Origin of the sequence: Streptomyces sp. NPDC050617 (assembly GCF_040654795.1) — a bacterium.
Classification (GTDB): domain Bacteria; phylum Actinomycetota; class Actinomycetes; order Streptomycetales; family Streptomycetaceae; genus Streptomyces.
This window is the reverse complement of the sequence record NZ_JBFAIS010000007.1, coordinates 1-57671: the sequence shown is the minus strand read 5'-3', so window position 1 is coordinate 57671 and position 57671 is coordinate 1. Positions and strand designations below refer to the sequence as shown.

Genomic DNA, 57671 nt, shown 5'->3' with positions numbered 1-57671 from the left:
TACTCGACGGTGACGCGACGGGCGCCGGCGGCCGCTCCCGCCTCGTCGTGTCCGGACGCGGAGGACGGGCCCGCGCCGTCCCGCGCGGTCAGCCGCGCGGCGACCGGGGCCCCGGCATCATCGGTCCCGGCGGCGTCGGTCCCGGTGGGCCGGGCCGCCGCGCCGCCGTCTCCCGGCGCAGTGCGCGCGGTCTCCGCCGTCTCCGGGGCACCGATCAGGACGTCCGCCCCGTCGGCGAGCCCCCGCACCCGGACCGCGACCGGGGCGTGGCCCGGAACGCGCAGATGGTGCACGGTCCACGCGGCCTCGCCGCCGAGCCGCCAGCCGCTCGGCACGGAGAAGGGATCCGTCCACTGGGAGGGCCGGTCACCGTCCCCGGCCCCCGTTCCGCCTTCGGGCCGCAGTGCGGCCTGGCGCAGCAGCGCCGCCGTCGCGTACACCTCGTCCGGCACGCCGCGCGGCACCAGCGTGTGCGCGTCCCGGTCGACCAGGCCCGTGTCCATCGTGCCCGCGGCCACCTCGGGGTGGGCGAGGAGCCTGCGCAGGAAGCCGGTGTTCGTGTCGACGCCGAGGATCGTCGTCTCGGCCAGGGCGGCGCGCAGCCGGCGCAGCGCGGTGGGGCGGTCGGGGCCGTACGCGATGACCTTGGCGAGCATCGGGTCGTACGCCGTGCCGACCTCGGTGCCCCGCGCGAGGCCGGAGTCCACGCGCACATCGTCCCGACGGGGCTCGGACAGCGCCCGTACGGTCCCCGCCGAGGGCAGGAAGGCCACCTGGCCGTCGTCGGCGCGGGCGGTCTCCGCGCAGATACGGGCCTCCACCGCGTGGCCGGTGAGGGTGATGTCCCGCTGCCCGAAGGGCAGCCGCTCGCCGGCGGCGACCCGCAACTGCCACTCCACCAGGTCGAGGCCGGTGATCAGCTCCGTGACGGGGTGCTCGACCTGGAGGCGGGTGTTCATCTCCATGAAGAAGTACGAGGCGGGGTCGTCGCCCGGCACGATGAACTCGACGGTGCCCGCGCCCGTATAGCCGCAGGAGCGGGCCGCCGAGGCCGCGGCCTCGCCCATCGCGGCGCGGGTGGCCTCGTCCAGCAGCGGGGACGGCGCCTCCTCGATGATCTTCTGGTGGCGGCGCTGCAGGGAGCACTCGCGCTCGCCGAGGTGGACCACGTTGCCATGGCCGTCCGCCAGGACCTGGATCTCGATATGGCGGGGCCGCTCGACCCACCGCTCCACCAGGAGCGTGTCGTCGCCGAAGGCGCCGCGCGCCACCCGCCGGGCGGCGGCGATCTCCTCGGCCAGCGCCGCTTCGTCGCGGACCAGCACCATGCCCTTGCCGCCGCCGCCCGCCGAGGGCTTGAGCAGCACGGGCATGCCGATCTCGCGGGCGGCGGCGGCCAGCTCGGCGTCGCCGAGGCCGCTGCCGGAGGAGCCGGGGACGACGGGCACGCCGGCCGCCCGCACGGTCTCCTTGGCGCGGATCTTGTCGCCCATCAGCTCGATGGCGTCGGCGGGCGGGCCGATGAAGACGAGCCCGGCGTCCGCGCAGGCGCGGGTGAAGGCGGCGTTCTCCGCGAGGAAGCCGTAGCCGGGGTGGACGGCCTGGGCGCCGGAACGGGCGGCGGCCGCCAGCAGCCGCTCGATGGACAGATAGCTCTCGGCGGCGGCCGCCGGGCCGATCCGCACGGCGGTGTCGGCCTCCCGCACATGCCGGGCGTCCGCGTCCGCGTCGCTGAAGACGGCGACCGAGCGGACGCCCTGGGCGCGCAGCGTGCGGATGACGCGGACCGCGATCTCGCCGCGGTTGGCCACCAGGACGGTGTCGAACATGCTCATCCCCCCATCACATCCGGAAGACGCCGTAGCCCGGCGCCGCGCTGTCCCGCTGGGGGAGTGGCGCGTTGGCGCAGGCGGTGAGGGCGAGCCCCAGCACCTGCCGGGTCTCCAACGGGTCGATGACCCCGTCGTCCCACAGCCGCGCCGTCGCGTAGTAGGCGTTGCCCTGGGTCTCGTACTGCTCGCGGACCGGGGCCTTGAAGGACTCCTCGTCCTCGGCGCTCCACTCCTCGCCGCGCGCTTCGAGCTGGTCGCGCTTGACGGTCGCGAGGACGGAGGCGGCCTGCTCGCCGCCCATCACCGAGATCTTCGCGTTCGGCCACATCCACAGGAAGCGCGGCGAATACGCGCGCCCGCACATGGAGTAGTTGCCCGCCCCGTAGGAACCGCCGACCACGACCGTCAGCTTCGGCACGCGCGTGCAGGCGACGGCCGTGACCATCTTCGCGCCGTGCTTGGCGATGCCGCCCGCCTCGTAACTGCGGCCGACCATGAAGCCGGAGATGTTCTGGAGGAAGACCAGAGGGATGCCGCGCTGGTCGCACAGCTCGATGAAGTGCGCGCCCTTCTGGGCGGATTCGGCGAAGAGGATGCCGTTGTTGGCGACGATGCCGACCGGGTGGCCGTGGATGTGCGCGAAGCCCGTGACGAGCGTCTGCCCGAACTCGGCCTTGAACTCCGCGAACCGGGAGCCGTCCACCACCCGCGCGATCACCTCCCGCACGTCGTACGGCGTGCGGGAGTCGACCGGGACCGCCCCGCGCAGCCCCGCCGGGTCGGCCTTCGGCTCCTCCACGGGCCGCACGGTCCACGGCAGCGCCCCGCGCGCGGGCAGGGTGGAGACGATGGTCCGTACGATCCGCAGGGCGTGCGCGTCGTCCTCGGCGAGGTGGTCGGTGACGCCCGAGATCTTGGAGTGCACCTCCCCGCCGCCCAGCTCCTCGGCGGTGACGACCTCGCCCGTGGCGGCCTTCACCAGCGGCGGGCCGCCCAGGAAGATCGTGCCCTGACCGCGCACGATGACGGCCTCGTCGCTCATGGCCGGCACATACGCGCCGCCCGCCGTGCAGGAGCCGAGGACCGCCGCGATCTGCGGGATGCCGGCGCCGGACATCCGCGCCTGGTTGTAGAAGATCCGCCCGAAGTGCTCGCGGTCGGGGAAGACCTCGTCCTGCATGGGCAGGAACGCGCCGCCGGAGTCCACGAGATACACGCAGGGCAGCCGGTTCTCCAGCGCGATCTCCTGGGCCCGCAGGTGCTTCTTGACGGTCATCGGGTAATACGTGCCGCCCTTGACGGTGGCGTCGTTGGCGACGACCACCACCTCGCGGCCGGCCACCCGCCCGATGCCGGAGATCACCCCGGCGGCCGGGGCCGCGCCGTCGTACATCCCGTCGGCGGCCAGCGGCGCCAGCTCCAGGAAGGGGGAGCCGGGGTCGAGCAGCGCGTCCACCCGCTCGCGCGGCAGCAGCTTGCCGCGCGCGGTGTGCCGGGCGCGGGCCCGCTCGCCGCCGCCCAGCCGCGCGGCGGCCAGCTTCTCCGCGAGGCGGTCCGAGAGCTCGCGGTGCGCGGTCTCATTGGCCCGCCAGGCGTCGGACGCCGGGTCGGCCGAGCTGGTCAGCACCGGCGCCTCGGCCAAGGGTGCGGGGTCGGCCCCCGGCGGGGATGCGGTCATCCGGACGAGCTCCCTTGCTCGGTGATGATCTTAGTTAGTGGTCGTTAACGCACTGTGTCCAGGTTAACGACCACTAACGCCGCTGTCTACAATTGATTTCATGACGACGCACGCCGCCGCCCCCACCCGCCGCGACCAGATCCTGAAGGAGGCCGCACGCCTCTTCGCCGAGCGCGGCTTCCACGGCGTCGGGGTCGACGAGATAGGGGCGGCGGTCGGCATCAGCGGCCCCGGCCTCTACCGCCACTTCGCCGGCAAGGACGCCATGCTGGCCGAGCTGCTCGTCGGCATCAGCGGACGGCTCTACGCCGGGGGGCGCAAGCACGTGGAAGCCGCCGCGGGGGACCCGGCGGCGCTGCTGGACCTGCTCATCGACGGGCACATCGAATTCGCCCTGGACGACCGCGACCTGATCATCCTCCACGATCGCGAGCTGGACCGGCTGCGGGACAGCGACCGCAAGCTGGTGCGCCAGCTCCAGCGGCAGTACGTCGAGCTGTGGGTCGACGCCGTGCGCGAGCTGCACCCGCAGGCCCCCGAGCCGCAGGTGCGCACCGCCGTGCACGCCGTCTTCGGCCTGCTCAACTCCACCCCGCACCTCAGCCGCCGGGCCTCGACGCCCGGCCGCGCCTCCATGGCCGCGCTGCTGCGCCGCCTGGCGCACGGGGCGCTCGCGGCCGTGACGCCGTACTGATCCGCGGCTGGTCTCCGCGGTCGCCGAGCCCGTTTCCGGGTGCTCTTTCACCCCTGGACGTTTCAATGACCGGCGGGTAGCTTTTTCTGAGCAAGCGCTTAGCCACTCCTGGCCGGCGCTCCGGGCCCAGTAAGCCGATCCAGGGAGGCGTGCAGTGCGTCGCACGGTGTTCAACGAGGACCACGAGGCGTTCCGCCAGACCATCCGCGACTTCATCGCCGCCGAGGTCGTGCCCCACTACGACGAGTGGCGGGAGGCCGGCTGCGTCCCGCGCGACCTGTACAAGAAACTCGGCGAACTGGGCATCTTCGGCATCGAGGTCCCCGAGGAATACGGCGGCGCGGGCGAGACCAGCTTCAAGTTCAGCGCGGTCATCTCCGAGGAGTGCGCCCGTGCGGGCGTCAGCTTCGGCGGCTCCAGCGTGCACTCCGCGCTCTGCCTCCCGTACCTCCTCAAGTACGGCACCGAGGAGCAGAAGCGGCGCTGGCTGCCCCCCTTCGTCTCCGGCGACATGATGACCGCCATCGCCATGACCGAGCCGGGCACCGGCTCCGACTTGGCCGGCATGAAGACCACCGCCAAGCTCTCCGAGGACGGCACGCACTACGTCCTCAACGGCGCGAAGACGTTCATCACCGGCGGCGTGCTGGCCGACCGGGTGCTGGTCTGCGCCCGTACCGCCCCGCCCACCCCCGAGGACCGGCGCGGCGGCATCTCCATCCTCGTCGTCGACACCTCCTCCGAGGGGTACGCGGTCGGCCGCAAGCTGGAGAAGCTGGGCCTGAAGACCTCCGACACCGCCGAGCTGTCCTTCACCGACGTCAAGGTCCCGGTCGAGGACCTGCTCGGCGAGGAGGGCAAGGCGTTCGGCTACCTCGGCCAGAACCTGCCGCAGGAGCGGCTGAGCATCGCGGTGGGCGCGTACGCGCAGGCCGCGGCGGCCGTCGCGTTCGCCAAGGAGTACGTCGAGGACCGCACCGTCTTCGGCAAGTCGGTCGCGTCCTTCCAGAACACCAAGTTCGTCCTCGCCGACTGCAAGTCCGAGGTCGACGCGATGCAGGCCGTCGTGGACCGCGCCCTGGAGGCGCACGACGCGGGCGAGCTGACCCCGGCGGACGCGGCGTCGGCGAAGCTCTTCACCACCGAGCGCGCCGCCGTCGTCATCGACAAGTGCCTCCAACTGCACGGCGGCTACGGCTACATGATGGAGTACCCCATCGCCCGGCTGTACGCGGACACCCGCGTCAGCCGCATCTACGGCGGCACCAGCGAGGTCATGCGCTCCATCATCGCCAAGTCGATGGGGCTGTAGGGGCCTTCGCAGGTCTTTCGCAGGGCCTTCGCAGGGCCTTCGGGCCGCACCGCCGGGCGGCCCCGCCCGGCGGTCCCATGGCACGTCAACGGATACTCCAATGATGAACGAAGCACTGGAGTCCCTGCTCGATCTGCTCGACCTGGAGCGGATCGAGCAGGACATCTTCCGCGGCCTCAGCCGCCGCTCCGTGGTGCCGCGCGTCTTCGGCGGCCAGGTAGCGGCACAGGCACTGGTCGCCGCGGGCCGCACGGTCCCGGACGACCGCGCGGTCCACTCACTGCACGCGTACTTCCTGCGCGCCGGTGACCCCGGCGCCCCCATCGTCTACACCGTCGACCGCATACGCGACGGCCGCTCCTTCACCACCCGAAGGGTGGTGGCGGTGCAGCATGGGCAGCCGATCTTCCACCTCTCCGCGTCGTTCCAGGCGTACGAGGAGGGGATGGAGCACCAGGAGCCGATGCCGAAGGCGCCCGACCCGCTCACCCTGCCGACGGCCGCCGAGATGCTGCCGCGGTACGCGGGCGGGGCCCTCAGCGAGGAGGCCGTCGCGTACCTCCTGGAGGCGCGGGCGGCCGTGGACCTGCGGTACGTGGACGCGCCGCCGTTCGCCGGCGTGGGCGAGCCGCGTGAGCCGAAGTCGCAGGTTTGGTTCCGTACGAACGGCAAACTGGACGGCGCCATCGACCAGCCCCTGCTCCACGTCTGTCTGGTCACCTACGTCTCCGACATGACGCTCCTCGACTCCGTGCTGCTCGCCCACGGGCGGGGCGGCTGGGTCGTCGGCGACGTCGTCGGGGCCAGCCTCGACCACGCGATGTGGTTCCACCGCCCCCTCCGGGCCGACGAGTGGCTGCTATACGACCAGGAGAGCCCCACGGCCCAGGGCGGCCGGGGGCTCGGCAAGGGCAGCATCTACACGGCGGACGGGCGGCTGGCCGTTTCGGTCATCCAGGAGGGCGTGGTGCGTGTTCCTCGCGGCCGGGGGTAGGGAGTGCTCTGGAGAGGGCGCAGAAACGATTCGCCCGACCGGTGCGGTACGCCCCCGGAGCAGCCGCTCACGGCCGGATCAGGACAGCCCCGCCGCGTGCAGCAGATACGCCGTCATCGGGTCGTAGAACCGCGGGCTGGTGACGTGGTCGTCGAGCGGCACCGTCACCTGGAGCGTGCCCTCCGCCTCGCCGAGGAAGAGCGCGGGGTCGTTGCAGTCCGCGTAGCCCACCGCGTCGATGCCGCGCTGGCCCGCGCAGCCCGCCCAGCCGTGGTCGGCGACCACGAGGTCGGGCAGCGGCCGGCCCTCGCGGGCGAGGCCGTCGAGGATGGCGGCCATCGGCTCGGGGGAGTGCGTGTGCCACAGCGTCGCGCCGCGCTCCAGCATCGCCACGTCCGCGAACTGGAACACGAAGCCCTCGTCCGCCTGCAGCCCCTCCGGGATCACCACGATCTCGCAGCCCGCGGCGCGCAGCGCGGCGGCCGTCGCCCGGTGGACGTCCAGCAGTCCGCCCGGGTGACCGGTCGCGAACAGCACCCGCTTGCGGTCCTCGGCGGCCTTGGCCAGCACGACCGCGGCGCGGTCCAGGGCGGCGACCGTCAGCTCCGGGTCGATGGTGTCCTGACCGGAACGGTGGCTCAGGTCGTCGCTGACGCCGCACCGCTCCGCCATCACGGCCAGCACGTCCTGCTCGTCGCTCCAGCGGTCGCCCAGCTCCAGCCCCAGCCAGTAATGGCGGTCGCCGCCTGCGAGCTTGCGGTAGTGGTCGAGGTTGTTCTCCCGGGGGGTCGCGACATCGCCCGCGATGCGCGTACGGACGAGGTGGTCGATCAGTTCGCTGCGGCTGGGTATCGGCATGGGACCCATTGTCCCCCGTACCGGTTTCAGCTGGACGTGATGTCCATATGGGGCGGCCGGACCCACGGATACGTACATGTGCGGAATCCGTGGCGCTGCCTACGCTCGGTACGTTCCAGGCAGCGTTTTCCAGGCAGCCGCACCGTCGCGCGGGCTCGCACCGCCCCGGCCCGCCGAGCCCGACCGTCTCGACCGTCTCGACCGACCCGACCCCGTACGAGAGGCCATCGCATGACCAGCCCCGCCCCCCGTGTCCCTCGCGGCCCCGTCGACTCCTCCCGCGTCCCGCGCTACGCCGGGCCCGCGACCTTCGCCCGGCTGCCCCGCCTGGACGAGGTCGGCAGCGCCGACGTCGCCGTGGTCGGCGTGCCCTTCGACACCGGCGTCTCCTACCGGCCCGGAGCGCGGTTCGGCGGCAACGCCATCCGCGAGGCGTCGCGGCTGCTGCGCCCGTACAACCCGGCCCAGGACGCCTCCCCCTTCGCCCTCGCGCAGGTCGCGGACGCCGGGGACATCGCCGCCAACCCCTTCAACATCGAAGAGGCCGTCGAGTCGATCCAGGCGGCCGCCGACGACCTCCTGGACACCGGGGCCCGGCTGATGACCCTGGGGGGCGACCACACCATCGCGCTTCCCCTTCTGCGCTCGATGGCCCGTAAACACGGTCCGGTCGCCCTTCTGCACTTCGACGCGCACCTCGACACCTGGGACACCTACTTCGGCGCCGAATACACCCACGGCACGCCCTTCCGGCGGGCCGTGGAGGAGGGCATCCTCGACACCTCGGCCCTCTCCCACGTCGGCACGCGCGGCCCGCTGTACGGCAAGAAGGACCTCGACGACGACGAGAAGATGGGCTTCGGCATCGTGACGTCGGCGGACGTCATGCGGCGCGGCGTCGACGAGGTCGCCGACCAGCTCCGCCAGCGCATCGGCGATCGCCCGCTGTACATCTCCATCGACATCGACGTCCTCGACCCGGCCCACGCCCCCGGCACCGGCACCCCCGAGGCGGGCGGCCTCACCTCGCGCGAGCTCCTGGAGATCCTGCGCGGCCTCTCCGACTGCCACCTCGTCTCGGCCGACCTGGTCGAGGTCGCCCCCGCCTACGACCACGCCGAGATCACCTCCGTGGCCGCGTCCCACACGGCGTACGAGCTGACGACGCTGATGTCCCGGCAGATCGCGGAGGCGCGGGCGTAGGGCCTCAATGCCGCGGCCGCTCCGCGGAGGGCGACTGTCAGAGCCTGCGGCTACTGTGTGCCGCGTGAGGTGGACAGCATGCTGCTGAGGTTCCGGGTCGCGAATGCGCGGTCCCTGCGCGAGGAGCAGGAGCTGTCGTTCGTCGTGCCGTCGGGGGAGGACGCGTCGGGCACGCGCGAGGTGACGTTGGCCGACGGCCCCCTCCGGGTGTTTCCGCTCATCGGGATCTTCGGCGCGAACGCGTCCGGCAAGTCCAATGTGCTGACGTCGATGACTCGGATGCGCGAAGCGGTGCTCGACTCGTACGCCAAGTGGGCGTCTTACGAGGGAACGCCGAGGGAGGTGTTCGCCCTCGATCCGCGGAGCGAGGGCGAGCCGTCCTTCTTCGAGGTGGACGTCGCCATTGACGGGGTGCGCTGGACGTACGGATTCGAGCTGGGTCCGGAGCGCGTGGAAGCCGAGTGGGTGCACAGCTATCCGCGCGGCAGACGGCAGGAGTGGCTGGACCGGGACGCCTCCCGGAACGAGCCCTACCGATGGCCCGGCAACAGGGTCAAGGACCGTGCCCAACTGGCCCGGCGCACCCGCCCCAACGCCCTGCTGCTCTCGACGGCCGGCACGGACAACCACCCCCAGCTGTCCCCGCTCTTCCACTGGTTCCGACGCAATCTCCGGGAGATCGGCCCGGAGACCGAGCGGGCGCAGCGCGAGGAGTTCACCGCCCAGCAGCTCACCGGGAAGCAAGGGGAACGGATCAGAGAGCTGTTGCGCGTCGCCGACCTCGGAATCACCGGGGCCGAGGTCCAGCCGGGCGACGGCGGGGCCGCTTCGGTCCGGCTGACGCACCGGGCGGCGGACGGCGAGGTGCCGTTCGACTGGGCGCTGGAGTCCTTCGGCACCCGTTCGTGGTTCGCGCTGCTCGGGCCGATGCTGCTGGCCCTGGACAGGGGCGCGGTACTCCTCATCGACGAACTGGACGCCAGCCTTCACTCGCGTTTCGCCGCCGAGGTCATCCGAATCTTCCAGGACCCGGACTCCAACCCCCGTGACGCCCAGCTCGTGTTCACCTCCCACGACGCGACCGCCCTCAGCAGCCCCAGCGGTGAGCGGCTGCTGGAGCCGGCCCAAGCCTGGCTGACGGAGAAGGACGAGACCGGGGCGACCGAGCTGTATCCGCTCAGCGCCGCCTCACCGGGCGCGCAGGAAGACCTGATGACGTCCTACCTGGCGGGGGTGTTCGGCGGCGTTCCCGCCCTCCTGGAGGGGCAGATCGCCCGTCGGCTGATGACCGACGGGCGCGGAAGCGGCAGCGGGCCGGGGAAGCGGAGGCCGGCCTGATGGCACGTACAAGGGGGAAGGCGGACTTCTCGTCGTCCAGGCCCTCTCGTGGCAAGCGCAGCAGAGCCGTGTACGTCTTCACCGAAGGCAAGGTGACGGAGCCGGAATACATCAGGTTCGTCTGGAAGCAGGGCGTTCCCAAGGACCCGGCGCTCACGGTCGAGGTGCATATCGCCAACGCCAAGGACGACGGCTCGCGCAGAATGCCGCTCGACCTGGTGGACCGGGCCGTCGCCCTCCAGAGGGAAAAGGCGAGGGAGGACAAGAAGGCCGAACTGCCGTCCAGCCTCCGGACGCAGGTCTGGTGCCTTTTCGACCACGACAATCACCCTGGCGTCGATACGGCTCTGGCACGCGCGGAGAGCCACGGCCTTCCGGTCGCGTTCTCGCATCCGTGTTTCGAGCTCTGGCGTGTCCTGCATCTGAAGGCGGCGAGCGGGAGCTTCGGCGGCGTGTGCGGCCTGGCGGAGCAGAGGCTGCCCGCCGCCTGGCACAAGGCGTCCGGCGGGATCAAGGCCGTGCTGCCGGAGCACGTCAGGGGACGCTACGAGGACGCCAAGGGGCGCGCCCTCAAGGTGAACGCCGAGCATCCTGACCGTGTGCCGCGCCACAAGCGGGACCCTTACACAGACGTGTACGAATTCGTCGAGAACGGGCTGGGAATCGCCACGTACTGACCGAAGTGCTCTGTAGGGATCAGTGAGGCTTCCGGCCGGGGCCTCCGCCATCCTGATTCATTTCTTCACATCAATGCGAGCTGCGTTGACCTGAAGCGTTTACAACTTTATGTTCGCTGCGGTGACGACCCCCTCACGCGCCACCCGACTGATCGCCCCTCTCCTCGCGGGCGTTCTCGTGGCCGCGCTCCCTCCGGCGGCCTCCGCCGCTACGGCCGGCCCGGCCGTGTCCGCTCGCACCGCCACTGCCGCCGCCACCGCCGCCACTCCGCAGGCCGACCCCTGGAAGCTGACTGCCACTCATATCGACCCGGAGGACAGTCATCACGCCTATGTCGGCAACGGCTACCTCGGTCAGCGCGTGCCGCCTGCCGGGGTCGGGTACGCGGCGGGGGGCGGGAAGACCGGGTGGCCGTTGTTCACTCCGCGGTATGACGGTTCGTTCGTGGCCGGGTTGTATGCGCACAATCGGGCGACCACCGAGAACCGGCAGGTCATCGCGGCCATTCCGACCTGGACGCCGCTCACTGTCAGGACCGGCGGGGAGCGGGGGGAGACGTTCGCCTCCGGTACGCCCGTCAGGCGGATCTCTCATTACCGGCAGGATCTCGATCTGCGGCGCGGGGTGGTCACCACCTCGCTGACCTGGACCGCGGGCGACGGGCGGGCCACGGATCTGGTGTACGACGTCGTCGCGGACCGGAGTGACCCGCACGTGGGGGCCGTTCGGCTGCGGATGGTCCCGCACTGGAGCGGGGAGGCGACCGTCGCCGATGTCATCGACGGGCGCGGGGCGCGGCGGATCGCGCAGACCGGCGGCGGGGACCGTTCCGGGGGCGGTCGCCGGACCGGGGAGCGGCGGTCCATGGCCGTGACGTTCCGTACGGACGGAACGCGCACCGAGGGGGCCGTCGCCTCCACCCTGCGGGCGGGCCCGGAAGTCCGTACAACAAGTGAACGAAATGCTGGTCGGGCACGCAATTTGACGGTGCGTCAGGACAGTGCCTTTCCCGTGCGCGACGGGCACGGCTACGAGTTCGTGAAATACGTCGGCGTCGACACCGCCCTCACCTCGCGCGACCCCGAGCGCGCCGCCCTCGACGCCTCCCGGCGCGCCGCCGGCCGCGGCTGGCACGCGCTGTTCGCGCGCCATGAGGCAGCCTGGCGCGAACTGTGGCGCGGCGACATCGAGGTGGCGGGGGAGCCCGTGCTCCAGTCGTGGGTGCGCTCCGCCGCGTACGGGCTGCTCGCCAGTACGCGGGCCGGGGCGGCCGACAGCATCGCCCCCGCCGGGCTGTCCAGCGACAACTACGGCGGGCTGGTCTTCTGGGACGCCGAGACCTGGATGTACCCCGCCCTGCTGGCAGCCCACCCCGAACTCGCCAAGTCCGTCGTCGACTACCGCTACCGCACCCGCGCCGGCGCCCGTGCCAACGCGGCGAAGCTCGGCTACCCCGGTCTCTTCTACCCCTGGACCAGCGGCAGCCGCGGCGGCCTGTGGACCGAGTGCCACAGCTGGGATCCGCCGCACTGCCGCACCCAGAACCACCTCCAGAGCGATATCGCCCTCGCCGCCTGGCAGTACTACCTCGCCACCAAGGACACCCGCTGGCTGCGCGAGCGCGGCTGGCCCGTGATCGAGGGCGTCGCGAAGTTCTGGGCCGCCCGCGCCACGCGCAATGCGGACGGCACGTACTCCATCAAGGACGTCGCGGGCCCCGACGAGTACAGCAACGGCGTCGACGACGGCGTCTTCACCAACGCGGGCGCGGCCACCACCCTGCGCACCGCCACCCGCGCCGCCGCGCTCCTCGGCCGGCGCGCCCCCGCGAGCTGGAACGCCATCGCCGGCAAGCTGCGCATCCCCTACGACGCGAAGAAGCAGGTCTTCCAGCAGTACGACGGCTACCGCGGCTCCGTCATCAAGCAGGCGGACACCGTGCTGCTGATGTATCCGCTGGAGTGGCCCATGACCAAGCGGGCCGCGGCCGCCACCCTCGACTACTACGCCGCCCGCACCGACCCCGACGGCCCCGCCATGACCGACTCGGTGCACGCCGTCGACGCCGCCGCGATCGGCGAACCCGGCTGCTCGACGTACACCTACCTGAGGCGTTCCATCGAGCCGTTCGTACGCGGCCCCTTCCAGCTGTTCTCCGAGGCGCGCGGCGAGAAGGCGGGCGCGTCCGACCCGCTGTCCGGCGCACCGGCCCAGGACTTCACCACAGGCAAGGGCGGCTTCCTCCAGGTCTTCACGCACGGCCTGACCGGGCAGCGCCCGCGCGAGGACCGGCTGCACCTCGACCCGATGCTGCCGCCGCAGCTCGCCCGCGGCGTCACCCTGCGCGGGCAGCGCTGGCAGGGCCGTACGTACGACATCGCGCTCGGCGCGCACCGCACGACCGTGACCCTGACCCGCGGCGCGCCCTTCGAGATCGAGAGCCCGCAGGGCACGCGGTCCGTACGGGCCGGGGCCCCCGCGGTGCTGGAGACCCGGCGGCCGGACCTCGCGCCGACCCGCAACGCGGCCAGGTGCCATACGGCTTCGGCGACTTCGGAGCAGCCGGGGCAGTACGCGACCGCCGCCCTCGACGGCAACCCGGCCACGGCCTGGGTCCCGAACGGCGCGAACGGCACTCTCACCGCCGACCTAGGCCGCCCCGTGCGCCTCTCGGCGATCACGCCGCGCTGGACGGCCGTACGGCCCGCCTCGTACGAGATCCGCACCTCGCCGGACGGGCGGCACTGGAACGGGGTCCGGCGGGGCTCGGGCACCGGTCCCGTCCGCTATGTCGCGGTGACCGTCCGCTCCTCGGACCCCAAGAAGGCTGCGGGGATCGCCGAGCTGGAGGCCGAGAAGCGGGAGGGGATGGGGGAGTAGGGTTCTCCACCAGGCTTTGCCCAATTCTTATACCGGTATTAGTATCACAGTCATGGTACGCACCCCTCTCACCGAGCTTGAGCGTGAACGCGGCCGTCACCTCGGCGTCCTGCTCCGGCAGGCCCGCGGCGAGCGCAGCATGGCCGAGGTCGCCGCCCTCGCCGGAATCTCCGCCGAGACCCTTCGCAAGATCGAGACCGGCCGGGCGCCGACCCCCGCCTTCTTCACCATCACGGCGCTGGCCGGCGCGCTCGGGCTGCGCCTGGACGAGCTCGCGGTGGAGTGCGCGCTGCGGTGCGCCGCCGGTGCGCTTCCAGAGGCGCCGGAGCCGTCCGGCGTGCCCGGCCTGGCCGGAGCCGTGGGCGGGCCGGTCGCCGCCTGAGCGCCCCGCCCTCCCGCAGAAGCCCCCGACCGATCATGCCCCTCGCGCCGTACGCGAGGGCTCCCCGGCGTCCGATCACCGTGTCGACTTGTCGTCATACACCGCCACAGATTGTTGCCGCAGGATGAAATCCGCACGCCAGGGTGTTGCAGCCTTCCGGTAGAGGACGCCGGTGGGAGGACTCGGGTGACGGCACAGAACACAGAGCAGGGCTGGGCGCGGCGGCTCACACGCTACTGCTGGCGGTATCGGCGCAACGTACTGCTGGCCCTCGGCTCCTCGCTCGCCGGGATGGCCGTCACGGCGCTCGTACCGCTCGTTCCCAAACTGATCATCGACGACGTGATCGGCTCGCACAGCAGGCCGCTCGCCCCCTGGGCGACGCTGCTGATCGTCGCCGCGGTCGCCGTCTACGCCCTCACCTACATCCGCCGTTTCTACGGCGGGCGACTCGCGCTCGACGTCCAGCACGACCTGCGCACCGAGATGTACGAGTCGATATCGAGGCTCGACGGCAGACGCCAGGACGAGCTGTCCACCGGGCAGGTCGTCGGCCGCGCCACCAGCGACCTCCAGCTGATCCAGGGCCTGCTCTTCATGTTGCCGATGATGATCGGCAACATCCTGCTGTTCGTCATCTCGCTCGTCGTGATGGCCACGCTCTCCCCGCTGCTGACCGTCGTCGCCCTCGCCGTCGCCCCCGCCCTGTGGTTCCTCGCCAGCCGCAGCCGCACCCGGCTCTTCCCCGCCACCTGGTACGCGCAGGGGCAGGCCGCCGCGGTCGCGGGCGTCGTGGACGGCGCCGTCACCGGCGTCCGCGTCGTCAAGGGCTTCGGCCAGGAGGAACAGGAGGCCGGCAAGCTCCGCGAGGTCAGCCGCCGGCTCTTCGCGGGCCGGCTGCGCACCGTACGGCTGAACTCCCGCTACACCCCGGCCCTCCAGGCCGTACCCGCGCTCGGCCAGGTCGCCATGCTCGCGCTCGGCGGCTGGATGGCCACCCGCGGCCAGGTCACGCTCGGCACGTTCGTCGCCTTCTCGACCTATCTCGCACAGCTCGTCGGGCCCGTGCGGATGCTCACGATGATGCTGACCGTCGGGCAGCAGGCGCGGGCCGGCGTGGAGCGCGTCTTCGAGCTCATCGACACGGAACCGGTCCTCAAGGAGCGCCCCGACGCCGTCGGGCTGCCGGCCGACGCGCCCGCCACGGTCGAGTTCGACGACGTGAGCTTCGGCTACGCGAAGCGGGACACGGGTGAGGAAGAGGGCGCCGCCGCCCCGCACCCCGTGCTCGACGGGTTCTCGCTGCGCATCGAGGAAGGCGAGACCGTTGCCCTCGTCGGCGCCTCCGGCAGCGGCAAGTCCACCGTCTCGCTCCTCCTGCCCCGCTTCTACGACGTGACCGGCGGCGCCGTCCGCGTCGGCGGCCACGACGTACGCGACCTGACGACCGCCTCGCTGCGCGACGCGATCGGGCTGGTGCCCGAGGACAGCTTCCTGTTCTCCGACAGCATCCGCGACAACATCGCGTACGGGCACCCGGACGCCACCGACGAGCAGGTGCGCGCCGCCGCGCGCGCCGCGCAGGCCGACGGGTTCATCGGCGCCCTGCCGCAGGGCTACGACACCAAGGTCGGCGAACAGGGCCTGACCCTCTCCGGCGGCCAGCGCCAGCGCGTCGCCCTGGCCCGCGCGATCCTCACCGACCCCCGGCTGCTGCTCCTCGACGACGCGACCTCGGCGGTCGACGCGCGGGTCGAGCACGAGATCCACGAGGCGCTGCGCTCCATCATGGCGGGCCGCACCACGCTCCTCATCGCGCACCGCGCCTCCACCCTCGCCCTCGCCGACCGCGTCGCGGTCCTGGACGCGGGCGTCCTCGTGGACGTCGGCACGCGGGAGGAGCTGGAGGAGCGCTGCGAGGTCTACCGCAGGCTGCTCACGGACCCGGAGGAGCTGGGGGCGGAGGGCCGGTTCCGTACGGACGCGACCGCGACCGCGGGCGGTTTCGGCGGCGAGGCGTCGGCTACGGGCCTCATCGACGCGCCCGATGCATCCGATGTACTCGGCGCATCAGATGCGGCCGGCGCGCCTGAAACGAATGATGTGCCCAACGCGACCGCCGCCCCCGGCGCCGTCACCCCCGAGCTGTGGGTACGCCCCGACGCCTCGTCCTCCCCGACCGCGTCCGCCCCCGCCGACAACGCCCTCGCCGGCATGCCCGCCACCCCCGAACTGCTCGCGAAGGTGGCCGCGCTGCCGCCCGCCGACGACGTGCCGAACGTGGACGAGGAGAGAGCCGCGCGCCCCGAGGAGTCCTACGGGCTGCGCCGCCTGCTGCGCGGCTTCGGCAAGCCGCTCGCCGTCAGCCTGGCGCTCGTGGCCGTCGACGCCGTTGCCGGGCTGCTGCTGCCCGTACTGATCCGGCACGGCATCGACCAGGGCGTGCAGCGCCTGGCGCTCGGCGCGGTGTGGACGGCGGCCGGGCTCGCCCTGCTGGTGGTGGTGGGGCAGTGGGCGGCGCAGTTCGGCGAGACGCGGATGACGGGCCGCACCGGCGAGCGGGTGCTCTACGCGCTCCGCGTGAAGATCTTCGCGCAGCTCCAGCGGCTCGGGCTCGACTACTACGAGCGCGAGCTGACCGGCAAGATCATGACGCGGATGACGACCGACGTCGACGCCCTGTCGTCGTTCCTCCAGACCGGCCTGGTCACCGCCGTCGTCTCCGTGCTGACGTTCTTCGGCATCCTCGTCGCCCTGCTCGTCATCGACCTCCAGCTCGCGCTCGTCGTCTTCGCGACGCTCCCGCCGCTGATCATCGGGACGGTCTTCTTCCGCCGCCAGAGCGTCAAGGCGTACGAGCTGGCGCGCGAGCGCGTCAGCGCCGTCAACGGCGATCTCCAGGAGAGCGTGGCGGGGCTGCGCATCATGCAGGCGTTCCGGCGGGAGGACGCGGGCGCGCGGCGTTTCGCGGAGCGCAGCGACGGGTATCGGCAGGCGCGCGTGCGCGGGCAGTTCCTGATCTCGGTCTACTTCCCGTTCGTACAGCTGCTGTCCTCCGTGGCCGCCGCCCTCGTGCTGATCGTCGGCTCGGGGCGGGTCGGCGCGGGCACGCTGACGGCGGGCGCGCTCGTCGCCTACCTCCTCTACATCGACCTGTTCTTCGCCCCCGTGCAGCAGCTGTCGCAGGTCTTCGACGGCTATCAGCAGGCGAGCGTCTCGCTCGGCCGCATCCAGGAACTGCTGCGCGAGCCGACCACGACGCCGCTCGCGCGGGAGCCGCGCGACGTCCGCGGGCTGCGCGGCGAGATCGTCTTCGAGGGCGTGCGCTTCCACTACGGATCGGGCGACGAGGCGGAGGAGGCGCTGTCCGGGATCGATCTGACGATCCCCGCCGGGCAGACGGTCGCGTTCGTCGGCGAGACGGGCGCGGGCAAGTCGACGCTCGTCAAGCTCGTCGCCCGGTTCTACGACCCCACGGCGGGCGCCGTCCGCGCCGACGGCGACGACCTGCGCGAGCTGGACCCGACCGCTTACCGGCACCGGCTGGGCGTGGTGCCCCAGGAGCCATACCTCTTTCCCGGCACGGTCCGCGACGCCATCGCGTACGGGCGTCCCGACGCGAGCGACGCCGAGGTCGAGGCCGCCGCGCGGGCGGTCGGCGCGCACGACATGGTCGCCACCCTGGACGGCGGCTATCTGCACGCGGTCACCGAGCGCGGCCGCAACCTCTCCGCCGGCCAGCGGCAGCTGATCGCCCTGGCCCGCGCCGAGCTCGTCGATCCGGACATCCTGCTGCTCGACGAGGCCACCGCCGCCCTCGACCTGCACAGCGAGGCGCTGGTCAACCGGGCCACGGACCGGCTCGCGGGCAAGCGCACCACCTTGGTCGTCGCCCACCGGCTGACCACGGCGGCCCGCGCGGACCGGGTGGTGGTCATGGACCACGGGCGCGTCGTGGAGGACGGCACGCACGACGAACTCCTCGCGGCGGACGGCTGGTACGCGCGGCTGTGGCGGACCTTCACGGGGGAGGCGCTGCCCGTGTGACCACCTGCGGGTGCTCCCGCGCGCCCCGCGCTCCCGCGCGCCCCGCGCTCCCGTGCCGCCGCCGGCCTGATCCCGTTCCGATCCCGCCCCCGATCAGGGCTAGTCGGGGCGGGCGGAGTCCCGATAGGTTCACGGCGATCTCTGTGAAACCAGGGACCCCAGGGAGGGCGAATGCGCAAGGCACTCAGATGGCTGCCGGCGTTCGCGGTGCTCATAGGCACCGTGGGCGCCGGCACCGCACCGGCGGGAGCGGCCACCGCCGCGGAGCCGGACATCAAGGAACGCGTCCTGAAGATTCCCGGCATGAGTTTCGTCGAGGAGAAGCCCTACGAGGGCTACCGCTACCTCGTGTTCACCTATGACCAGCCGGTCGACCACCGCCACCCGTCGAAGGGGACGTTCAAGCAGCGCTTCACCCTGCTGAACAAGTCCACGGACCGGCCGACGGTCTTCTTCACCTCCGGCTACAACGTCTCCACGACGCCCAGCCGCAGCGAGCCCACCCGCATCGTCGACGGCAACCAAGTCTCCCTGGAGTACCGTTACTTCACGCCGTCCCGGCCGCAGCCCGCCGACTGGTCGAAGCTCGACATCCGGCAGGCCGCCGACGACCAGCACCGCCTCTACAAGGCCCTCAAGCCGATCTACACCAAGAACTGGCTGGCCACGGGCGGCAGCAAGGGCGGCATGACGGCGACCTACTTCCGCCGCTTCCACCCCGACGACATGGACGGCACCGTCGCGTACGTCGCGCCCAACGACGTGAACAACAAGGAGGACTCGGCGTACGACCGGTTCCTCGCCGGCGTCGGCGACAAGGCGTGCCGCACGCAGCTGAACTCCGTGCAGCGCGAGTCCCTGGTGCGCCGCGACGAGATCGTGGCCCGCTACCAGAAGTGGGCCGACGCGAACGGCAGGACGTTCAAGGTCGTGGGCAGCGCCGACAAGGCGTACGAGAACGTCGTGCTCGACCTGATCTGGGCGTTCTGGCAGTACCACCTGCAGAGCGACTGCGCGACCGTCCCCGCGACCAACGCCTCCACCGACGAGCTGTACAAGTTCGTCGACACGATCTCGGGCTTCGACGCCTACACCGACCAGGGCCTGGAGAAGTACACGCCGTACTACTATCAGGCGGGCACCCAGCTCGGCTCGCCCAGCTTCAAGTCCCCGCACCTCAAGGGGCTGCTGCGGTACCCGGGCATCTACCAGCCGCGCTCGTACGTGCCGCGGGACATCCCCATGAAGTTCCAGCCCGGTGCGATGCGCGACGTCGACCGCTGGGTGCGCAACGACAGCGAGCGGATGCTGTTCGTGTACGGGCAGAACGACCCGTGGGGCGCCGAGCCGTTCCGGCTCGGCAGGGACGCGGCGGAGCGCCACGATTACCGCTTCTACGCGCCCGGCGGCAACCACGGCTCGAACATCGCCCAGCTCGTCGCCGACCAGCGGGCCAAGGCCACGGCCGAGGTCCTCGACTGGGCGGGCGTCGCCCCGGCCGCCGTCAAGAAGGACGCGAAGCTGGCGAAGCCGCTCGCGCCGTACGACGCGAAGCTGGACCGGCCGCAGACGCTCGACCGGCAGCAGACACTGCGTCCGTGACGCGGTGACGACGGCGCGGTTCCGCGCCCTACGGCCCGCCCGCCGCCTCTACAGGCGGCGGGCGCAGCCGACCGGGTCCCGGCCGCCCACCCGTACGTACAGCGCGGTGGACGGCGGGCACGCGGCGCGGGCGCGGACCGTGCGCGTCACCCGGTACTCGGGGGCCCGCGCCCCCGACCCGTCGCAGGCCGTCTCCTTCACCAGGCCGCGCCGCTCGGCGTAGACGCAGTCCCCGGCGACGGTCAGCGGCCCGCCGCCCATGCCGGGGTCGCCCGGATGCGGCGGCTGGAGGTTGCGCATGCAGGCGTAGCCCTCCGGAACGCTCCGCTCCTCCGAATTCCCCCTGTTCAGCGCGGTGATGTGCAGGACGAAGTCCGTGGCGTCGGGGCAGCGCGGCCCGCTCGCGCGGGGGCCGTTGTACCGGCCGACGACGCGCGCCGCGGCCCGCTCGCTGGTGCACGCGACCTCCGTGAAGGACGTGCGCCCGCCGGAGCTGCACTCGCCGCGGGCCAGGAAGAACGCGCCGTAGCCCGAGGGCCGCGGCGCGGAGACGGAGCCGGCCCCCGCGTCGGCCCCCGACCCGGAATCGTCCGGCTGTCGCTGACAAGCCGTCAGCAGCCCGGCGGCCAGCGGCAGCAGCAGCGCCAGCACCGCGTACGGCGGCGCGCGATGACCCATGGTGTCCCCCCCGTCCCCCGACCTGTACGCAGCCAGCGTGGCCCGCCGGGCGGGCGCACGCCAGGCGTGCCGGGAGCTTTGCGCCCCTCAGGCGGGGCGCGAGCGGGGCACGGCGTACGGTCCGTACGGCCGGATCAGTACCGCAGGCCGTACCCGACCGGGTAGAGGACGCGGTCCGGGTCGTCCGCGCGGGGCACGGACACCGGGAGCCTGCCGGTCGGGCGGGTCTTCCCGGCGATGACCCGGGCGGCGGCCCGTACCTCCACATCGCTCCAGCCGTAGGCGGCCAGCGCCGCGCCGACGCCGCTCAGCCGCGCGATGTCATAGGGGTTGCGGATGGCGACCTGGACGACCGGCCGGCCCGTGGCGGCCAGCGCCGACACCAGCGCACGCTGGGACGACGCGGCCGTGACGTTGTACGTGGCGACGATCACCGCGTCCTTGTCGCGGGCCGCCGCGACCGCCGCGTCGATGCGCGCCCGGCTCGGGTCGGGCGCGGAGCCGGTGCCCGTGGACAGCGCGGTGGCCGTGAAACCCAGCTCGCCGAGGGCCTCGGCGAGGACGGCGGTGGGCGGGCCGCCGGTCCCGGAAGGGGACTCCGGGTCGACACCGACGACGAGAAGGGAATTCTGTCGTCTCCGGGAGAGTGGCAGCAGCTTGTCCTTGTTGACGAGCAGAGTGGTCGTGCGGTCCGCGATCCGGTCGGCTTCGGCCAGGTGGGAGCGGATGCCGACGGCGCGGTCCACGTCGTGGCGGCGGGCGTACGGGTCCTTGAACAGCCCCCTGCGCAGTTTGAGTTCGAGAACGCGGCGTACTGAGGCGTCCAGCCGCGCTTCGCTGATCTCGCCGCCGCGCACGGCGGCGAGCACCGCGTTCCAGGCGACGGCGAGGTCCGGCGGGTTGAGCAGCTGGTCCACGCCTGCCTTGAGCGCGAGGACCGCCACCCGCGCGTCGCCGTACTTCTTGCGCACCCCCTCCATGGCGAGCGAGTCCGTGATCACGACGCCGTCGAAGCCGAGGCGCTCGCGCAGCAGGCCGGTGACGATGGGGCGGGAGAGGGTGGCCGGGTCGCCGCTGGGATCGAAGGCGGGGAAGACGATGTGCGCCGTCATGACCGAGTCGGCGCCGGCGGCGATCGCGGCCTTGAACGGCGGCGCGTCCAGCCGCTCCCACTCGGCCTCCGTATGGGTGATCACGGGCAGGTCCACATGGCTGTCGGTGCCGGTGTCCCCGTGGCCCGGGAAGTGCTTGACGGTGGCGGCGACCCCGGCCGACCGGAAGCCCCGCACCTGCGCCGCGACCAGGCCGGCGACGGCCTGCGGGGAGCTGCCGAAGGACCGTACGCCGATGACCGGGTTGGCCGGGGCGACATTGACGTCGGCGTCCGGCGCGTAGTCCTGCCGGACGCCCATCGCGGCCAGCTCCGCCCCGGAGATCCGGGCGGCGTTACGGGCGTCCGCGCGCGAGCCGTTCGCGCCGAGCGCCATGGCGCCGGGCAGCATCGTGGCCGGGGCGCCGATACGGGCGACGGCGCCGTGCTCCTGGTCGGTGGAGATGAGCAGCGGGATGCGGGTGCGCCGGGCCAGGGCCGCCCGCTGGATGCCGTTGGAGAGGGCGGCGATCTGGCGCGGGTCGTGGGTGTTGTGCGCCCAGGCGAAGTAGATGATGCCGCCGACGTGGTACTTGGCGATGAGCTCGGCGGCGTCGGAGACGCCGATCTCCTTGCGGTTGGCGGCGGCGTCGGCGGGCGCCGGGTCGGTCGCCGAGGCGCCGTAGATCCGCATGACGAAGAGCTGGCCGACCTTCTCCGGCAGGGTCATCCGCGAGATGAGCGCGTCGGCGCGGGCGCGTCTGGCGCGCCGCGCGTGCTCGGCGGTCCCGGTGGTCTCGGCGGCCCGGACCTCTGCGACGCCCGGCGCGCCGAGGGCCAGGGCGGTGAGGGCGGTGGTCGCGGAGGCGGTGAGCAGCGAGCGACGGGAGGCGGTGTGGTGCATACGTGCTCCTTCCGGAGGCCGAGTGGCGCGCACCGCCGCCGTGGTGGGCCGCGGGCGGCGCCCTGGGATTCCTCACGTGGTCGGAGAAGGGCTGATCGTGGTGGAGCCGCTGGTTCGGTTACGGTCACTTGCCGGCGAAACGAGGTTGCCACGTGATCCGATCTTTGGGCACCTCGAAGACCGCCACCACCTGGAACGCCGCCAGGCACTCGGGCGGCGGCTCCGCGTGCGGGGGTACCCGCATCGCCAGCGTGCGTCCGTACCGGACCAGCGACGCCGACGGCCAGTGGTCGCAGCCCGTCGTCCGCGACCAGCCCACCAGCGTGGTCCGGGAGAAGTCCGTGCCCGCCGCCGCGGCGCGGATGTCCTGGCCGCGCCGGCCGAACCGGGCGGCGAAGGCGTCGAGGTCCGCCCGGTCGCGGAGGACGGCGTGCAGATCGGGGCCCGCGCCGGGGGCGCTCGCGAAGTAGGCGAGGCCGGTGTCGATGCGGCCGGCGGGGGAGCGGCCGTCGTCCTGGGAGGACGGGGCGCGGGGGCTCGCGGGCGGGGCGGAGCCGGGCGAACCGGGGGCGGCCGTGGGCCCTGAGGGTGTGGAGGGCCCTGAGGGTGCCGATGGTGGCGAGGGTGCGGATGGTGCCGAGGACGCTGTGGTCCCTGAGGGCGAACCGCCACCGGCGCTAGTGGAGGGGGGCGCGCCGGCGGCGGTGTGCTGCTGGCCGCAGGCGGCGGAGAGGGAGGTCAGCAACGCAGCCAGCAGCGAGGCCGACACCGCTCTGCGGAGACTCACCAACAGCACGCCCCTTGGACGAACGGCGTCCCGGCGCGGTTCCGCGCCGGGCGCACGAACCCGGAAACGTCGACTGGAGGGGCAACCACCGTGGCGCATGGGCCCATCGTGCGCGCTGAGGCGGTGCTAATCAGCGCCGCGCCGTACCGCGTTACGCCGTTTGGGCAGTCGCATCGTCAGCAATTTGGCGCGCGGGGCCAGCCGCCGCACCAACGCGAACACCGACTCGGTGCGCGACCGGTCGGCGTCCAGCACGGTGAAGAGATTCACCCCGAGATAGAAGGCGATGGCGGCGTTCGCCAGCTCCCGCGGCGGCGTCAGCCGGGCCAGCGGCGTGCCCCCGATGACCCGCTCCAAGGTCTCCTCGACGAACGCGAGCCACGGCTGCGCCCGCTCGCTGACCGGGCCGCGCAGCTCCGGTTTGGCCACGGCGGCGGCGACCAGCTCGCAGAAGACGGCGACATGGCCGCCTTCGAGGTCGTCGCGGTAGATGCGGGTGGCGGCGTCCGCCAGCTCCTCGACGGTGCGGATCGGGGCGACGGTCGCGGAGTGCCGGGCCATCCGATCGGCGGACGACCGGTCCAGGGCGGCGAGCAGCAGCTGGTCGACGCCGCCGAAGTGGTAGAAGACCAGCGCCGAATTGGCGCCGGCCGCCTTCGCGATCGTACGGGCGCTGGCGCCGGCGTAACCGTGCGTCTTGAGCACGGACGTCGCCGCCTCGATCAACCGGTCCTTCGTGTCCGTGGTCATGCGCCCCCCGCCTCTCGCCGAGCCTTAATCATACGGTTCAACCGACTGATTAAACGCGCTGGTCAGCGGCGGCGGAGGCGCTACCGGGTGCTGTCAGGGGCCGCTTCGACCAGCCGCTGGAGGTGCTCCCGGCCCGGCCCGAGCAGCCCCTCCAGGGGCTCCGCCCGCGGATACCACCGCTTCTCGTACTCCCAGCACAGCCACCCGTCCCAGCCCTCGGCCCCGAGCAGGCCGACGACCTGGGACAGCGGCAGCACCCCCGCGCCGAGCGCCAGCGGAGTGGTGTCCTCCGCCGAGGCCACGTCCTTGACCTGTACGTATCCGAGGTGCGGGGAGAGCGCGGGGAAGGTCGCCGTCGGGCTCTCCCCGGCCAGCCAGGGATGCATGACATCCCAGAGGGCGCCGACGTTCTTGTGGCCGACCGGACCGAGCACCCGAGCGGCGTCCGCGCCGCGGGGGTGCGAGTCGTGCGTCTCCAGAAGGAGACGCACACCGCGGTCGGCGGCCTCCGGGGCGGCCGCGCCCAGCCGCCGGGCGGCTGTCGCGTCCGCTTCCTCCGGGGACTGCTCGTCCCCGCCGCCCGGGAAGACCCGCACGTAGGACGCGCCCACGTCCTCCGCCAGCCGCGTCAGCCCGGACAGCTCCGACAGGACCGGCTCGTCGTCGCCGGGGGCCGCGACCCGCGCGTAGCCGGCGACGGCCAGGACCGCCACGCCCGCCGCCGCGAACTCCTCGGCCACCGCCGCCCGTTCCGCCGCCCCGATTCCGGGATGCACGGCCTCCTCGGGGTGGGCGCGCAGCTCGACGCCGTCGTAGCCGTGCTCGACGGCGAGCCGCACCGCGTCGCGTACGGGCGTGCCGGGCACGCCGAGGGTGGAGAAGGCGAACTTCATGCGGGCTCCCGGATGGTGGTCGACGGATCTCCTCGCCGGACGCTAGGCAGCGGCGCCGCGCCGGTCAACCATGTCGGGTGCGGCGCGGCGGGCGAGGCGCCGGGCGAGGCGCCGGGCGGGTCACGGTCGGCGGTCCTGCCGCGCGGCAGGGGCGGCGGACGGCTGCCGCCGCGCGGGGCGTGCCGGGCGACGGCTGCCGATCTTGTCGCGTGGCGCGTGCCGGGCGATCGGTGCCCAGAGGCCGTTCTTGTGGACGCCGCCGCCCCGCGCTAGCTTCTCGATCAGCGGCCGACGCCCGCCACGGACGTGCCGGGCGGCTGCGGAAGGGGGCGCCGCGATGACGCGCAGGACGGTGCGGATCGCCATGAACGGCGTCACCGGCCGCATGGGGCACAACCAGCACCTCGTACGGTCTCTCCTCGCCATCCGGGAACAGGGCGGCATCGACCTCGGCGACGGCTCCGCGATCTGGCCCGATCCGGTCCTCGTCGGCCGCTCCGAACCCCGGCTGGCGGCCCTCGCCCGCCGCCACGGCCTCGACGCGTGGAGCACCGACCTCGACGCCGTCCTCGCCGACCCCGCCGTCGACGTCTACTTCGACGCCCAGGTCACCGCCGCCCGCGAGGCCGCCGTGCGCAAGGCCGTCGCCGCCGGAAAGCACGTCTACTGCGAGAAGCCCACCGCCACCGGCGTGGACGGCGCCCTGGACCTCGCCCGCCGCGCGCGCGACGCGGGCGTCAAGTCCGGCGTCGTCCAGGACAAGCTGTTCCTGCCCGGCCTGCGCAAGCTGAAGCGGCTCGTCGACGGCGGCTTCTTCGGCCGCGTGCTGTCCGTACGCGGCGAGTTCGGCTACTGGGTCTTCGAAGGCGACTGGCAGACCGCCCAGCGCCCCTCCTGGAACTACCGCGCCGAGGACGGCGGCGGCATCGCCGCCGACATGTTCCCGCACTGGGAGTACGTCCTGCGCGAGATCTTCGGCCCCGTGCGGACCGTGCAGGCGCACGTCACCACGCACATCCCGCGCCGCTGGGACGAGCACGGCAAGCCGTACGAGGCGAGCGCCGACGACGCCGCGTACGGCGTCTTCGAGCTCGAAGGCGGCGCCGTCGCGCAGATCAACTCCTCCTGGGCGGTGCGCGTGGCCCGCGACGAGCTGGTCGAGTTCCAGGTCGACGGCGTCGAGGGCTCGGCCGTCGCCGGGCTGCGCCGCTGCCGCGTCCAGCACCGCTCCGCCACCCCGCGCCCCGTATGGAACCCCGACATTCCCGCCGCCGAGGAATTCCGGACGCAGTGGCAGGAGGTCCCGGACAACGACGAGTTCGACAACGGCTTCAAGGCGCAGTGGGAGCTGTTCCTGCGCCATGTCGTCCTGGACGAACCCTGGCGCTGGGGCCTCCTCGCGGGCGCGCGCGGCGTGCAGCTCGCGGAGCTGGGCCTGCGCTCCTCCGCGGAGGGCCGCCGCCTGGACGTGCCGGAGCTGTCGCTGTGACCATCGAGCTCCCCGGAGAGGACGGCGGCACGCGCGCGTACGAGCCGCGCGCCGAACCGGCCGCGTTCGCCCCGGCCGGCGCGCCGGCCGCCTCCCGTACGGCCTTCGCCGCCGGCCATGTGGTCGCGGACCCGTCGGCCGGTCCGGGGGCCGCCGCCCTCGACTGGGACGCCACCCTCGCCTTCCGCCGCCACCTGTGGGCGTACGGCCTCGGCGTCGCCGAGGCGATGGACACCGCGCAGCGCGGCGGCGGCCTGGACTGGCCCGCGGCCGCCGAGCTGATCCGCCGCTCGTCCGCCGAGGCGAAGTCCGTCGGCGGCCGGATCGCCTGCGGCGTCGCGACGGACCAGCTCGACGCGGCCGGCGCCGCGCACACCGTGGACGAGATCACGGCCGCGTACGAGGAGCAGCTCGCCGTCGTGGAGGAGAGCGGCGCACAGGCCGTGATCATGGCATCGCGCCAGTTGGCGGCCCGCGCCGCCTCGGCGGACGACTACCACGAGGTCTACGGCCGGCTGCTGCGCCAGGCCGCGGAACCCGTCATCCTGCACTGGCTCGGCCCCATGTTCGACCCCGCCCTCGACGGCTACTGGGGCAGCTCCGACCTCGACGCCGCCACCGACACCTTCCTCGACATCATCGCCGCCCACCCCGACAAGGTCGACGGCGTCAAGATCTCCCTCCTCGACCCCGCGCGCGAGGTCGCGCTCCGCCGCCGCCTGCCGCGCGGCGTGCGCTGCTACACGGGCGACGACTTCCACTACCCGGAGCTGATCGCGGGCGACGACCGCGGGTTCAGCCACGCCCTGCTCGGCGTCTTCGACCCGCTGGCCCCGCTCGCCGCCGAGGCCCTGCGCGTCCTCGACACGGACGACACCCGGCGCTTCCGCGCCCTCCTCGACCCGACCGTGGAGCTGGCCCGCCACCTGTTCCAGGCGCCGACCCGGCACTACAAGACGGGCGTCGTCCTGCTCGCCTGGCTGGCTGGGCACCAGGAGCACTTCACGATGGTCGGCGGCGCGCAGACCGCCCGTTCGCTGCCGCACCTCGCCCGCGCGTACCAACTCGCCGACACGCTCGGCCTGTTCCCCGACCCCGAACGGGCCGAGGCCCGGATGAAGACGCTGATCGCCGGTCGCGGAGGGGCGACGTGAGCGGCCCGGCCCCCCGGCCGCGGCCGGCCGGGGCGAGCGGCGCGGACCGCTTCAGCATCAACCAGGAGACCGTCAGGCAGTGGTCCCTGCCCGAGCTGGTCGACGGCTGCGCGGCGGCCGGGGTCCGGCACGTGGGGCTGTGGCGCGGGCCGGTCCAGGAGTACGGGCCGGCCGCCGCCGCCCGCCTCGTGCGGGACGCGGGGCTCACCGTCAGCACCCTCTGCCGGGGCGGCTTCCTCACCGCGGCCGACCCCGCCGCGCGCGCCGCCGCCCTCGCCGACAACCGGGCCGCCGTCGACGAGGCCGCGGCCCTGTCCACCGGGGTCCTGGTCCTCGTCTCCGGCGGCCTGCCGCCCGGCGGCCGCGACCTGGCCGCCGCCCGCGAGCGGGTCGCGGACGCGCTGGCGGAGCTGGGCCCGTACGCCGCCGAGCGCGGGGTGCGGCTCGCGATCGAGCCGCTGCACCCGATGTACGCGTCCGACCGCTGCGTCGTATCGACCCTCGCCCAGGCCCTCGACCTGGCGGAACGGTTCCCCGCGGAGCAGGTGGGCATCGTCGTCGACACGTACCACCTGTGGTGGGACGACACGGTGGCCGAGGGCATCGCCCGCGCCGGGCGCGGCGACCGGATCGCGTCCTTCCAGCTCGCCGACTGGGTGACACCGCTGCCCGAAGGGGTCCTGCTGGGACGGGGGCAGCTCGGCGACGGCTCTGTGGACCTGCGCCGCTTCCGCGAACTGGTGGACGCGGCGGGCTACGACGGCCCCATCGAGGCGGAGATCTTCAACCCCGGACTTTGGGCGCGCGACGGCAGTGCGGTCCTCGCCGAGACCGTCGACCGCTACCGGGCTCACGTGCTCTGAAGGGCCGGTGTGCTCTGAGGGGCTGATGCGCTCTGAGGGGCTGTGATGTGCTCTGAGGGACCGCCGGTCCGCGCGGGCCGGTGTCAGCGTCGCGCGGACCGGCGGCCGAGCACGGTCACCAGCACCGGGGCGATGACCCGCAGCGCGGCCGCGACCTCCGTCTCGGGGCGGCCGGTCTTGTTGGCGAGGGCCTTGGCGACCGGCCCGATGGCCCTGGCCAGCCCGTCGGCGGCGGTCCCGCCGCCGGTGCCCTCGCCGAACCCGCCGAAGGTGACCTGCCCGACCAGCGGCTGCTCGTCGGCCGCCGCCACCTCGGCCGCCGGGACCTTGAGCGCGGTCGACGCGGCGCGTACGACGGATGCGGCCTCGTTGGTGTCCGTGCCGAGGAGCCCCGCGACGGCCTTGAGCCGCTGGTTGCCCAGTGCGTCGATGACATCGTTGTGCAACGCGTCGTCAGTCATGGACACAACGCTACGTTTGTGCCGATATCCCGGCACCTTGAGTAACGGATGAATAACTCCGGGAAATCAGCGCAACCCTCGGGGGCATCGGCGGGTCGTAGTTTGCATCGGGCTTCCGGGGGAGGGATCCGGGGGGAATCCAAGGAAGCCTGGCCTTGAGGGGGGCCGAGGGGGCCGGACCGGTGCGACGCTGCTCAGCAGACGCGGGTCGGGCCCCCTCGTAGTACACATCGCCTGAATCTCGCGGCGTCTGGACGCCGCGCGTCTGAGCTCCGCGACGTTTGAAACCCACGGTGTCTGAAACCCACGCTGTCCGAATCCCGTGCGGCGGCAGCCGTGTGGCGTCAGCCGTGCATCGACGCGCGCGCCCGCGCGTACGCCGCCCGGACCCGGCGCCCCGGCTCGCCGTCGGCGGGGGCCGGGATCAGCCGGGAGCCGGTGAGTGGCCAGGACGGCGGCTCGGGGGTGCCGGCCAGCGCCCAGGCGGCCTGGCGGGCCGCGCCGAGCGCCACGTACTCCTCGGGCTCGGGCACCGTGACCGGCGCCCCGAAGATCTCGGCGGCGATCTCGCCGACCACCGGGGCCTTCGCGGCGCCGCCGATGAGCAGCACCCGGCGCGCGTCGACGCCCCGGCCGCGCAGCTCGTCCAGCGCCTCGGCCATGTTGCACAGCATCCCCTCCACCGCCGCCCGCGCGAGCTGCGGAGGCCGCATGTTGTCGGTGCGCAGGCCCACCAGGCTGCCCGTGGCGTCCGGCAGGTTCGGCGTGCGCTCGCCGCCCAGATAGGGGAGGAAGACCAGACCGTCCGCGCCCGGTTCGGCCGTACGGGCGAGGAGATCGATGTCCCCGAGGCCGGTACCGATCATCCGGGCGGTCGAACTGAGCACCCGGGCCGCGTTCAGCGTGCACACCAGCGGCAGGAAGCGGCCGGTGGCGTCGGCGAAACCGGCGACGGCGCCGGACGGGTCGACCGTGGGCTCCTCGGACACCGCGAAGACCGTGCCGCTGGTGCCCAGCGAGACGACCACGTCGCCCGGCCCGATGCCGAGCCCCAGCGCCGCCCCCATGTTGTCGCCGGTGCCGGGCGCGACCAGCGCCCCGTGCGGGGTGCGGCCCGCGCTCTCGTACGGGGCCAGCACGCGCGGCAGCGCGGGGGAGCGGCCGCCGAAGGCCAGCGAGAGGAGGTCGCGGCGGTAGTCGCCGGCGGCCGGGGACCAGTAGCCCGTACCGGAGGCGTCGCCGCGGTCGGTGACCGGTTCGGCGCCCGAGCCGGGGCCGCCGCGCAGCCGCCACGTCAGCCAGTCGTGCGGCAGCATCACCTGCGCGGTGCGGTCCGCGAGGGCGCTCTCGTGCTCGGCCATCCAGCGCAGCTTGGCCACGGTGATGGCCGCGAGCGGCACGGTGCCGACGGCCTCGGCCCACCGCTCCGGGCCGCCGAGTTCGGCCACGAGGTCGGCCGCGGCCCCCGCGGAACGCGTGTCGTTCCACAGCAGCGCGTCGCGCACCGGCGCCCCCTGGCCGTCCAGGGCGACCAGCCCGTGCTGCTGGCCCGCGACCGCGACGGCGTCCACGTCCGCGAGCAGATCGCCGCCCGCGGTGCGCAGCGCCTGCCACCAGGCTTCCGGGTCGACCTCGGTGCCGTCCGGGTGGGAGGCCCGGCCCTGGTGCAGCACTTCTCCGGTGTCGGCGTCGCAGACGACGACCTTGCAGGACTGAGTGGAGGAGTCCACTCCGGCGACTGTCGGCATGGCGGATCCACTTCCGTACGGGAATGACGCCTGGTCAGGCGCGGGGACGCCATTGGATCCTAGGGGCGGGGTCAAGGGCCGGGCGCCGGGGAGGGGCCCAAGGCCGCGGAGCCTGACACCGCATGATGCGGTGTCAGGCTCCACAGGCCGGTCGTTGGATTGGCTGCTGGAGCAGCCTCGGGCCGGTCGTCGGACGAGCCTCGTACCGGCCGTCGTACCGGCCTCGGACCAGCCTCGTACCGGTCGTCGGACTGTGCGTAGGACTGCGCCTGGGACTGCGCCTAGGACTGGCTGCGGATCGGCAGCCGGGCCGGTCGTCAGGACGGCTCGTCGCCGCCGGGCAGCGCCTCCCCCTCCGCCGGGTAGGACTCCTGCGCCCCGGCCCGCGTCACGGCCGCCGCCGCGACCCGCGTGGCGAAGCGGACCGCCGACTCCAGGCCGTCGCCGGCCCCCAGCCGCCAGGCCAGGGCCGCCGTGAAGGCGTCGCCCGCGCCGGTGGTGTCCACCGCCGCCACCTCGATGCCCGGCACGCGGACCGCCGCCCCGGCCCCGTCGTCCCCGTCCGCCTCCGCGAGGAGCGCGCCGGCCGCGCCCAGGGTGACCACCACGGAGCGGGGACCGCGCTCCAGGAGGGCCGCGGCCCACGCCTCCGGCTCGTCGGAGGCCCCCGCCGGATGGCCGTCGAGCAGATAGCGGGCCTCGTGCTCGTTGACGATGAGCGGGTCGCAGGCCGCCAGCACATCGTCGGGCAGCGGCGCGGGCGGCGACGGGTTGAGCACCACGCGGGTTCCGGGACCCGCGGCCCGTACGGTCTCGGCGACCGTGTCCAGCGGGATTTCCAGCTGGAGGGAGACGACCCGCGCCGCCGCGAGCAGATCGCCGGAGGCCCGTACGTCCTCGGGCGAGAGCCGGGCGTTGGCCCCGGGGGAGACGACGATGCTGTTGTCGCCCGAAGGGTCCACGGTGATCAGCGCGACGCCGGTGGGCGCGCCGCCGACGAGGACGCCGCCGACCTCGACGCCCGCCGCGCGCTGCGCGTCCAGCAGCAGCCTGCCGTGGGCGTCGTCGCCGACTCGGGCGAGCAGGGCCGTACGGGCGCCGAGCCGGGCGGCGGCGACGGCCTGGTTCGCGCCCTTGCCGCCCGGATGGGTGACCAGGTCCGAGCCGAGTACGGTCTCACCGGCCAGGGGGCGGCGTTCGACGCCGACCACCAGGTCGGCATTGGCCGAGCCGACGACGAGCAGGTCGTAGCGGTGCGCGCCGTGCATGGTGATGTGTTCCTCTCGAAAGACAGCGGGAGCGGAGGGGCTTCAGGAGAAGTCCGCGACGTTCTTCGCGGTGACGACCTTCACCGGCACCTTCACCGTCTCGCCGACCTTCTCCCCCTTGGCCAGTCTGACGGCGTTCCGCACGGCCAGCCTGCCCACCTCCTTCGGCTGCTGCGCGACGGTCGCGGCCAGCGAGCCGTCCCGGACAGCCTTGAGGCCGTCCGGGGTGCCGTCGAAGGCGACGACCTTCACGGACGTACCGGCCTTGGCGCCCAGGGCCTTGACCGCGCCCAGTCCCATCTCGTCGTTCTCGGCGAAGACGCCGTTCACGTCCGGGTGCGCCTGGAGGAGGTTGGTCGTCACGTCCAGCCCCTTGGCGCGGTCGAAGTCCGCGGGCTGCCGGGCGGCGACCTTGATGCCGGGGTACGCCTTCAGCCCCTCCCGGAAGCCCTGCCCGCGCTCGCGGGAGGCCGAGGTGCCGGCCGTTCCCTGGAGGACCAGGATGGTGCCCTTGCCGTTCACCTGCTCCGCGAGCGTCTTCGCGGCGAGCCTGCCGCCCGCGACGTTGTCGGAGGCCACGAGGGTGTCGACGGACGCCTCGTCGACGCCCCGGTCGGCCGCGACGACGGGGATGTCCGCCTGGCCCGCGGCCTTGACGGACGGGCCCGCGGCGTCCGAGTCCACCGGGTTCACGATCATGGCCTTGACGCCCTGACTGGTGAAGTTCTGGATCTGGTTGGCCTGTTGGGAGGCGTCGTTCTGGGCGTCGGTGACGGTCAGCTCGACGCCGGACGCCTTGGCCTCGGCCTGCGCGCCCGCCTTCAGCTGCACGAAGAAGGGGTTGTTGAGGGTGGACACGGACAGCCCGACCTTGGTCTCCGCCCCCGACGAGCCGGGCCGCAGGAACACCGCGGCCAGCGCCACCGCCGCCACGGCCGCCGCACCGGTCGCGATCTTCACCGGCCGCCTGCCCGGAAGCCCGCCGCCCGGCTTGGACGCGCCTGAGGGGGCCGGGGAGGCCCCGGCGCGGCGGCGCAGCGTGTCGAGGAGCACGGCCAGCGCGATGACGGCGCCGATGACGACCTGCTGCCAGAACGCGGACACGGACAGCAGGTTGAGGCCGTTGCGGAGCACGGCGAGGATCAGCGCGCCGACGAACGTGCCGGACGCCTTGCCGACGCCGCCCGACAGGCTGGCCCCGCCGATGACGACCGCCGCGATGGCGTCCAGCTCGTAGCCGTACGCCGCCTGCGGCTGCGCCGAGGAGAGCCGGGCCGCCAAAACGATGCCCGCGACGGCCGCGAAGGCCCCCGACAGGGCGTAGATCACGAGCTTCTGGCGCTTGACGCGGATGCCGGAGAGCCGCGCCGCCTCCTCGTTGCCGCCGATCGCGTACATGGCGCGGCCGATGTACGTACGGGCCAGCACGACCGCCGTTACGACGCCGACCGCGACCATCACGATGACCGGTACGGGCAGCCGTCCGCCGAGCGTGTCGCCGAGGCCGGAGACGGCGTCGGGGAAGGCGATCGGGCTCCCCTGGGAGACGACCAGCGCGAGGCCGCGCCCTATGGAGAGCATCGCCAGCGTCGCGATGAACGGCGGCAGCTTGCCGAACGCGATCAGCGCGCCGTTGACCAGGCCGCAGGCGATCCCGGTGCCGACGGCGAGGACGACCGCCAGCGGTACGGGCAGCCCCTGGGAGGTCGCCGTCCAGGCGAGCACGGTGGCGGACAGCGCCGCCACCGAGCCGACCGACAGGTCGATGCCCGCCGAGACGATGACGAACGTGACGCCGAACGCGAGGATCGCGGTGACGGCCGCCTGCACGCCGACGTTGAGCAGGTTCTGGGTGGTCAGGAAGTCGCCGGACAGCAGTGACAGCGCCACCACCAGCACCACCAGGGCGCTCAGCGCGCCGTTGTCGAGCAGCACCCGGCGCAGCACCGGGGCCGCGCCCGACGGGCGGTCGCCCTTGAGAGTGTCAGCGGCCACGGGAGCCCTCCCCTTCCTTCTCTTCTGCCTCTTCCTTCTCTTCTGCCTCGTCCGGCCGGGTGCGTACGGCCAGAGCCATCACCGCGTCCTGGGTGGCGTCCCCGGCGGCGAGTTCGCCCGCGATCCGGCCCTGGGCCATGACCAGGACCCGGTCGCTCATGCCCAGCACCTCGGGGAGGTCGCTGGAGACCATCAGGACCGCGTGGCCCGAGGCCGTCAGCTCGTTGACGAGCCGGTAGATCTCGACCTTGGCGCCGACGTCGATGCCGCGCGTCGGCTCATCGAGGATCAGCAGCCTCGAAGCGGCCAGCAGCCACTTGCCGATGACGACCTTCTGCTGATTGCCGCCGGACAGGGTCCGTACGCGCTGGTCGAGCGAGGCCATCCGGACCCCGAGCCGCTCGGCGATCCGGGCCGCGGCCCGCCGCCGGCCGGACCGGTCCACGAACCCCGCGCGGGTGGCGCGGCCGAGGGTGACCAGGCCGAGGTTCTCCTGCACGGAGGCGTCCAGGAGCAGGCCCTGGCCCTTGCGGTCCTCCGGTACGAGGCCGATCCCGGCCTCCAGCGCGGCGTTGACGTCGTGCCGGGGCAGCGGCCGGCCCGCCATCTCGACGGTCCCCGCGTCGTACGGATCGGCGCCGAACACGGCCCGTACGACCTCGGTGCGGCCCGCGCCGACCAGCCCGGCCAGGCCCACGACCTCGCCGGGCCGCACCTCGAAGGCGATGTCCTGGAAACTGCCGCTCCGGGAGAGGCCCGTTACCCGCAGCAGGGGGGCCGCGGTCCGTGCGGCGTCGGTGCGCTCGCGCGGGTACTGCGCCTCGATGGAGCGGCCGACCATCAGCCGCACCAGTTCGTCGTGCGGGGTGCCGGCCGGGACCTGGGCGACGCTGCGGCCGTCGCGCAGGACGGTGACGCGGTCGCCGAGGGCGGCGATCTCCTCCAGGTGGTGGGTGATGAAGACGACGCCGACGCCGTTCCCGCGCAGTGTCCGGACGATCCGGAAGAGTTTGTCCACCTCTTCGGCGGTGAGCACGGCGGTCGGCTCGTCCATGATCAGGACGCGCGCGTCGAGGGAGAGCGCCTTGGCGATCTCGACCATCTGGAGCCGGGCGATGCCCAGTTCGCGCACGCGGGTGCGCGGCGGGACGTCGACGCCGACCCGGTCGAGCAGTTCGGCGGCGGCGCTCTCCATCGCCTTGCGGTCGATGAAGCCGAGGCGGCGGGGCTGGCGGCCGAGGAAGATGTTCTCGGCGACGCTCAGGTCCGGTACGAGGTTGAACTCCTGGTGGATGGCGGCGATGCCGTGCCGCTCGGCGTCCTGCGCGCCGCGGACGCGTACGGGCTCGCCGCCGACGAGGACGCGGCCGGCGTCCGGGCGGTGGACGCCGGAGACCACATTGATGAGCGTGGACTTGCCCGCGCCGTTCTCGCCGAGCAGGACGTGCACTTCACCGGCGCGCAGATCGAAGTCGACGTTGTCGAGCGCGACGACGCCGGGGAAGGTCTTGCGGACGCCCTCCATGCGGAGGAGTTCTACGGGGGCCGGTCCGTTCGACGGCGGCTCCGGACAGTCCTTCAACGGGCACTCCTTCAACGGGCACTCCTTTCGGGCTCGCCGCAGGAGAGCGGCGTGTGACGGGGCGGGCGGACCGGGGGGATGGGGCGGACCGGGGGGATCGGGCGGATTGGACGGGCCGGGGGATCGGCCTGGCCGGGGGATCGGGTGGATCGGGCGGATCGGACGGACCGGGGGGATCGGGCGGATTGGACGGACCGGGGGATCGGCCTGGCCGGGGGGATCGGGCGGATCGGGCGGATCGGACGGACCGGTTGGCGGGCTTGGCGTGGCGGTCCTCGGCGACGCCGATCGGGGCGCGGTCGGGGCCGGGGTGAGGCCGGGGCGCGGCCGGCCCCGCCGCGATGGGGCCCGGTCTGATCCGGCCTGGCCCGTCCTTCCGTCCTCGCTCGTCCTGGCCCGTCCTGGTCCGGCCCGACCCGGCCCGTCCTGGCCCGTCCTGGTCCGGCCCGACCCGGCCCGTCCTGGCCCGTCGTGGTCCGGCCCGGCCCGGCCTGGTCCGGCCCGTCCTGGTCCGGCCCGGCCGGGTGCGGGCAGGGGTCGGAGGGCCGTCGGCGGCAGCGGCGACGGCGCCTCTGCCGCCGACGGAATGGCTGGTCGGAAGGGCCCGCCGCGGTAGCGGAATGGCACCTCTCGGAAGTTATCCACAGGCCCGCACGAGTGTCCGGGCCCGGCGGTACCGTCGTGCCATGTCCCAGCAAGCGGTGCTCGAAGCGGTATTGGAACGGATCACCTACGCCAACGAGGAGAACGGCTACACGGTCGCCCGTGTGGACACCGGCCGCGGCGGCGGCGACCTCCTCACGGTGGTCGGCTCGCTGCTCGGCGCGCAGCCGGGGGAATCGCTGCGGATGGAGGGCCGCTGGGGTTCCCACCCGCAGTTCGGCCGCCAGTTCACGGTCGAGAACTACACCACGGTGCTGCCCGCCACCATCCAGGGCATCCGCCGCTATCTGGGCTCCGGCCTGATCAAGGGCATCGGCCCGAGGATCGCCGACCGGATCACGGAGCACTTCGGCACGGACACGCTCGATGTCATCGAGCAGGAGCCGGGACGCCTCGTGGAGGTGCCCGGACTCGGTCCGAAGCGCACGAAGATGATCGCGGCGGCGTGGGAGGAGCAGAAGGCCATCAAGGAGGTCATGGTCTTCCTCCAAGGGGTGGGCGTCTCCACCTCCATCGCGGTGCGCATCTATAAGAAATATGGCGACGCCTCCATCTCCGTCGTGCGCAACGAGCCCTACCGGCTGGCGGCCGATGTGTGGGGCATCGGCTTCCTGACCGCTGACCGGATCGCCCAGTCCGTCGGCATTCCGCATGACAGCCCCGAGCGGGTCAAGGCCGGTCTCCAGTACGCCCTTTCGCAGTCCACGGATCAAGGGCACTGCTATCTCCCGGAGGAGCGGCTGATCGCCGACGCGGTCAAGCTGCTCCAGGTCGACACCGGTCTGGTCATCGACTGCCTCGGCGAACTGGCCGCCGACGAGGAGGGGGTGGTCCGCGAGAGCGTGCCCGGACCGGACGGGGAGCCCGTCACCGCGGTCTATCTCGTCCCCTTCCACCGGGCCGAGCTGTCCCTGGCCGGTCAGTTGCGGCGGCTGCTGCGGGCGGAGGAGGACCGGCTGCCCGCCTTCCGCACGGTCGAGTGGGACAAGGCGCTGGCCTGGCTCGCGGACCGTACGGGGGCCGAGCTGGCCCCCGAGCAGCGGGACGCGGTGCGGCTGGCGCTGACGGAGAAGGTCGCGGTGCTGACCGGCGGCCCGGGGTGCGGCAAGTCCTTCACCGTGCGGTCGGTGGTGGAGCTGGCCCGCGCCAAGAAGGCCAAGGTGGTGCTGGCCGCGCCGACCGGCCGGGCCGCCAAGCGGCTCTCGGAGCTGACCGGGGCCGAGGCCGGCACCGTGCACCGGCTGCTGGAGCTGAAGCCCGGCGGCGACGCCGCGTACGACAAGGAGCGGCCGCTGGATGCCGACCTGGTGGTGGTCGACGAGGCGTCGATGCTGGACCTGCTGCTCGCCAACAAGTTGATCAAGGCGGTCGCGCCGGGCGCGCATCTGCTGCTCGTCGGGGATGTGGACCAGCTCCCGTCGGTCGGGGCGGGGGAGGTGCTGCGGGACCTGCTCGCGGAGGGCGGGCCGGTGCCGGCCGTGCGGCTGACGCGGATCTTCCGGCAGGCGCAGCAGTCCGGCGTGGTGACCAATGCCCACCGCATCAACGCGGGTACGCCGCCCATCACCCAGGGGCTGGCGGATTTCTTCCTCTTCGCCGAGGACGACACCGAGGAGGCGGGGCGGCTGACGGTGGACGTGGCGGCGCGGCGCATCCCCGCCAAGTTCGGTCTCGACCCGCGCCGGGACGTGCAGGTGCTGGCCCCCATGCACCGGGGGCCGGCCGGGGCGGGGACGCTCAACGGGCTGCTCCAGCAGGCGATCACACCGGCCCGGCCGGATCTGCCGGAGCGGCGGTTCGGCGGCCGGGTCTTCCGGGTCGGCGACAAGGTCACCCAGATCCGCAACAACTACGAGAAGGGGGAGAACGGCGTCTTCAACGGCACGGTCGGCGTCGTCACCGGGCTGAACGCGGAGGAGCAACGGCTGACCGTGCGTACGGACGAGGACGAGGAGGTGCCGTACGACTTCGACGAGCTGGACGAGCTCGCGCACGCGTACGCGGTGACGATCCACCGCTCGCAGGGCAGCGAGTACCCGGCGGTGGTGATCCCCGTCACCACCGGGGCGTGGATGATGCTCCAGCGCAATCTGCTGTATACCGCCGTGACTCGGGCGAAGCGGCTCGTGGTGCTGGTGGGCTCCAGAAAAGCGCTGGGGCAGGCGGTGCGGACGGTCTCCGCGGGTAGGCGGTGCACTGCGCTGGATCACCGGCTGGGCGGTGGCATACGCGATGCATAAATATTCAACAAGCTTCTGGGTGTCCCCAGGTTTCCCCAAGTGGGGCGAAGGGGGCAGTATGGGCAGGCTAGGCGGCACTGAGTGCCGCGCATAGGCCCTTTGGCCGACCCCGAGTGCACGTGCATGGTCCAAATGGGGGAAGGTAGAGGGAGTCAGGGCACCTCGAAGAAGAGGCACAACGTCGGTGAGGGATGACGTGAGCGACAACTCTGTAGTACTGCGGTACGGGGACGGCGAATACACCTACCCGGTGGTCGACAGCACCGTCGGCGACCAGGGCTTCGATATCGGCAAGCTTCGCGCCCAGACCGGTCTGGTGACCCTGGACAGCGGTTACGGCAACACCGCCGCGTACAAATCGGCGATCACCTACCTCGACGGCGAGCAGGGCATCCTGCGCTACCGCGGCTACCCGATCGAGCAGCTGGCGGAGCACAGCACGTTCCTGGAGACGGCGTTCCTGCTGATCAACGGCGAGCTGCCGACCGTCGACGAGCTGTCGACGTTCAAGGGCGAGATCACCCAGCACACGCTGCTGCACGAGGACGTGAAGCGGTTCTACGACGGCTTCCCGCGGGACGCGCACCCGATGGCGATGCTGTCGTCCGTGGTCAGCGCGCTGTCCACGTTCTACCAGGACAGCCACAACCCGTTCGACGAGAAGCAGCGTCACCTGTCCACGATCCGGCTGCTGGCCAAGCTGCCGACGATCGCGGCGTACGCGTTCAAGAAGTCGGTGGGCCAGCCCGTCGTCTACCCGCGGAACGACCTCGGCTATGTCGAGAACTTCCTGCGCATGACCTTCTCGGTGCCCGCCGCCGACTACGACCTGGACCCGGTCGTGGCCGGCGCGCTGGACAAGCTGCTGATTCTGCACGCCGACCACGAGCAGAACTGCTCCACCTCGACGGTGCGGCTCGTCGGCTCCTCGCAGGCCAACCTGTTCGCCTCCATCTCGGCGGGCATCAACGCGCTGTGGGGCCCGCTGCACGGCGGCGCCAACCAGTCGGTGCTGGAGATGCTGGAAGGCATCCAGCAGTCCGGCGGCGACGTCGACACCTTCATCCGCAAGGTGAAGAACAAGGAAGACGGCGTGAAGCTCATGGGCTTCGGGCACCGCGTCTACAAGAACTTCGACCCCCGGGCGAAGATCATCAAGGCTGCGGCGCACGACGTCCTCTCCGCCCTGGGCAAGGACGACGAGCTGCTCGACATCGCGCTCAAGCTCGAAGAGCACGCGCTGGCCGACGACTACTTCGTGGAGCGCAAGCTCTACCCGAACGTCGACTTCTACACCGGCCTCATCTACCGGGCCATGGGCTTCCCGACCGAGATGTTCACCGTGCTCTTCGCGCTCGGCCGGCTTCCCGGTTGGATCGCCCAGTGGCACGAGATGATCAAGGAGCCGGGTTCCCGCATCGGCCGCCCGCGCCAGATCTACACGGGCATCGTCGAGCGCGACTTCATCCCGGTGGAGCAGCGCTGAGTGGAGCAGCGCTGAGGCGTCGCACGCCGAGCGCTCCGCGAGCCGCATAAGGAAAGCGCCCCGCTGCCGATCCCCCCACGGGTCGGAGCGGGGCGCTTCCTGTTTCCCGGTTCGGATTCCCCCCACGGGATCCGGCCGGGAGCCTGGACGCCGGTTCGCACCGGCGTACGCCTTGACGCGATCTGCCGGGACGCGTACATACGGGAGGGCCGCTCAAAGCTCCCCGGGCACGTCGCCCCGGCCACGCGTGGCCGGCATCGTCCCCCAAGACGATGCAGCACTGCCCGGTTAGACCTGCGACCCCCGCCAATGGTTACCCCCAGATCACTGTGATCTGCGTCTCTTGCCATAAGGGGCGTAAAAGGGCAAGAGCCCCGATCTGAAGATCGAGGCTCTTGGGTGTGGGTGTTGTGTCACTTATGTGGATTAGGTGAAGGAACGGAGTCTCAGGCTGTTTGTCACCACGAAGACCGAGGAGAAGGCCATCGCGGCCCCCGCGATCATCGGGTTGAGCAGTCCGGCCGCCGCCAGCGGCAGCGCCGCCACGTTGTAGCCGAAGGCCCAGAAGAGGTTGCCCTTGATGGTGGCCAGGGTCCGGCGGGAGAGCCGGATCGCGTCCGCCGCCACCCGCAGATCGCCGCGTACGAGCGTCAGATCGCCCGCCTCGATCGCCGCGTCCGTCCCGGTGCCCATGGCCAGCCCCAGGTCGGCGGTGGCCAGGGCCGCCGCGTCGTTGACGCCGTCGCCGACCATCGCGACCGTACGGCCCTCGCCCTGCAACCGCTTGACCACGTCCACCTTGTCCTGCGGCAGCACCTCCGCGAAGACCTCGTCCCCCGGGGCGTCCATGCCGATCTCCCGGGCGACCGACTCGGCCACCGCCTTGTTGTCGCCGGTCAGCAGCACCGGGGAGAGGCCCAGCGCCCGCAGCCGGGTGATCGCCTCGGCGCTGGACTCCTTCACGGTGTCGGCCACCGCGAGGACGCCCCGTGCCGCGCCGTCCCAGGCCACGGCCACCGCCGTGCGCCCCTCGGCCTCGGCCGCCGCCTTCGCCGAGGCCAGCTCGGCGGGCAACTCGATCGACCAGTCGCTCAGCAGCTTCTCGCGCCCCACCAGCACCGCGTGCCCGTCGACCACGCCCTGGACGCCGAGCCCGGCCACGTTCTCGAAGTTCTCCGGCACGGGCAGCGAGCCCGCCTGGGCGATCGCGCCGTCCGCGATGGCGCGGGCGATCGGGTGCTCGGAGGCGTGCTCCAGCGCGCCGGCCAGCCGCAGCAGCTCCCGCTCGGTCACGCCCGGCGCGGCGACCACGTCGTGCAGCCCCATCCGGCCCGTCGTCACGGTGCCCGTCTTGTCCAGCACCACGGTGTCCACCCGGCGCGTGGACTCCAGCACCTCGGGGCCCTTGATGAGGATGCCCAGCTGCGCGCCCCGGCCCGTACCGACCATCAGGGCGGTCGGCGTCGCGAGCCCCAGGGCGCACGGGCAGGCGATGATCAGCACCGCCACGGCGGCCGTGAACGCGGCGGTCGCGTCGCCCGTCGCCAGCAGCCAGCCGGCCAGCGTGCCCAGCGCGATCACCAGTACGACCGGGACGAAGACGCCGGAGATGCGGTCCGCGAGGCGCTGCACCTGGGCCTTGCCGTTCTGCGCGTCCTCGACCAGCCGCGCCATCCGCGCCAGCTGGGTGTCCGAGCCGACCCGCGTCGCCTCGACGACGAGCCGGCCCGAGGTGTTCACGGTCGCGCCGGTCACAGCGTCACCGACGCCCACGTCCACCGGCACCGACTCGCCCGTCAGCATCGACGCGTCGACCGCCGAGCCGCCTTCGACGACCGTGCCGTCGGTGGCGATCGTCTCGCCGGGCCGTACGACGAAGCGGTCGCCGACCGCGAGGCGGGAGACCGGTACGCGCTCCTCGCGCCCGTCGCGCAGCACGGCCACGTCCCGTGCGCCCAGCTCCAGCAGGGCACGCAGTGCCGCGCCCGCCTTCCGCTTGGACTTCGCCTCCAGATAGCGGCCGACGAGGATGAACGTGGTCACCCCGGCCGCGGCCTCCAGATAGATGGACGAGGAGCCGCCGGAACGGGAGACGGTGAGGTCGAAGCCGTGCCGCATCCCGGCCATCCCGGCGTCGCCGAAGAACAGCGCCCACAGCGACCAGCCGAGGGCCGCGAGGGTGCCGATGGAGACCAGGGTGTCCATGGTGGCCGCGCCGTGCCGGGCGTTGGTCCAGGCGGCCCGGTGGAAGGGGAGCGCGCCCCAGACCACGACGGGCGCCGCCAGTGTCAGGGAGAGCCACTGCCAGTTGTCGAACTGGAGGGCGGGGACCATCGCCAGCAGCACGACGGGCACGGACAGGGTCAGCGAGACGAGCAGCCGCTGTCGCAGCGCGGCCGTCTCGCCGTCGCCCCCGTCGCCGCCGTTGGCTCCGTCGGCCCCGTCGGCCCTGGACCGTTCTTCGGCGGGCCGGTCCGGCTCGGCGGCGGCGGATTCGGATTCGGGTTTGTTCCTGGGCTCGGCGCTGTAGCCCGTCTTCTCCACGGTGGCGACGAGGTCGCCGATCTCGATGCCGTCGGCGTAGGCGACGCGCGCCTTCTCGGTGGCGAAGTTGACGGTGGCGGCGACGCCGTCCATCCGGTTGAGCTTCTTCTCGACGCGCGTGGCGCAGGACGCGCAGGTCATGCCGCCGATCGAGAGTTCGACCCGGTTGCTGTGCTCCACCGTGGCTTCGGGGGCCGTGCTGGTCATGACGGATCTCCTGGGAGGAGGGCCGGGCCGTACGGCGGCAGTATCAGCTGAGCGGTACGGCCCGGCGGGGGAGGGTGCCTCGGGGCGGACGGATCAGGCCAGGCCCACGAGCTCGTAGCCCGCCTCGTCGACGGCGGCGCGGACGGTCTCCTCGTCGAGCGGGGCGGCGGAGACCACGGTGACCAGGCCGGTGGCGGCGACGGCCTCGACGGAGGAGACGCCGTCGAGGGCGGAGAGCTCCTCGCGCACCGCCCCCTCGCAGTGGCCGCAGGTCATTCCGGTCACCTTGTAGACGGTGGTGGCGGGGGTGTCGGTCTCGGTGCTCATGGTCTCTCCTCGGTTCGTTCGGGCGGTCACTCCAGGCGCGACCGTCGCTTCCTGACAGGGTCAACCATATACCCCCTAGGGGTATTCCGCACGGAGGGGAGCGCGCGGGGCCGGGGGTGCGAGCGGATGGGGTGCGAGGAGGCGGGGGGCGAGGAGGTGCGGTACGCGCCGGGGTGTGCGAAAGCCCCGGGCCGCGCGGGAGCGCGCGACGCGGGGCCGGGGTGGATGGGGGGCTTACGAAGCCTGGCCGGTCACTTCTTGGGGTCGCGGCGGGAACGGTTGCCCGGGCGGCGGGCCACCCAGGCGCGGACGGTGTCGGCGAACCAGAACGGCTTGCCGCCCTCCACCTGGTCGGGCGGCGGCAGCAGCCCGTGCTTCCGGTAGGACCGCACGGTGTCCGTCTGTACGCCGATGTGGGCGGCGATCTCCCTGTAGGACCAAAGCCTCCGGTCGGTCATCTTCGCGCCTCTCCGCGGTGCCGCAGCCACGGATGGGGGTCCGTCGGGGGAGCTGCGGCGCGGCCGCTCTTGATCACTCAGCCTGTGCCCGTTGAACGACGCTGAGTAATGAGCGAAGGGGTCCTGTTGACGGCCTGTGACGGAAGGACCGCGTATGCGTGACGGCTGTGACCGGGTGGAGACGGCTGTGACGAATCGGACGCACCGGGCGGAACCTGGTAGGCGCGATCTTCTCCGGCTCCCGCGAGCCCGACCGCGTGTGTGTCGGCGTAGAGCTGTTGTCCGCGCTTCAGAGAGCGGCCGTCTCCTCCGTGAACTCCGCCATCGCCACCGCGCGCCCCGTGCGCCGGGAGCGCTCGCACGCCTCGGCGACCAGCAGCGCGTGCAGCGCCTCCCGGCCCGAGCACGGGTTCGGGGCCTCCCCGGCGGCCGCCCGTACGAAGGCCGCGAGCTCCGCCCGGTACGCGGCCCCGAACCGCTCCAGGAAGCCGCCCCAGGGGTGCTCGGGCGCGGCGGGGCCGCCCGGCTCGGCGGAGGCGAAGGGCGTACGGGCGTCCAGCCCGACCACCAGTTGGCCGCGCTCCCCGGCCAGTTCCATCCGCACGTCGTACCCCGCGCCGTTGTAGCGGGTGGCGGTCGCCGTGACGAGCGTGCCGTCGTCCAGGGTGAGCAGCGCCGCGGCCGTGTCCACGTCGCCGGCCGTACGGAAGAACTCCGCGCCGTTCGCCGAGCCGCGCGCGAAGACCTCCGCCACCTCACGGCCCGTCAGCCAGCGCACCGCGTCGAAGTCGTGCACCAGGCAGTCCCGGATCAGCCCGCCGGACAGCGGCAGGAACTCCGCGGGCGGCGGCGCGGCGTCCGAGGTGACGGCCCGGATGGTGTGCAGCCGGCCGAGCCGCCCGGACCGCACCGCCTCGCGCGCCGCTCGGTACCCGGCGTCGAAGCGGCGCTGGAACCCCAACTGGAGCAGGGTGCCCGCCGCTTCGACCTCGCGCAGCGCGCGGAGCGTGCCCGGCAGGTCGAGGGCGATGGGCTTCTCGCAGTAGGCGGGCAGCCCGGCGCGGGCCGCCCGTGCGATCAGACCGGCGTGCGCGGCGGTCGCGGTGGCGATCACCACGGCGTCCACGCCCGCGGCGAAGACCGCGTCGACCGACTCGGCCGCCCGCGTCCGCGCCGGCGCTCGCCCGTCGGCACGCGCCCGCGCGTCGGTACCGCCCTGCCCGCCGATACGGCCCTGCCCGCCGGTATGGGCCCGCCCGCCGATACGGTCCGCGAGAACGGCGGCGCGGGCTGCGTCCGCGTCGGCGATCAGCAGCTCGTCGACGCCGTCCGTACCGGCGAGGGCCGCGGCGTGGAAGGAGCCGATCCGGCCCGCGCCGAGAAAACCGATGCGCATGAGGGGTTCCTGACGATCGCACGGAGGGAGCCGTTCCCCGTTCCCCGTTCCCGGTTCCCGAAGTCTCGCTCCTCGAAGGCCCTCAGCGGTACAGCTCCGGGCGCTCCACGAGGTCCACCGCCACCCGCTCGCCGGTCGCCTGGGCCCGTACGCCCGCCTCGCAGACGGCGGCCGCCGCGTAGCCGTCCCAGCAGCTGGGGCCCTCGACCGCGCCGCGCCGGGTCGCGTCCACCCAGCGCTGCACCTGCCGGTCGTACGCCTCCGCGAAGCGCTCCACGAAGCCGGGGGCGATCCCGGTGCCCCAGCGGCCGTCGGCGTTGGTGAACACGCCGTGCTCGTCGCCGATCCGGGCGGTGCCGCGCTCGCCGACCGCCTCGCACGTCACCTGGTAGCCGAAGCCGCAGTTGACGAACAGTTCGGTGTCCACGACCCGGCCCCCCGCCGTCTCGAAGAGGATGAGCTGGGGGTCGCCGAGCCCCTCGGGGGCCGCGCCGGAGGGCGTCGGGCGCAGCACGCGGACGGCGGTGATCTCCTCGTCCAGCAGCCAGCGGGTCACGTCGATCTCGTGCACGGCCGAGTCGTGGATCATCATCGCGTCGGTGAAGCCGGGCGGGGTGCCGGCGTTGCGGTGCTTGTTGTGCAGCATCAGGGTGCGGCCGAAGGCGCGTTCGTCGACGAGCCGCTTGAGCTTCAGGTAGTCGGCGTCGTAGCGGCGCATGAAGCCGACCTGTACGCGCCGGCGGCCGAGCCGCTGCTCCGCCGCCAGGACGCGCAGCGCGGAGGCCGGGTCGGGGGTGAGCGGCTTCTCGCACAGCACGGGCAGGTCACGCTCGAACGCGGCCAGCAGCGCCGCCTCGTGGGCCGGGCCGGGGGAGGCCACGAGGACGGCGTCGACGTCCGGGGCGGCCATGGCGGCGGCCGGGTCGGCGAAGGCCGCGCAGCCCTCGATGCCGTACGCCGCGGCCTCGGCCCGCGCCCGGTCGATGTCGACGACGGCCGCGACGCGCGCGCCGCTGATGACGTCGTTGATCCGGCGCACATGGTCGGCGCCCATCCGGCCGGCGCCGATGACGGCTACGCCGAGCGTTCCCAGCAGAGTCATGTCTTCCTTCGGTCGGTGTCGTGCGGTGCGAAGCGGCGGCTGCCCCGGCCCGGCGGTCACGCCCCGCAGGAGCGCAGGAAGCGCCTGGTGCGCTCGGCGATCGGGAGCGGCGCGTCCGGCGCGCACGGGTACATGTCCTGCTCGACGATGGCGAACAGGTCGACGCCGAGGCGCTGCGCCGCCGCCAGTACGGGCTCCAGCGCGGGTTCGCCGCGCGGCGGTTCGCACATCACGCCCTGCGCGACGGCCGGTCCGAACGGCGTCCCGTTCCGTACGACGTCGGCGAGGATCTCCGGGGCCACCTGCTTGAGGTGGAGATAGCCGATCCGCTCCCCGTAGGTCTCGATGAGCTTGACGCTGTCACCGCCGCAGTAGGCGTAGTGGCCGGTGTCCAGGCAGAGGTTCACCAGGTCGGGGTCGGTGGCGTCGAGGAACCGTTCGACGTGCGCCTCGGAGTCGATGTGGGTGTCGGCGTGCGGGTGGACGACGATGTCGAGCCCGTAGCGGTCGCGCACCTCGCGGCCCAGCCGCTCCATGCCGCTCGCGAGGTTCCGCCACTGCTCGGCGGTGAGTTCACGGTCCTCGATGATCTCGGCGGTCTTGTCGTCGCGCCAGAAGGACGGGATGACGACGAGGTGCCGCGCGCCCATCGCCCGCGTCAGGCCGGCGACCTTCGCCACGTGCGCCCAGGTCGCGTCCCAGGTGGCCGGGCCGCGGTGCAGCGAGGTGAAGACCGTACCGGCCGAGACCCGCAGCCCGCGCCGGTCGGTCTCCTCGCGGAGCCGGTCCGCCTCGCTGGGCAGATAGCCGTACGGGCCCAGCTCGATCCACTCGTAGCCGGCCCCGGCGACCTCGTCCAGGAAGCGCTGCCAGGGGACTTGCCGCTCGTCGTCGGGGAACCAGACCCCCCACGAGTCGGGGGCCGAACCGACCCGAATCCGGTCCAGGACGGCTGCTCCGGTGCGAGGTGCGGACATGCTGCGGCTCTCCTTTCACCGGTCGGCGGTGACCGGGAAGGCATAGGCGGGTCGCCGGTCAGCCTCTACGGCGGTCCGGCGACTGTCAAGACTTCGTCCTGACATACGGACTTAAGGACTTTGTCACCCGGAGGCCCTTCGCGGGGGCCGCTCCCCAGGGTCTCGCGAACAACGTAAGTATGTAAGGACAAAGCGTTGACAGGGTGTGAATCCGCGGTTAGACCTGTGCCAGGCGAGGGGCCAGGAGGCCAAGAGGCCAGGAGGCCGAGACGCCAAGACGGGCAAGGCATACAAGACATCAAGACGCTGCGAGCCCGCGCCGGGAGTCCGCGGCGGAGCCGGAAGGCCGGGGAACGTGAAGGGGTACCCATGACCGAGCCGTACGACCTGATCACGATGGGCCGCATCGGGGTCGACATCTACCCGCTCCAGACCGGCGTGCCGCTGTCGCGGGTGGAGACCTTCGGCAAGTTCCTCGGCGGCTCCGCCACCAACGTCGCCGTCGCCGCCGCCCGCCTCGGCCGCCGCTCCGCCGTCATCAGCCGCACCGGCGCGGACCCCTTCGGCGACTACGTCCACCAGGCGCTGCGCGACTTCGGCGTGGACGACCGGTGGGTGACCCCCGTCGACCGCCACCCCACCCCCGTCACCTTCTGCGAGATCTTCCCGCCCGACGACTTCCCGCTGTACTTCTACCGCCTCCCCAAGGCCCCCGACCTGGACATCCGTCCGGAGGAACTGGACCTGGACGCCGTTCGCGACGCCCGCGTCTTCTGGATGACCGGCACCGGGCTGTGCGAGGAGCCCAGCCGCTCGGCCACCCTCGCCGCCCTGGAGGCCCGCGCCGCCGCCGCGCCCGGCCGGCACACCGTGTTCGACCTCGACTGGCGCCCCATGTTCTGGGGCGGCGAGGGCGGCGCGTCCGGAGCCGGGGGCGCGAACGGCCCCGCCGCGCGCGCCGCCGCACGCCCCTATTACGAGGCGGCGCTCGCCCACGCCACCGTCGCGGTCGGCAACCTCGACGAGGCCGAAGTCGCCACCGGCGTACGGGAACCGGGGGAGTGCGCCCGCGCTCTGCTGGAGACCGGCGTCGAACTCGCCGTCATCAAGCAGGGGCCCAAGGGCGTGCTCGCCGTCCACCGCGACGGGCGCCGGGCCGAGGTGCCGCCCACCCCCGTCGACGTCGTCAACGGCCTCGGCGCGGGGGACTCCTTCGGCGGTTCCCTCTGCCACGGGCTGCTCAGCGGCTGGGAGCTGGCCCCGGCGATGCGCTACGCCAATGCCGCCGGGGCCATCGTCGCCTCGCGGCTGGCCTGTTCCTCGGCGATGCCGACCGCCGCGGAAGTCGAGGCGTTCCTCGCCGAGCACTGAACGGCCCCGAGCCCGTACGAGCGCACGCCCGCCGGACCCGTGCGCAGGCCGAGCCCGTACGCCGGTACCCGCCCGCCCGCGCGAACCCCCGCCCGCCGCCCGCGCGAACCCCCGCCCGTACGCCGGAAGTACTTCGGCACCCGCCCTCCCCACGCGCCCCCGCACCGCCACGAGGAAGTGAGAAACCCCCTTGACCACTCGCATCTCCGATATCGCGGCGACGCGGGCGCGCCACCCCGAGGCCATCGCCGAAGCCGCAGCCGAGCGCCCGCGCCGCCCCCTCGTCGGCGGTACCGGCCGGCTGATGATCATCGCGGCCGACCATCCGGCGCGCGGCGCCCTCGCCGTCGGCGACCGCAAGCTGGCCATGGCGAACCGCGTGGACCTGCTGGAACGCATGTGCCTGGCGCTGTCCCGGCCCGGCGTCGACGGCGTGCTCGCCACCGCCGACGTCCTGGAGGACCTGCTCCTCCTCGGGGCGCTCGACGGCAAGGTCGCCATGGGCTCCATGAACCGCGGCGGACTCGCGGGCGCCGCCTTCGAGATGGACGACCGGTTCACCGGCCACCGCCCCGAGGACCTCGCCCGGCTCCGCTTCGACGCCGGGAAGCTGCTGCTGCGCATCGACTACGACGACCCCGGTTCGCTCTCCACCCTGGAGACCACCGCCCGCGTCATCGACGCGATGGCGGCGCTGCGGCTGCCGGTCTTCGTCGAGCCGTTCATCTCCCGCCGCGTCGACGGCAAGGTCAGGAACGACCTCGGCGCGGACGCCGTCACCACGTCCGTGGCCATCGCCGCCGGGCTCGGCGGCACCTCCGCGTACACCTGGCTCAAGCTCCCCGTCACCCGCGACCCCGACGACATGGCCCGGGTCTGCGAGACCTCCACGCTGCCCGTCGTGCTGCTCGGCGGGGAGGTCGGCTCCTCGCCGGAGAGCCAGGCCGGGGCGTACGAGAAGTGGCGCAAGGCGCTGCGGCTGCCCAGCGTCCAGGGCCTGGTCGTCGGCCGCTCGCTGCTCTACCCCGCGGACGGGGACGTGGCGGCGGCCGTGGACACCGCCGTCGGACTGCTCTAGCAACGCACGGCCGCCGCGGCCGACGCCCGCTGTATCCCGCCGCCTCCCCGCAGGAGACTTGATCGCATGACCGTCACCCGCACCTTCCACCTCCCGGCGGGAACCGCCGCCGACGGCCCGTACGCCCTCGACATCGGCCCGGAGCGGGCCGGCTGGACGCACTCCAGCCTCCGCGTCCTCGACCTCCCGCCCGGCGGCGCGCACACCCTCGCCGCCGGCGACAGCGAATGGATCGTCCTGCCGCTGGCGGGGGCCTGCACCGTCGCCTGCGGGTCGCTGACCTTCGAACTGCACGGCCGCGCCGATGTGTTCAGCGGCGTCAGCGACTTCGCGTACGTACCGCGCGACGCCGAGGCGCGGATCGCGAGCGAGCGCGGCGGACGCTTCGCCCTGACCGGCGCGCGCTGCGAGCGGCGGCTGCCGTTCCGCTACGGGCCCGCGTCCGGCGTCCCTGTCGAACTGCGCGGCGCGGGGAACTGCTCGCGCCAGGTCAACAACTTCGGCGCGGCGGACGTCTTCGACTGCGACCGGCTCATCGCCGTCGAGGTGCTCACCCCCGGCGGCAACTGGTCCTCCTACCCGCCGCACAAGCACGACGAGCACCGCCCCGGCGAGGAGTCCGAACTGGAGGAGATCTATTACTTCGAGATCGCCGCGGCGCACGGCGCCCAGGGCGTCGGCTACCAGCGCGTGACCCCCTCGGGCCCCGGCCGCACCACCGATGTGCTGGCGGAGGTCAGGAGCGGGGACACGGTCGTCATCCCCGACGGCTGGCACGGCCCGTCCATCGCGGCCCCCGGCCACACCCTGTACTACCTCAACGTCATGGCGGGCCCCGGCGAGGAGCGCGCCTGGCTGATCCGCGACCACCCCGAGCACGCCTGGCTCCGCGAGACCTGGGCCGGGCAGCCCGTGGACCCCCGACTGCCGCTGTACGCCGCACCGCCCGCACCGTCCGCGCCGACCGCACCGTCCGGAGCCGCCTGATGACCGTGCCCACGACCTCGACCTCGACCTCGACCTCGATCTCGACCGCCGGCGCGACGCGCCGGCGCACCGTCGCGCAGGCCCTGGTGGAGTTCCTCGCCCACCAGTACACCGAGCGGGACGGACGCCGCCGACGCCTCGTCAGCGCCTGCTGGGGGATCTTCGGCCACGGCAACGTGGCGGGCGTCGGCCAGGCGCTCCTGGAGTCCGAGGGCGCGCTGCCCTACCTCCAGGGCCGCAACGAACAGGCCATGGTGCACGCCGCCGTCGGCTACGCCCGGCAGTGCGACCGGCTCTCCGCGCACGCCGTCACCACCTCCATCGGCCCCGGCGCCACCAACCTCACCACCGGCGCGGCGCTCGCGACCGTCAACCGCCTCCCGGTGCTCCTGCTCCCCGGCGACGCCTTCGCCACCCGCCCCGCCGACCCCGTCCTCCAGCAGCTCGAAGTCCCCGGCGCGGGCGACGTGTCGGTCAACGACGCGCTGCGGCCCGTGTCCCGCTACTTCGACCGCGTGCACCGGCCGGAGGCGCTGATCCCCGCCGCGCTCCAGGCCATGCGGGTGCTCGCCGACCCCGTCGAGACCGGCGCCGTGACCCTCGCGCTGCCGCAGGACGTACAGGCGGAGGCGTACGACTGGCCGGAGGAGTTCTTCGCCGACCGGACCTGGTACGTGCCCCGCCCCGCCCCGGACGCGGGGGCGCTCGCCGAGGCCGCGCGCCTGGTACGGGCCGCCGAACGCCCCCTGATCGTCGCGGGCGGCGGCGTCCACCACAGCGAGGCCGAGGACGCGCTGCGCGCCCTCGCCGACGCCACCGGCATCCCCGTCGCCTCCACCCAGGCGGGCAAGGGCTCGCTGCGCCACGACCACCCGGCGGACGTCGGCGGCATCGGCCACACCGGCACGGCCGTCGCCGACGGACTCGCCCGCACCGCCGACCTGGTGATCGGCGTCGGCACCCGCTACACCGACTTCACCACCGCCTCCTCGACGCTCTTCGCCGCCCCCGGCGTCCGCTTCGCCAACCTCAACATCGCCTCCTTCGACGCCCACAAACTCGCCGCCCACTCGGTGGTCGCCGACGCGCGGACCGGCCTGGAGGCGCTGGCGGCGGCCCTCGCGGGACACCGGGTGTCCGGTGCGTACGAGGCCGAGTACGCGGCGGGCAAGGCGCGGTGGGAGGCGCTGGTCGACCGCGCCTTCGCCGCCCCCGACCCGGCCGCCCGGCCCTCCCAGAGCCAGGTCGTCGGCGCGCTCGACGCCGTCGTCGGCGACGAGGACGTCGTCATCAACGCCGCGGGCTCGCTCCCCGGCGACCTCCACAAGCTGTGGCGCGCCCGTTCCCGCCGCCAGTACCACCTCGAATACGGCTACTCCTGCATGGGGTACGAGATCCCGGCCGCCATCGGCGTCCGCCTCGCCGCACCCGACCGGCCGGTGTGGGCGCTGGTCGGCGACGGGACGTATCTGATGATGCCCACCGAGATCGTCACGGCCGTCCAGGAGGGCATCGCCATCAAGGTGGTGCTGGTCCAGAACCACGGCTACGCCTCCATCGGCGGCCTCTCCGAGAGCGTCGGCGGCGAGCGCTTCGGCACCGCCTACCGCTTCCGGGCCGCCGACGGCACGTACACCGGCGCGCCGCTCCCCGTCGACCTGGCCGCCAACGCGGCCTCGCTGGGCATGGACGTCCTCCGCGTCCGCGCCGTCGGCGAACTGCGTGACGCTCTTATGGTCGCGCGGGCCGCGAAACACCCCACTTGTGTCTATGTGGAGACCGAAACGGCCGACACTGTGCCGGGCGCGCCCGAAGCGCAGGCGTGGTGGGATGTGCCCGTTGCCGAGACCGCGACCCGACCGGCCGCAGTGCAGGCCCGCGAGGAGTACGACCGGCGGGCAGCCGCCCGCCGCCGTCCGTTGTGATCCGCCCCCGTAGGAAAGGTTCAGCGCCATGAAGACCGTCAACCACTGGATCGGGGGCAAGCCCGCCGAGGGCGTGTCCGGCAACTACGGCCCGGTCTACAACCCGGCGACCGGCGCGCAGGGCACCCAGGTGGCGCTCGCCTCCGTCGAGGAGGTCGACGCCGCCGTCGCGGCGGCCAAGGACGCGTACCGCACCTGGGGCACCAGCTCGCTCGCCACGCGCACCGCGATCCTCTTCAAGTTCCGCGAGCTGGTCGCCGCCCACCGCGACGAGATCGCCGAGCTGATCACCGCCGAGCACGGCAAGGTGCACGCGGACGCGCTCGGCGAGGTCGCCCGCGGCCTGGAGGTCATCGAGCTGGCCTGCGCGCTGCCGCTCCAGCTCAAGGGCGAGCTGTCCACGCAGGTCTCCACCCGCGTGGACGTCGCGGCCATCCGCCAGTCGCTGGGCGTCGTGGCGGGCATCACGCCGTTCAACTTCCCGTCCATGGTGCCGATGTGGATGTTCCCCATCGCCATCGCCTGCGGCAACACCTTCGTGCTCAAGCCCAGCGAGAAGGTGCCGTCCGCCGCGTACCGGCTCGGCGCGCTGGCCGCCGAGGCCGGGCTCCCGGACGGCGTCCTGAACATCGTCAACGGCGACAAGGTCGCCGTCGACCGGCTGCTGGAGCACCCCGACATCGCGGCCGTCAGCTTCGTCGGCTCCACCCCCATCGCCCGCCACATCCACACCACGGCCACCGCCAACGGCAAGCGCGTCCAGGCGCTCGGCGGCGCGAAGAACCACATGCTGGTCCTCCCCGACGCCGACCTCGAACTGGCCGCGGACGCCGCGATCAACGCCGCCTACGGCTCGGCCGGCGAGCGCTGCATGGCCGTCTCCGTGGTCGTCGCCGTCGGCGACACCGGCGACCCGCTGATCGAGAAGATCACCGCGCGCGCCGGCGCGCTGACCATCGGCCCCGGCGACGACCCCGCCTCCGAGATGGGCCCGCTGATCACCAAGGCCCACCGCGACAAGGTCGCCTCCTACGTCACGGGCGCCGCCGCCCAGGGCGCGGAGGTCGTCCTCGACGGCACCGGCTTCACGGTGGAGGGCTACGAGGACGGCCACTGGATCGGGGTCTCCCTGCTCGACAAGGTCACCCCGGACATGGACGCCTACCGCGACGAGATCTTCGGCCCGGTGCTGTGCGTGGTCCGCGCGGAGACGTACGAGGACGCCATCGAGCTGATCAACTCCTCGCGCTGGGGCAACGGCACCGCCATCTTCACCCGCGACGGCGGCGCGGCCCGGCGCTTCCAACTGGAGGTCGAGGCGGGCATGGTCGGCGTCAACGTGCCGATCCCGGTGCCGGTGGGCTACCACTCCTTCGGCGGCTGGAAGGAGTCGCTCTTCGGCGACCACCACATCTACGGCAACGACGGCGTGCACTTCTACACCCGCGGCAAGGTCGTCACCACCCGCTGGCCGGACCCTGCCGACGGCGGCATCAACCTGGGCTTCCCCAGCAACCACTGACCCGGTGACCCACTGACCCGGGCGACCACCCGCGCCCGGTACGAGGCCCCTGTCGGACGTCGCCGACGGGGGCCTCACCCCGTCCCGCCCCGCTCCGCCCTGGCGCACTCCGTCCCGCCTGGCCGCACTCCGTCCCGCCCCGGCCCGTACGCTCATGCGCCGACGAAAATGCCTTGCTCACCCGGTCGCCGCCGAGCACGATCGGCCTTGTGCGCCCTGTGAACGCCAATTCGCCCGTCGCCCCCGCAGCCCTGCGGTTCGGCGAGATCCCCGAAGCCCACATCGACCGCGCGCTCGACCACACGGCCCTGGTCTTCCACGAGTCCTACGACGAGGACGAGCGCGCCGGCCACCGCACCTTCCTCAAGCGCTGCGAGCGCGTCGGCGCGTACGACGGCGACCACCTCGTCGGGCTGCTCGCGGCCCACCCCCTCCAGCTGTCCATACCCGGCGGCCAACTGCCGTGCGCCGGAGTGACGTTCGTATCCGTGGCACCGACCCACCGCCGGCGCGGCGTGCTCACCGGCATGCTCGGCGAACTGTGGCGGCGGTGCGCCGCGGCCGGCCAGCCGCTCGCCGCGCTGTGGGCCTCCGAGGCCGCGATCTACGGCCGCTTCGGCTTCGGCCCCGGCACGCAGTTCCAGACCGTGGAGATCGACTCGGGCCGCTCGCTCGACCTCCGCGTCACCCCGGACCCGCGCCCCCTGCGGCTCGTACCCGCCGCCGACGCGCCCGCCGTCATCGGCCCCCTGTACGAGGCGAACCGGGCCGAACGCGCGGGCCGCCTCGCCCGCGACGCGTACTGGTGGCGGGAGATCGTCCTGCCCGAGAAGGCCGAGGACGAGGACGAACTCGGCCCGCCGCGGGTCGTCGTGCTCGGCGGGGACCCGCCCGCCGGCTACGCCGTCTACCGCGTCCGCGACACCGGCGGCGACGGGCCCGACGCCGTCGAGCTCGTCGAGCTGGAGGCGGAGACGCCGGCGGTCGCGGCGGCCCTGTGGAAGTACCTCGCCGACATCGACCTGACCTCGAAGGTACGGGCCTGGGGCCGCCCCGCCGACGACGTGCTGCCCCTGATCGCCGGCGACCGCGACCAGGTCCGCGTCGTCGGCGAGTCCCCCGCCCTCTGGATCCGCCTCGCCGACATACGCACCGCCCTGACCGCCCGCTCCTGGGCGGCCCCCGTCGACCTCGTACTCGACGTACGGGACACGGCGCTCCCCGCCAACGAAGGCCGCTTCCGCCTCACGACCGACGCCAAGACCTGCACATACGAGCCGGTCACCGACCCGGCCGACCTCTCCCTGGACGTCCGCGAGCTGTCGGCCTGCTACCTGGGCGGCACCCGCCTGACCCATCTGCTGCGAGCCGGCCTCATCACCGAACACACCCGGGGCGCGGCCCGCGTCCTGGACGACGCACTGCGTACGGAGTATCTGCCGTTCACGACCGACGGGTTCTGACCCCGGCTCGATGAGCGGGCCGCGGGAGGCCGTCCCTCCGTTGAGGGGATGGAGCTATCGGTCTCCTGCGCCCAGTGCCGCGCCCAGCGCCTCCAGAATGCGACCGCGCAGCGTCTCGTTCTCGATGGTGTCGGCGTAGCGCCAGTCCGCGGCGGTGATCTCCTCGGTCTGCAGTTCGCCGACGTCGGCCGAGCTGCGGAAGAGGAACCGGAAGTCGAAGTGCCGGTGACCCGGCTCGCCCTTGGCGGGGATGCGGTGAACGTCGATATGCACGGGGCGGGTTCCGGCGGGAACGATGGCTGAGGCCGGGATACCGGTCTCCTCGGTCAGCTCACGCCGCGCGGCGGCGAGGAGGCTGACGTCGACGGTCTCCAGGTGTCCGCCGGGCAGGAGCCAGCGGTTGAGGGCGAGGTGCTTGATGTGGAGTACGCGGCCGGCGGGGTCGGCGAGAATCGCCCCTGCCGTGGCGTGGCCGCGGAACTCCTCCCGGTCGGCGAGGTCGGCTTCCGCGTCGAGGAGTTCGACGATGGAGGCGAGCCGCCACTTCTCGCCGGGGCGGGCGCCGAGGTAGTCATCGAGCGTCTCCCGGATGTGGCCGGACGTGATGGGCACAGGTGTCTCCTCATCGGTTGAAGTAGTCGAGCCAAGTAGCGGCGATGGTGGCACGGTCGGCCGGGCTGATTTCGTGCATTCCGGGGGCGAGCCCGCCGCGGGCGAGTGCGGCGGAGGCGGCGAGAATCTCGGCCTGGATGAGAAAGATGAATGGGCCCACACTGGCGCCGTGCAGGAAGTTGACGGCGTTGCCGCCGTTGAGCAGGTAGAAGTAGTGGCCGGTCGTCAGGTAGCGAGTGACGTGCTCGCCGACGTGAGCACGCTCGTACACGTCCGGCAGGCCGGCGAGTTCGAGTTCGTCCTCGCTGCTGGTCACGGTGGCGACGTACGCGCCGTTGCGCAGTTGGGGGAAGTCCTCGCCGCGCAGTGAGAGTGACCCCGTCGCGCACAGTACGAGACCGGCTTCGCGGAGCCCGGCTTCACGGTCGCGGGTCACCGCGAAACCCTGCGAGAGCGTCTGCGTGCGGCGCACGGGATCGATGTCGTACACCGCGACCCTTATGCCTTTGGCCTGCAGCAAACGGGCGATGCTCGACCCGAGCTTGCCGAAGCCGATGACGAGGGCGGTGCGGCCGTGCAGGATGTCGCCCCGATTGCGCATGAGCGCCTCGGTCGAGAATACGACCGACTGGCCCACGAGGAAGTCCTCGGGGTCCTTGAGCGGGGACCGTGCCACGGAGACCACGGGGCAGGGCGTCTTGTCGAGGCCGGCGTAGCGACGGTGCCCGTTCTCGGTGTCCTCGACCACGCCTAGGATCTGCCCCGAGAAGCGATCGCAGAGCGCCTCGAGCGACGGAGCGAAGTATCCGCCCACGTCGAGCAGGACGACCGGGCATCCGGCGGCGCGGGCGTCGAGGTACCGCACGGCACGCTCGGGGTCGGAGAACAGCCCACGCGACAGCCTGTCGCACGGGTACCCGTCGCCCTCGACCTGGCGCAGCGCCCCGCCATGCACGGACTTCGGCTTGGGCAGCACAGCCCGCAGCTCGGTCACGCCCGCCACGCCTCGCACGAACGCGGGACGCTCCGGCAGCAGGTGCGTGATCAGGAACGCGGCAGGGCGGTCGACGGGCGCGAAGCACGCGGCGATCTTGCCGAAGTAGGCGTCGAGCCGTGCACGTTCGAAGTCTTCCATTTACTGCACCTCTCCATCGGCGGAGTCGGTCTTGAAGACCAGCCAAACGGTCTTGCCGGGGACGTGCCGCATGACGCCGAAGTCATCGCTCAGGGCCTTCACCAGATGAAGGCCCCTGCCTCCGAGATCACCAGCTCTCCCGTGTCCCATCTCCACCTGTCCGCCCCCGCTGTCGCGCACCTCGACGCGAAGCAGTGAACCGTCGGAGATGAGTCGCAGGCTGAACTCGCGTCCTGGCGGAACGCCGTGCAGCAGTACCGGTAGGCCACTGGCGAGGTTTCTGCTGAGCAGTTCCTTTTCCAGTGGCCCCCGGCCCGAACCCGCCGTGCACCTTTTCGACGCAACGGGCTCTCCAGTGACTGCGGCGTGATTCTGAATCCGGTTATGCATGGATGCCTCCGTGGCAGGACGGGCAGACCACGAGGGTTCTGCGCCGCTTTCTGAGCATCAGCTGCATCCATGCGGTCTGTTCCTTTGCCGCTTGGATTTCTGCGAGGTGGCGGACTTGGTGGACTTGCACGTCGGTCCATTCGTCGCAAAGTTCGCACCGTCCGTGGCGGAGCCTGTCGATGAGCTGGCTTCCGCGTGGGCGGCTGCGGGGCATGAGCAGAGTGGGCGGAAGGTCGTTGAGGACGGCCTTTCGCTGCCGGATCAGGGGAATGCCACCGAACCGTGCGGTCAGTGGTTTTCTGCCCTCGCGTTCCACCCTGGCTTCGAAGCACCGGCGTGATCCTTCCGGTGTCCGGACAACCGTTTTGTATTTGTTGGCCATCGCGGTCACGGTCGACCGGTGCCTGGCGGCAAGGGTTTTGAGCAGGGAGGTCAGCATGACCCCCTTGAGCCGGTCGAGTTTCCAGACGTCGCCGGCCAGCAGGTAGTACTGAACGATGCCCCGGTACTGGGCTCCGTAGATTCTGACGATATCGAACGGGGTGCAACTCGCCAGGTGGAGCAGGTGCGTGGGTTTGCCACGACGGAGAAACGGGGCGCATTTGGCTTTGATCACGTCTCTGGGCAC

Annotated in this window: 44 protein-coding genes (1 of these 44 running past the window's edge); 21 read left to right on the top strand and 23 right to left on the bottom strand. The window is 72.8% G+C overall.

The genetic code is table 11. The annotated features are described in order from the left end of the window. A protein-coding gene (locus tag AB0I49_RS11910) for a biotin carboxylase N-terminal domain-containing protein (protein ID WP_363226989.1) crosses the window boundary here: on the bottom strand, positions 1–1829 show its 5' portion. It extends 358 nt beyond the left edge of the window; 1829 of the gene's 2187 nt are visible here — the first part of the coding sequence; it begins with the start codon at positions 1827–1829; the stop codon falls past the left edge of the window. Positions 1830–1842: 13 nt separating this feature from the next. Further along, on the bottom strand, positions 1843–3510 hold the full coding sequence (locus AB0I49_RS11905) for a carboxyl transferase domain-containing protein (RefSeq protein WP_363226766.1): 1668 nt from the start codon (positions 3508–3510) through the stop codon (positions 1843–1845). Positions 3511–3610: 100 nt separating this feature from the next. Here AB0I49_RS11905 and AB0I49_RS11900 point away from each other — a divergent pair, with 100 nt between their 5' ends. The 3 genes from AB0I49_RS11900 (at position 3611) to AB0I49_RS11890 (ending at position 6510) form a co-directional block, all read left to right on the top strand. Then, positions 3611–4204 carry a TetR/AcrR family transcriptional regulator gene (locus AB0I49_RS11900; protein ID WP_363226765.1) on the top strand — a complete coding sequence of 198 codons (594 nt, stop codon included), beginning with the start codon at positions 3611–3613 and terminating at the stop codon, positions 4202–4204. A 154-nt stretch (positions 4205–4358) separates the two neighbouring features. Then, on the top strand, positions 4359–5516 hold the full coding sequence (locus tag AB0I49_RS11895) for an acyl-CoA dehydrogenase family protein (protein WP_363226764.1): 1158 nt from the start codon (positions 4359–4361) through the stop codon (positions 5514–5516). Between the two features lie 103 nt (positions 5517–5619). Then, a complete protein-coding gene (locus AB0I49_RS11890; RefSeq protein WP_363226763.1) occupies positions 5620–6510 on the top strand; it encodes an acyl-CoA thioesterase II in 891 nt (296 codons plus the stop codon). Between the two features lie 78 nt (positions 6511–6588). On the opposite strand, the gene AB0I49_RS11885 is transcribed toward AB0I49_RS11890, so the two are convergent. Next, complete coding sequence (locus AB0I49_RS11885) at positions 6589–7368, bottom strand: phosphatase (RefSeq protein ID WP_363226762.1); 780 nt, start codon at positions 7366–7368, stop codon at positions 6589–6591. Between the two features lie 231 nt (positions 7369–7599). Between AB0I49_RS11885 and speB the strand changes: the two genes are divergently transcribed. The 7 genes from speB (at position 7600) to AB0I49_RS11850 (ending at position 19498) form a co-directional block, all read left to right on the top strand. Next, on the top strand, positions 7600–8571 hold the full coding sequence (gene speB, locus AB0I49_RS11880) for an agmatinase (protein ID WP_363130817.1): 972 nt from the start codon (positions 7600–7602) through the stop codon (positions 8569–8571). A gap of 78 nt (positions 8572–8649) precedes the next feature. Beyond that, entirely contained in the window at positions 8650–9909 is a 1260-nt protein-coding gene (locus AB0I49_RS11875) for an AAA family ATPase (RefSeq protein WP_363226761.1), read from the top strand. Positions 9910–9977: 68 nt separating this feature from the next. Beyond that, entirely contained in the window at positions 9978–10586 is a 609-nt protein-coding gene (locus AB0I49_RS11870; RefSeq protein ID WP_363226760.1) for an RloB family protein, read from the top strand. A 109-nt stretch (positions 10587–10695) separates the two neighbouring features. Continuing rightward, positions 10696–13467 carry a discoidin domain-containing protein gene (locus AB0I49_RS11865; protein WP_363226758.1) on the top strand — a complete coding sequence of 924 codons (2772 nt, stop codon included), beginning with the start codon at positions 10696–10698 and terminating at the stop codon, positions 13465–13467. Between the two features lie 52 nt (positions 13468–13519). Then, positions 13520–13849 (top strand): helix-turn-helix transcriptional regulator, encoded by a 330-nt coding sequence (locus tag AB0I49_RS11860; RefSeq protein ID WP_363226757.1) that lies wholly within the window; start codon positions 13520–13522, stop codon positions 13847–13849. Positions 13850–14035: 186 nt separating this feature from the next. Further along, complete coding sequence (locus tag AB0I49_RS11855; RefSeq protein WP_363226756.1) at positions 14036–17896, top strand: ABC transporter ATP-binding protein; 3861 nt, start codon at positions 14036–14038, stop codon at positions 17894–17896. A 171-nt stretch (positions 17897–18067) separates the two neighbouring features. Then, positions 18068–19498 carry a S28 family serine protease gene (locus tag AB0I49_RS11850; RefSeq protein ID WP_363226755.1) on the top strand — a complete coding sequence of 477 codons (1431 nt, stop codon included), beginning with the start codon at positions 18068–18070 and terminating at the stop codon, positions 19496–19498. A 48-nt stretch (positions 19499–19546) separates the two neighbouring features. On the opposite strand, the gene AB0I49_RS11845 is transcribed toward AB0I49_RS11850, so the two are convergent. The 5 genes from AB0I49_RS11845 to AB0I49_RS11825 all read right to left on the bottom strand — a co-directional run bounded on the left by AB0I49_RS11845 (position 19547) and on the right by AB0I49_RS11825 (position 24600). After that, positions 19547–20176 carry a hypothetical protein gene (locus tag AB0I49_RS11845; RefSeq protein ID WP_363226754.1) on the bottom strand — a complete coding sequence of 210 codons (630 nt, stop codon included), beginning with the start codon at positions 20174–20176 and terminating at the stop codon, positions 19547–19549. A gap of 134 nt (positions 20177–20310) precedes the next feature. Continuing rightward, on the bottom strand, positions 20311–22170 hold the full coding sequence (locus AB0I49_RS11840) for a glycoside hydrolase family 3 protein (RefSeq protein WP_363226753.1): 1860 nt from the start codon (positions 22168–22170) through the stop codon (positions 20311–20313). 124 nt (positions 22171–22294) lie between these two features. Then, a complete protein-coding gene (locus AB0I49_RS11835) occupies positions 22295–22957 on the bottom strand; it encodes a hypothetical protein (RefSeq protein WP_363226752.1) in 663 nt (220 codons plus the stop codon). A 126-nt stretch (positions 22958–23083) separates the two neighbouring features. Beyond that, positions 23084–23707 carry a TetR/AcrR family transcriptional regulator gene (locus tag AB0I49_RS11830; RefSeq protein WP_363226751.1) on the bottom strand — a complete coding sequence of 208 codons (624 nt, stop codon included), beginning with the start codon at positions 23705–23707 and terminating at the stop codon, positions 23084–23086. An 80-nt stretch (positions 23708–23787) separates the two neighbouring features. After that, on the bottom strand, positions 23788–24600 hold the full coding sequence (locus tag AB0I49_RS11825; protein WP_363226750.1) for a sugar phosphate isomerase/epimerase family protein: 813 nt from the start codon (positions 24598–24600) through the stop codon (positions 23788–23790). A gap of 337 nt (positions 24601–24937) precedes the next feature. On the opposite strand from AB0I49_RS11825, the gene AB0I49_RS11820 reads away from it, so the two are divergent. The 3 genes from AB0I49_RS11820 to AB0I49_RS11810 are packed head-to-tail and all read left to right on the top strand — an operon-like array spanning position 24938 to position 28106. After that, positions 24938–26089, top strand: a complete 1152-nt coding sequence (locus AB0I49_RS11820; protein WP_363226749.1) for a Gfo/Idh/MocA family oxidoreductase — start codon at positions 24938–24940, stop codon at positions 26087–26089. Then, a complete protein-coding gene (locus tag AB0I49_RS11815) occupies positions 26086–27243 on the top strand; it encodes a dihydrodipicolinate synthase family protein (RefSeq protein ID WP_363226748.1) in 1158 nt (385 codons plus the stop codon). The genes AB0I49_RS11820 and AB0I49_RS11815 overlap by 4 nt, the downstream gene beginning before the upstream one ends. Then, the gene (locus AB0I49_RS11810; protein WP_363226747.1) at positions 27240–28106 is read left to right on the top strand and encodes a sugar phosphate isomerase/epimerase family protein; all 867 of its coding nucleotides are present in this window, start codon (positions 27240–27242) and stop codon (positions 28104–28106) included. The genes AB0I49_RS11815 and AB0I49_RS11810 overlap by 4 nt, the downstream gene beginning before the upstream one ends. Before the next feature lie 83 nt (positions 28107–28189). Here the strand turns inward: AB0I49_RS11810 and AB0I49_RS11805 are convergent, their stop codons facing one another. The 5 genes from AB0I49_RS11805 to AB0I49_RS11785 form a co-directional block, all read right to left on the bottom strand. Beyond that, a complete protein-coding gene (locus AB0I49_RS11805) occupies positions 28190–28567 on the bottom strand; it encodes a DUF937 domain-containing protein (RefSeq protein ID WP_363226746.1) in 378 nt (125 codons plus the stop codon). A 344-nt stretch (positions 28568–28911) separates the two neighbouring features. Next, positions 28912–30315 carry a xylulokinase gene (xylB, locus tag AB0I49_RS11800; RefSeq protein ID WP_363226745.1) on the bottom strand — a complete coding sequence of 468 codons (1404 nt, stop codon included), beginning with the start codon at positions 30313–30315 and terminating at the stop codon, positions 28912–28914. Between the two features lie 317 nt (positions 30316–30632). Further along, positions 30633–31583: a ribokinase gene (locus AB0I49_RS11795; RefSeq protein WP_363226744.1), complete on the bottom strand. Its 951-nt coding sequence runs from the start codon at positions 31581–31583 to the stop codon at positions 30633–30635. Positions 31584–31625: 42 nt separating this feature from the next. Next, on the bottom strand, positions 31626–33578 hold the full coding sequence (locus AB0I49_RS11790) for a substrate-binding domain-containing protein (protein WP_363226743.1): 1953 nt from the start codon (positions 33576–33578) through the stop codon (positions 31626–31628). After that, on the bottom strand, positions 33568–35103 hold the full coding sequence (locus AB0I49_RS11785; protein ID WP_363226988.1) for a sugar ABC transporter ATP-binding protein: 1536 nt from the start codon (positions 35101–35103) through the stop codon (positions 33568–33570). Before AB0I49_RS11785 ends, AB0I49_RS11790 begins: the two co-directional genes overlap by 11 nt. Before the next feature lie 743 nt (positions 35104–35846). On the opposite strand from AB0I49_RS11785, the gene AB0I49_RS11780 reads away from it, so the two are divergent. Both AB0I49_RS11780 and AB0I49_RS11775 read left to right on the top strand, forming a co-directional pair. After that, complete coding sequence (locus AB0I49_RS11780; RefSeq protein ID WP_363226742.1) at positions 35847–38063, top strand: ATP-dependent RecD-like DNA helicase; 2217 nt, start codon at positions 35847–35849, stop codon at positions 38061–38063. A gap of 196 nt (positions 38064–38259) precedes the next feature. Continuing rightward, positions 38260–39549, top strand: a complete 1290-nt coding sequence (locus tag AB0I49_RS11775) for a citrate synthase (protein ID WP_363226741.1) — start codon at positions 38260–38262, stop codon at positions 39547–39549. Between the two features lie 426 nt (positions 39550–39975). Here the strand turns inward: AB0I49_RS11775 and AB0I49_RS11770 are convergent, their stop codons facing one another. The 6 genes from AB0I49_RS11770 to AB0I49_RS11745 form a co-directional block, all read right to left on the bottom strand. Then, complete coding sequence (locus AB0I49_RS11770) at positions 39976–42300, bottom strand: heavy metal translocating P-type ATPase (RefSeq protein ID WP_363226740.1); 2325 nt, start codon at positions 42298–42300, stop codon at positions 39976–39978. Positions 42301–42393: 93 nt separating this feature from the next. Next, the gene (locus tag AB0I49_RS11765) at positions 42394–42627 is read right to left on the bottom strand and encodes a heavy-metal-associated domain-containing protein (protein WP_363226739.1); all 234 of its coding nucleotides are present in this window, start codon (positions 42625–42627) and stop codon (positions 42394–42396) included. Positions 42628–42878: 251 nt separating this feature from the next. Beyond that, entirely contained in the window at positions 42879–43085 is a 207-nt protein-coding gene (locus tag AB0I49_RS11760) for a MerR family transcriptional regulator (RefSeq protein ID WP_363226738.1), read from the bottom strand. A 289-nt stretch (positions 43086–43374) separates the two neighbouring features. Beyond that, positions 43375–44481 carry a Gfo/Idh/MocA family oxidoreductase gene (locus AB0I49_RS11755; protein ID WP_363226737.1) on the bottom strand — a complete coding sequence of 369 codons (1107 nt, stop codon included), beginning with the start codon at positions 44479–44481 and terminating at the stop codon, positions 43375–43377. 82 nt (positions 44482–44563) lie between these two features. Beyond that, positions 44564–45583, bottom strand: a complete 1020-nt coding sequence (locus AB0I49_RS11750) for a Gfo/Idh/MocA family oxidoreductase (RefSeq protein ID WP_363226736.1) — start codon at positions 45581–45583, stop codon at positions 44564–44566. A 56-nt stretch (positions 45584–45639) separates the two neighbouring features. Then, positions 45640–46560, bottom strand: a complete 921-nt coding sequence (locus tag AB0I49_RS11745) for a sugar phosphate isomerase/epimerase (protein WP_363226735.1) — start codon at positions 46558–46560, stop codon at positions 45640–45642. A 369-nt stretch (positions 46561–46929) separates the two neighbouring features. Between AB0I49_RS11745 and iolC the strand changes: the two genes are divergently transcribed. The 6 genes from iolC to AB0I49_RS11715 all read left to right on the top strand — a co-directional run bounded on the left by iolC (position 46930) and on the right by AB0I49_RS11715 (position 54906). Beyond that, complete coding sequence (iolC, locus tag AB0I49_RS11740; RefSeq protein ID WP_363226734.1) at positions 46930–47931, top strand: 5-dehydro-2-deoxygluconokinase; 1002 nt, start codon at positions 46930–46932, stop codon at positions 47929–47931. 190 nt (positions 47932–48121) lie between these two features. After that, the gene (locus tag AB0I49_RS11735) at positions 48122–49009 is read left to right on the top strand and encodes a deoxyribose-phosphate aldolase (protein WP_363226733.1); all 888 of its coding nucleotides are present in this window, start codon (positions 48122–48124) and stop codon (positions 49007–49009) included. Between the two features lie 66 nt (positions 49010–49075). Further along, entirely contained in the window at positions 49076–49996 is a 921-nt protein-coding gene (gene iolB / locus AB0I49_RS11730) for a 5-deoxy-glucuronate isomerase (RefSeq protein WP_363226732.1), read from the top strand. After that, entirely contained in the window at positions 49996–51921 is a 1926-nt protein-coding gene (iolD, locus tag AB0I49_RS11725) for a 3D-(3,5/4)-trihydroxycyclohexane-1,2-dione acylhydrolase (decyclizing) (RefSeq protein WP_363226731.1), read from the top strand. Before iolB ends, iolD begins: the two co-directional genes overlap by 1 nt. A gap of 28 nt (positions 51922–51949) precedes the next feature. Next, a complete protein-coding gene (locus AB0I49_RS11720) occupies positions 51950–53443 on the top strand; it encodes a CoA-acylating methylmalonate-semialdehyde dehydrogenase (RefSeq protein WP_363226730.1) in 1494 nt (497 codons plus the stop codon). A gap of 209 nt (positions 53444–53652) precedes the next feature. Then, positions 53653–54906, top strand: a complete 1254-nt coding sequence (locus tag AB0I49_RS11715) for a GNAT family N-acetyltransferase (protein WP_363226729.1) — start codon at positions 53653–53655, stop codon at positions 54904–54906. 54 nt (positions 54907–54960) lie between these two features. Here AB0I49_RS11715 and AB0I49_RS11710 read toward each other — a convergent pair whose 3' ends face one another. The 4 genes from AB0I49_RS11710 to AB0I49_RS11695 form a co-directional block, all read right to left on the bottom strand. After that, positions 54961–55518, bottom strand: a complete 558-nt coding sequence (locus tag AB0I49_RS11710; RefSeq protein WP_363226728.1) for an NUDIX domain-containing protein — start codon at positions 55516–55518, stop codon at positions 54961–54963. Between the two features lie 10 nt (positions 55519–55528). Then, positions 55529–56653, bottom strand: coding sequence for an adenosylhomocysteinase (locus AB0I49_RS11705; RefSeq protein WP_363226726.1), 1125 nt, complete (start codon positions 56651–56653; stop codon positions 55529–55531). Beyond that, positions 56654–57043, bottom strand: a complete 390-nt coding sequence (locus tag AB0I49_RS11700) for an ATP-binding protein (RefSeq protein ID WP_363226725.1) — start codon at positions 57041–57043, stop codon at positions 56654–56656. Further along, on the bottom strand, positions 57036–57671 hold a 636-nt coding region (locus AB0I49_RS11695), incomplete at its 5' end, for a group II intron reverse transcriptase/maturase (protein WP_363226724.1). The genes AB0I49_RS11700 and AB0I49_RS11695, both read right to left, overlap by 8 nt.

Coding starts and splice junctions, on each gene's coding strand:
- AB0I49_RS11905 (WP_363226766.1), bottom strand. CDS start 3,510: ATGACCGCATCCCCGCCGGGGGCCGACCCCGCACCCTTGGCCGAGGCG.
- AB0I49_RS11900 (WP_363226765.1), top strand. CDS start 3,611: ATGACGACGCACGCCGCCGCCCCCACCCGCCGCGACCAGATCCTGAAG.
- AB0I49_RS11890 (WP_363226763.1), top strand. CDS start 5,620: ATGAACGAAGCACTGGAGTCCCTGCTCGATCTGCTCGACCTGGAGCGG.
- AB0I49_RS11885 (WP_363226762.1), bottom strand. CDS start 7,368: ATGCCGATACCCAGCCGCAGCGAACTGATCGACCACCTCGTCCGTACG.
- speB (WP_363130817.1), top strand. CDS start 7,600: ATGACCAGCCCCGCCCCCCGTGTCCCTCGCGGCCCCGTCGACTCCTCC.
- AB0I49_RS11875 (WP_363226761.1), top strand. CDS start 8,650: ATGCTGCTGAGGTTCCGGGTCGCGAATGCGCGGTCCCTGCGCGAGGAG.
- AB0I49_RS11865 (WP_363226758.1), top strand. CDS start 10,696: ATGTTCGCTGCGGTGACGACCCCCTCACGCGCCACCCGACTGATCGCC.
- AB0I49_RS11860 (WP_363226757.1), top strand. CDS start 13,520: ATGGTACGCACCCCTCTCACCGAGCTTGAGCGTGAACGCGGCCGTCAC.
- AB0I49_RS11850 (WP_363226755.1), top strand. CDS start 18,068: ATGCGCAAGGCACTCAGATGGCTGCCGGCGTTCGCGGTGCTCATAGGC.
- AB0I49_RS11845 (WP_363226754.1), bottom strand. CDS start 20,176: ATGGGTCATCGCGCGCCGCCGTACGCGGTGCTGGCGCTGCTGCTGCCG.
- AB0I49_RS11840 (WP_363226753.1), bottom strand. CDS start 22,170: ATGCACCACACCGCCTCCCGTCGCTCGCTGCTCACCGCCTCCGCGACC.
- AB0I49_RS11830 (WP_363226751.1), bottom strand. CDS start 23,707: ATGACCACGGACACGAAGGACCGGTTGATCGAGGCGGCGACGTCCGTG.
- AB0I49_RS11825 (WP_363226750.1), bottom strand. CDS start 24,600: ATGAAGTTCGCCTTCTCCACCCTCGGCGTGCCCGGCACGCCCGTACGC.
- AB0I49_RS11820 (WP_363226749.1), top strand. CDS start 24,938: ATGACGCGCAGGACGGTGCGGATCGCCATGAACGGCGTCACCGGCCGC.
- AB0I49_RS11805 (WP_363226746.1), bottom strand. CDS start 28,567: ATGACTGACGACGCGTTGCACAACGATGTCATCGACGCACTGGGCAAC.
- xylB (WP_363226745.1), bottom strand. CDS start 30,315: ATGCCGACAGTCGCCGGAGTGGACTCCTCCACTCAGTCCTGCAAGGTC.
- AB0I49_RS11795 (WP_363226744.1), bottom strand. CDS start 31,583: ATGCACGGCGCGCACCGCTACGACCTGCTCGTCGTCGGCTCGGCCAAT.
- AB0I49_RS11785 (WP_363226988.1), bottom strand. CDS start 35,103: ATGGAGGGCGTCCGCAAGACCTTCCCCGGCGTCGTCGCGCTCGACAAC.
- AB0I49_RS11780 (WP_363226742.1), top strand. CDS start 35,847: ATGTCCCAGCAAGCGGTGCTCGAAGCGGTATTGGAACGGATCACCTAC.
- AB0I49_RS11770 (WP_363226740.1), bottom strand. CDS start 42,300: ATGACCAGCACGGCCCCCGAAGCCACGGTGGAGCACAGCAACCGGGTC.
- AB0I49_RS11765 (WP_363226739.1), bottom strand. CDS start 42,627: ATGAGCACCGAGACCGACACCCCCGCCACCACCGTCTACAAGGTGACC.
- AB0I49_RS11760 (WP_363226738.1), bottom strand. CDS start 43,085: ATGACCGACCGGAGGCTTTGGTCCTACAGGGAGATCGCCGCCCACATC.
- AB0I49_RS11755 (WP_363226737.1), bottom strand. CDS start 44,481: ATGCGCATCGGTTTTCTCGGCGCGGGCCGGATCGGCTCCTTCCACGCC.
- AB0I49_RS11750 (WP_363226736.1), bottom strand. CDS start 45,583: ATGACTCTGCTGGGAACGCTCGGCGTAGCCGTCATCGGCGCCGGCCGG.
- AB0I49_RS11745 (WP_363226735.1), bottom strand. CDS start 46,560: ATGTCCGCACCTCGCACCGGAGCAGCCGTCCTGGACCGGATTCGGGTC.
- iolC (WP_363226734.1), top strand. CDS start 46,930: ATGACCGAGCCGTACGACCTGATCACGATGGGCCGCATCGGGGTCGAC.
- iolB (WP_363226732.1), top strand. CDS start 49,076: ATGACCGTCACCCGCACCTTCCACCTCCCGGCGGGAACCGCCGCCGAC.
- iolD (WP_363226731.1), top strand. CDS start 49,996: ATGACCGTGCCCACGACCTCGACCTCGACCTCGACCTCGATCTCGACC.
- AB0I49_RS11720 (WP_363226730.1), top strand. CDS start 51,950: ATGAAGACCGTCAACCACTGGATCGGGGGCAAGCCCGCCGAGGGCGTG.
- AB0I49_RS11705 (WP_363226726.1), bottom strand. CDS start 56,653: ATGGAAGACTTCGAACGTGCACGGCTCGACGCCTACTTCGGCAAGATC.
- AB0I49_RS11700 (WP_363226725.1), bottom strand. CDS start 57,043: ATGCATAACCGGATTCAGAATCACGCCGCAGTCACTGGAGAGCCCGTT.